Raw genomic sequence first — 43,660 nt, 5'->3', positions numbered from 1 at the left:
GGCCGAGGAGGGGATCGAGGAGACGTTGGACGAGCTGTCCGGCCAGCGCGCCGAGGCGCAGGCCCGCGCCGACCGCTATGGGGCCGAGATGGCCGCCCTGACGCGGTTGCGCGACACGCTGGAACAGGCGCGGACGCGCCAGCGCGACGCCTATTTCAAGCCGGTCGTGCGCGAGTTGCAGCCGCTGCTGGCGATCCTGCATCCGGGCGCGGCGCTGCAGATCGACGACCAGACCCTGTTGCCCCACGCCCTGACCCGCGACGGCCAGGCCGAGGCGCTGGACATCCTGTCGGGCGGCACGCGCGAACAGGTGGCGATCCTGACGCGGCTGGCCTTTGCGCGCCTCTTCGCGCAGGCCGGGCGGCCGGTCCCAGTGATCCTGGACGACGCGCTGGTCCATACCGACGACGACCGGATCGAGGCGATGTTCACCGCCCTGCACCGCGTCGCGGCAGACCAGCAGGTGCTGGTCCTGACCTGCCGTCAGCGAGCGTTCCAGTCGCTTGGCGGCACCCGCGCCCATGTGCGGATCGAGGATCTGTAACCTCAGCCGCGCAGCAGCCGTGCCATGGCGCGGGCGGCCTCGGGGACGGGCTGGATCAGCGGCACGGGCGACAGCGGCGCCAGTCTGACCGCCGCCTGCGCCAAGGGTCCGCCGCCGATGATCACCGCCTGCGCCCCTGCCGCGGCGGCGCGCCTCACCGCGTCCAGCAGGGCCCGGTCCAGCGCGTCGGGATCGTTCATCACGTTCGGGCCGTCCGTCATGTGACAGCCCAGATAGCCGGGCTGTTCCTGCATCAGCGCGTCGATCCGGTCCCGCAGGGCTGGTGTGGTGGTCGCCACCGCGAAGGCCCGCCCACCCTGCGCCGCCGCCAGCGCCGCCGCGGCGCCGATGCCGATTACCGGCACCGACAGCCGTCCCGCCAGCAGGGTCGCCCCCGGATCGCCGAATGCCGCCACGATCACGCCGCGGCACCCCGCGGGCAGCTGCAACGCCGCGATGCCGTCGGCTGCGCGGTCCAACTGTTCGGGCGTGACGATCACCTGCGGTCCGGTGGGGGCCGTCCATCCCTGCACGCCCGGCAGCCAGGGCGCGGCAATCGCGCACATCGCCACGGTCGTGGCCGGGTTCGCATTGGGATTCGCCAGCAGGATCATCCTGCGCCTGTGACCCGCGGCCCGCCGTCCTGTCCATCCCGAAACCCCGTCGGCGGCCGCGAAAAACATTGCGTGCAGGAATTGTCAGCAATCTGACCGCTGCGCGTGCATCGCATGGGTTTTTCGTGCGCCGACCCCCGTGCGATGATCGCCCGCCGCTGCGCATCCCCGCCGACCCGGTCAAAGGTGACCCCAATTCGGGGCAGCAACGTCCCCGGCCAACAGGGGAGAACGACCGTGCTTGATCTGAGAAAAGGCATCGCCGCATTGGCACTTTCGGTGGCGGTGCTGGCCGGACCTGCGGCGATGGCGCAAGGCACGCTGCGCATCGGCATGACCGCCGCCGACATTCCCCTGACCACCGGCCAGCCCGATCAGGGCGGCGAGGGGATGCGCTTCATCGGCTATACGGTCTATGATGCGCTGATCAACTGGGACCTGACGCAGGGCGACGGCCCGTCCGCGCTAGTGCCGGGGCTGGCCACCGCATGGGAGGCCGACGAGGCCGACCGCACCCGCTGGACCTTCACCCTGCGCGAGGGGGTGACGTTCCACGACGGCAGCCCGTTCAACGCCGAAAACGTCGTCTGGAACCTGGACAAGCTGCTGGACGAGTCCGCCGAACAATACGACCCGCGCCAGTCCGCGCAGGGCAAGTCGCGCATTCCGGCCATCGCCAGCTATCGCGCCGTGGACGACCTGACGCTGGAGATCATCACGACCGAACCCGACGCGACGCTGCCCTATCAGCTGGCTTGGGTGATGATGTCGTCCAAGGCCAACTGGGAGGCCCTGGGCAAGGATTGGGAACAGGTCGCGGCCAAGCCGTCGGGCACCGGGCCGTGGATGATGGAATCATTCGTGCCGCGCGAACGGGCCGAACTGGTGCCCTTTGCCGATTACTGGGACGACACCCGCATCCCCAAGCTGGACCGGCTGGTGCTGATCCCGCTGCCGGAATCGAACGCCCGCTCGGCGGCGCTGATGTCGGGGCAGGTCGACTGGATCGAGGCGCCGGCCCCCGACACCATTCCCGCGATGCAGGGCAACGGTTTTGCCATCACCCAGAACGCGCTGCCCCACAACTGGACCTGGCACCTGTCGCGCACCGAAGGATCGCCCTGGAACGACATCCGCGTGCGCAAGGCCGCGAACCTGGCCATCGACCGCGAGGCGATGGGCGCGCTGCTGGGCGGGCTGATGATCCCGGCCAAGGGCTTTGTGCCGCCGGAATCGCAGTGGTTCGGCGAACCCGATTTCGACATCACCTATGACCTGGAGGCCGCGCAGGCCCTGATGACCGAGGCCGGGTTCGGCCCCGACAACCGCCTGTCGGTCAAGGCGCTGATCTCTCCGTCCGGGTCGGGACAGATGCTGCCGCTGCCGATGAACGAATACATCCAGCAGTCGCTGGCGCAAGCCTGGATCGACGTCGAGTTCATGGTCGTCGAATGGAACCAGATGATCAACCTGTGGCGCGCGGGCGCCGCCGATCCGTCGGTCGAGGGGTCGCAGTCGATCAACTTCACCTATTTCATCCAGGACCCGTTCACCGGTTTCATTCGGCACCTGGATTGCGACCTGGTGGCGCCCAACGGCACCAACTGGGGGCATTACTGCGACGAGGACATGCAGGGCCTGTTCGAAGAGATCAAGACCACCTTCGACCCCGCCGAACAGGACGCAGTAATGGCCCGCACGCACGAGAAATTCGTCGATGATGCGCTGTTCCTGATGGTCACGCATGACGTCGCGCCGCGGGCCATGTCGCCCAAGGTGCAGGGGTTCGTGCAGCCGCAGAACTGGTACCTGAACTTCTCGTCCATCACGATGGCCGAGTGATCCGCAACCGGCCGCGCCCCGTGCGGGTGCGGCCAAGCCAGGGACGCATGCCGTGCTCAGCTATTTCCTCAGACGCCTGATCCTGGTGCTGCCGGTGGCCTTCGGGGTGTCGGTCGTGTGTTTCGCGCTGGTGCAGATCGCGCCGGGCGATCCGCTGACGGCCATCATGCCGGTCGACGCCACCGCCGAACAGCAGGCCGCGATGCGCGCGGCCTATGGTTTGGACAAGCCGGTCCCGGTCCAATACCTGATCTGGATCGGCAACCTGCTGCAGGGAGAGATGGGCCGCTCCATCGCGTCGGGTCGCCCTGTCGCGGACGAGGTGTTCGGCGCGGTCGGCAATTCGCTGCTGCTGGCGGCGGCGGCGGCGGTGATCGCGTTCCCGATCGGCACGTTCCTGGGGTTCCTGGCGGGCTATTACCGCGACACCCTGCTGGACCGGGCGGTGACGGCGCTGTCGATCACCGGGGTGTCGGTGCCGAACTATTGGCTGGGGATCGTGCTGGTCATCATCTTTTCGGTCAATCTGGGCTGGCTGCCGTCGATGGGCGCGGGTCCGGGCGGCTCGCAGGACTGGCACTGGGACTGGGCGCATATGCGTCATCTGGTCCTGCCCGCGGTGACGCTGGCGGTGGTGCCCATCGGCATCGTCGCTCGCACCGTGCGGGCGCTGGCGGGCGACATCCTGTCGATGGATTTCGTCACCGCGCTGTATGCCAAGGGCCTCAGCCGCGGCGACGTGCTGCGCCATGTGGCCCGCAACGCCGCCGCCACCGCGCTGTCGGTGATGGGGCTGCAGCTGGGCTATCTGCTGGGCGGGTCGATCCTGATCGAGACGGTGTTCAACTGGCCCGGGTCGGGGTTCCTGCTGTCCAACGCGATCTTTCAGCGCGACCTGCCGCTGTTGCAGGGCACGATCCTGGTGCTGGCCATGTTCTTCGTCGGCATGAACCTGATCGTCGATGTGGCCCAGGCCGCCATCGACCCCCGCGTGAAAAGGAGCTGAGCGCATGGTGCAGGTGACCACCGACATTCCCGTCGTCCCCCCCGCGCAGCGCGGGTACTGGTCGGGCGTGCTGTCCCGCCTGAAGCGCGACCCGGTCGCGATGATCTGCGCAGTCATTCTGGCCGCGCTGGTCCTGTCGGCGGTGTTCGCGCCGTGGCTGGGTCTGGCCGACCCCTATCAGGGCAGCATGATCGCGCGGCTTGCCGCCCCCGGTACGCCCGGCCACCTGCTGGGCACGGACGAACAGGGCCGCGACATGCTGTCCCGGCTGATCTATGGCGGTCGCCTGACGCTGTTCATCGGGCTGATGCCGGTGGTGCTGGCGTTCTTCATCGGCGGCACGTTGGGGATCATCGCGGGCTATGTCGGCGGCATCACCAACACGATCATCATGCGCGTCGTGGACGTGTTCTTTGCCTTTCCCTCGGTCCTGCTGGCGATCGCGATCTCTGGCGCCCTGGGCGCGGGGGTGCTGAACAGCCTCGTGTCACTGACCATCGTGTTCATCCCGCCCGTGACCCGCGTGGCCGAGGCGGTGACATCCGGCGTGCGGTCCCTGGACTATATCGACGCGGCGCGGGCGTCGGGGGCCAATGCGCTGACGGTGATCCGGGTGCATGTGATCGGAAACGTGCTGTCGCCGATCTTCGTTTATGCGACCTCACTGACATCCGTCTGCATGATCCTGGCGGCGGGGCTGTCGTTTCTGGGCATCGGCGTGCGCCCGCCCGAACCCGAATGGGGGCTGATGCTGAACACGCTGCGGTCGGCCATCTATGTGAACCCGTGGCTGGCGGCGCTGCCGGGGGTGATGATCTTTGCCACCTCGCTGTGCCTCAATCTGCTCAGCGACGGTTTGAGGAGTGCGATGAATGTCCGCGACTGACAAACCCCTGCTGAGCGTGCGCGAACTGAAGAAGCACTTTCCCATCAAGGGCGGCATCCTGGGCCGCACCCAGGCGATGGTGCAGGCCGTGGATGGCGTCAGCTTCGACGTCCGCGCGGGCGAAACCCTGGGCATCGTCGGCGAATCCGGTTGCGGGAAATCCACGACCGCCAAGCTGCTGATCGGGCTGGTCGACCGGGACGAGGGCGACATCGACTTGGACGGCAAGTCGCTTGGCCGTGACATCAGCCTGCGCGCGCTGCGCCGCGACATCCAGATGGTGTTCCAGGACAGCTATGCATCGCTGAACCCGCGCATGACCATCCTGGACAGCATCGCGTTCGGCGCGCGCGTCCAGGGCCTGGACGATCCGGTGGGACGGGCGCGGCGCCTGATGGCGCGGGTGGGGCTGGACCCCGATCGGTTCGCGGGCCGCTATCCGCACGAACTGTCGGGCGGACAGCGCCAGCGCATCAACATCGCCCGCGCGCTGGTCATGTCGCCCAAGGTGGTGGTCCTGGACGAGGCCGTGTCTGCACTGGACAAGTCGGTCGAAGCGCAGGTCCTGAACCTGCTGTCGGACCTGCGCGCGGAGTTCGGGCTGACCTATATCTTCATCAGCCATGACCTGAATGTGGTACGCTATATCTCGGACCGCATCCTGGTCATGTATCTGGGAGAGGTCGTGGAACTGGCCCCGGTCGACATGATCTGGGCCGAACAGGCCCATCCCTATACCCGGTCGCTGTTTTCCGCGATGCCGTCGATGGACCCGGACAACCGCACGCAGAAGCCGCCCCTGACCGGCGATCCACCGAACCCGATCGACCCGCCGCCGGGCTGTCGGTTCCACACCCGCTGCGCGTTCGCCGCCGACGTCTGCAAGACCCGCCACCCCGCCTTGGGGCCGATGGTCGCCGGGTCGCCGCATTGGGTCGCCTGCCACCTGCACGACCCGGCATCCGGCCATCCGCGCGCCGGACAGGGGGTGCCCGCATGACGCCGCTGCTGCAGATCGACAATCTGGATGTGCGCTTCAAGGGCGCGCGGACTGTCCATGCCATCAACGACCTGTCCCTGACGCTGATGCCGGGCGAAACGCTGGCCCTGCTGGGCGAAAGCGGATCGGGCAAAAGCGTCACGCTCAAGACCCTGCTGCGCCTGCTGAAGGAAAAACGCACGGACCTGTCTGGCGACATTCGCTTTGACGGGACCGACATCATGACCCTGTCGGGGCGGGCGCTGCGGTCCTATCGCGGGGGCGACGTGTCGATGGTGTTTCAGGACCCCGGCCTGGCGCTGGACCCGGTCTATACCGTGGGGCAGCAGATTGCCGAGACGGTGATGCGCCACAAGGGCCTGTCCCGAGAGAACGCGATGGACGTGGCGCTGGACATGCTGCAGCGCGTGCGCATCCCGTCGCCGAAACGGAGGCTGGCCAACTATCCGCACGAACTGTCGGGGGGCATGCGGCAGCGGGTGATGATCGCGCTGGCGCTGGCGTGCCGTCCGCGCCTGCTGCTGGCGGACGAGCCGACGACCGCGCTGGACGCGACCGTGCAGATCCAGATCCTGCTGCTGCTGCGCGAACTGCAGCGCGAATTCGGCATGGGGGTGATCTTCGTCACCCATGACATCGGCGTGGCGGTCGAAATCTCGGAGCGCATCGCGGTCATGTATGCCGGCCAGATCGTCGAGGAGGGCACCACGCACGAGGTCATCCGCAACCCGCGCCACCCCTATACCCAAGGGCTGCTGGCGGCGAACCTGCATGACGTGGCGCGGGGTGCGCGGCTGGACGCGATCCCCGGCGCGCCCCCGTCGCTGGAGGTGCGGCCGGACAGCTGTTCGTTCGCACCGCGCTGTCCGATGGCGCTGCCCGCCTGCCGGCAGGCGCTGCCGCCCGTCCTGACGCCCGGCCCCCGCCGGCGCGTGGCCTGCCTGCGCGCAGGCGAAACCCTTGCCGCAGAGTAGATCATGACCGACCCTTGGCACGCCTTTCTGCCCTATCCGCCCGTCCCGGTCCCGCATGCGGCCCAAGGCCCGCTGTCGGGCCTGACCCTGGCGGTCAAGGACATCTATCACGTCGCCGGATACCGCACCGGGGCGGGGTGCCCGCTGTATCTGGCCGCAAGCCCGGTCCATCACGCCACGGCGCCTTGCGTGCAAAGCCTGCTGGACGCGGGTGCGGAGTTTGTGGGCAAGGTCCACACGGACGAACTGGCGTGGTCCATGTACGGCATGAACGCCCATTTCGGCACGCCGGTGAACCCGGCCGCCCCCGACCGGATCCCCGGCGGGTCGTCGTCGGGGTCGGCGGTCGCGGTGGCGGGCGGGCTGGCCGACATCGCCATCGGCTCCGACACCGGCGGGTCGGTGCGGGCGCTGCCGGCTTTTGCGGGACATGGGGGTGGCGACCGACCCACGGCCTGATCCCGATGGACGGCGCGATGGCGCTGGCGCCCAGTTTCGACGCTTGCGGCCTGTTTGCGCGCGACGGCGCGGTGCTGGCCCGCGCCGCCGCCGTGCTGGTCGCGGATGCAGCCCCCCTGACCGTGCCCGACCTGATGGTGCCCACCGACATGCTGGCCCTGCTGGGGCCCGAGGCGCGGGCGGTCTGGCAGGCGGGGTTCGGGCATCTTCCCGCGCGTCCGGTGACGGTCTATCCCGACGGGGTGGACGCGGCCTATGCGACATTCCTGACCGCGGTGATGGCGGATGCGCGCGAAACCATCCTGCCGTTCATCCGCGGGTCGCGGATGCCGCTGGTGCGCGGCATCGATGGTCGCGCCGACGCGGCCGAGGCGCTGACCCCCGATCAGATCGCCCAGGGCCGCGCCGCGCGCGAGGGGTTCGCGCACCACATGGACGCCCTGCTGGGCGCGAATGGCGTCCTGCTGGCCCCGGTCGTGCATGACGCGCCCTTCCGGCTGGACGCCCCTGAGGCGGTCTTTGACAGCTTCCGCCACGATGCGCAGCGGCTGTTGTGCGTGGCCGGCATGGCGCGGCTGCCGCAGGTGGTGTTTCCCGCCGGAACGGTCGACGGCGCGCCGTTCGGCCTGTCGCTGATCGGGCCGCGCGGATCCGACCTGTCGCTGATCGCGCTGGCCTGCCAGCTGGCCCGCCAACCGCAGGAGGCCGCATGACCTGTCCCATAGAGGAGCGCCTCGCCGAACTGGGCCACGCGCTGCCCCCCTCCGCCCCGTCGCGGGCGCTGTTCCTGCCCGGCAAGATCAGCGGCAACCTGTTGTTCCTGTCCGGCCAGATCTGCGAATGGGAGGGGGTGCCGCAGTATTTCGGCCCCATCGGTCCCGGCTTTGACATGGCCGACGGGCAGGCCGCGGCGCGGATGTGTGCGCTGAACCTGCTGTTTTCGATCCGCGCGGTGGCGGGGTGCTGTCGCGGGTGTCCCAGGTGAGCCGGCTGGGCGGGTTCGTCGCCGCGCCGCCGGGCTATGGTGACGGACCGGCGGTGGTGAACGGCGCATCACAGCTGTTCATCGACCTTTGGGGCGATGCGGGCCGCCATGCCCGCACTGCCGTCAACGTGGCGTCCTTGCCCGCCAACGCGCTGGTCGAGATCGAGGCGATCGTCGAGCTTACGCCCGCGTGACCTGATCGGCGATCCAGGCGCGGAACCGCGCAAAGGCGGGATCGCCCTGCCGCCTGTCGGGCCAAGCCAGCCAATAGGCCCCCTCGCCGGGAACGCCCGCGCGCAGGATGGGCTGCAGGCGGCCCTCGTCGATCTCCGGCTGGGCCAGATAGCTGGGCAGCAGCGCCACCCCCAGCCCGGCGATCGCCGCCTGGATCATCATCGAGAACTGGTCCATCACCATCCCCGACACCGCGGGCGGCGTGCCCCCCTGGGCCTCGAACCACGCGGCCCAGCCCGACGGCCGCGTCTCCAGCTGCAAAAGCGGCAGGCCCGCCATGTCTGACGGCCGCGCCACCGGGTGACGCGCCAACGTGTCGGGGGACGCGCACGCCGTCAGCCGTTCGTCGAACAGCCGAAGATGATGCGCGTCGGGCCAATCCGGCTGGCCGAAATATATCACCGCATCAAAGGCTTCGCTGGCAAAACTGAAGCGCTGGATCTTGGTCGACAGGTTGATCGAGATGCCGGGATTGTCCGACAGGAACTGCCCGATCCGCGGCGCCAGCCAGCGCGTGGCGAATGTCGGCAGCACCGACAGCGACAGCACGCCACCGCCCGGATTGGCGATCAGCCCCATGCTGGCGCGCTGGATCACGTCCAGCCCCTGGGTGATCGACGCGGCATAGGTGACGGCCTCGGGGGTGGGTGTCAGGCGCTTGCGGTCGCGGGTGAACAGCGCCTTGCCCAGCTGCCGTTCCAGCGACGCGACCAGCCGGCTGACGGTGCTTTGCGTCAGGTGCAGTTCGTCCGCGGCGGCGGTGACGGATCGGTGGCGCATGACCGCCTCGAAGGCGATCAGCTGGGACAGGCTGGGCAGGAACCGGCGTGGCGCATGGGTTCATTCATAGAATGCATGAACCCATGAGGAAATAGCGTTTTTCACCCGGGCCAAGCTGCGTTACCCTGTGGGCAACAGTCATCACATGCAGGACCCAACGCCATGCTGGACAAGACAACCGTCGATCACAAGGGCACGGCCTTTGCCTGGGAGGACCCCTTTCTGCTGGACGATCAGCTGGATGAGGACGAACGCATGATCCGCGAGACGGCCGCCTCCTTCGCCGCCGACAAGCTGGCCCCGCGGGTCACCGACGCCTATCTGAACGAACAGACCGACCCCGAGATTTTCCGCGAGATGGGCGCCAGCGGTCTGCTGGGCGTGACCATCCCCGAGGAATATGGCGGGGTCGGCGCGGGCTACGTCGCCTACGGGCTGGTCGCGCGCGAGGTCGAGCGGATCGACAGCGGATACCGGTCGATGATGTCGGTGCAGTCCAGCCTGGTGATGTTCCCGATCCATGCCTATGGGTCCGAAGACCAGCGGATGAAATACTTGCCCAAGCTGGCATCCGGCGAGTGGATCGGCTGTTTCGGCCTGACCGAACCGGATGCAGGCTCTGACCCCGCAGGCATGAAGACCCGCGCGGTCAAGACCGATGGCGGCTATGTCCTGAACGGCGCCAAGATGTGGATCTCGAACAGCCCGATCGCGGATGTCTTCGTGGTCTGGGCCAAGTCCGAGGCGCATGGCGGGAAGATCCGCGGGTTCATCCTGGAAAAGGGCATGAAGGGCCTCAGCGCGCCCAAGATCGGAGGCAAGCTGTCCCTGCGGGCGTCCATCACCGGCGAGATCGTGATGGAGAACGTGGAGGTGCCCGAGGACGCGCTGCTGCCCAATGTCAGCGGCATGTCAGGCCCCTTCGGCTGTCTGAACCGCGCGCGTTACGGCATCAGCTGGGGCGTGATGGGGGCTGCCGAGGATTGCTGGTTCCGCGCGCATCGCTACGGCATGGACCGCAAGCAGTTCAACCGCCCCCTGGCCGCGACGCAACTGTTCCAGAAGAAACTGGCCGACATGCAGACCGAGATCGCCCTGGGCCTGCAGGCCAGCTTGCGCGTCGGTCGGCTGATGGATCAGGGCCGCTTTGCGCCCGAGATGATTTCCATCATCAAGCGCAACAACTGTGGCAAGGCGCTGGATATCGCGCGGATGTCGCGCGACATGCATGGCGGCAACGGCATCCAGGCCGAATACCACGTCATGCGCCATGCCCAGAACCTGGAGACGGTGAACACCTATGAGGGCACGCATGACGTCCACGCCCTGATCCTGGGCCGCGCGCAGACGGGGCTGCAGGCCTTTGCCTGAAGGCCCGCTGTCCGGCCTGCGCGTCGTCGAACTGGCGCGCATCCTGGCCGGTCCCTGGATCGGCCAGACCCTGGCCGATCTGGGGGCCGAGGTCATCAAGGTCGAATCCCCCGAAGGCGACGACACGCGCCGTTGGGGCCCGCCCTTCATCGACCGCCCCCGCGCCGACGGCACGGTGGAAACGGTCGCCGCGTATTTCCACGCCACCAATCGCGGCAAGACCAGCGTCACCTGCGACTTCAACGATGCGGGCGACCTGGACCGCCTGCGGGCGCTGATCGACGGCGCGGATGTGGTGATCGAGAATTTCAAGGTGGGCGGTCTGGCGCGGTTCGGGCTGGACTATGCGACGCTGTCGGCGCGCAATCCGCGGCTGGTCTATGCCTCGGTCACCGGGTTCGGGCAGACCGGGCCGCGGGCAAGCCAGCCGGGATATGATTTCATGATCCAGGGCATGGGCGGCATCATGGAGCTGACCGGCGACCCATTGGGCGATCCGCAGAAGGTCGGCGTCGCCTGGATCGACATCTTTACCGGACTTTATGGCGTCATCGGCATCCAGGCGGCGCTGGCGGAACGGGCGCGCTCGGGGCGGGGGCAGCAGGTCGACCTGGCGTTGTTCGATTGCGCGGTTGGGGTGCTGGCCAATCAGGCGGCGAACCACCTGCTGGGCGGGGTGGAGCCCGCGCGTCTGGGCAACGCCCATCCGAATATCGTGCCCTATCAGGTGTTTCCGGCGCAGGACGGGCATCTGATCGTGGCCTGCGGCAATGACCGTCAGTTTCGCGCGCTGTGCCTGGCGTTGGACCTTCCCGCGCTGGCGGATGACCCGACGCTGGCAAGCAATGCGCAGCGGGTGGCGGGACGGGATGCCCTGTGCGCGACCCTGGCGCGGGTCATGGCCACGCGCGACCGGGCTGACCTGATCGCAACGCTGACGGCGGCGGGGGTACCTGCCGGGCCGATCAACCGCGTGTCAGAGGCATTGTCCGATCCGCAGGTTCAGGCGCGTGGCATGGTCGTCGCCCCTGAAGGGATAGCGGGGTTGCGCACCCCCATCACCCTGTCGCGCAGCGCGACCGTCGCCCAAGGTGCGGCCCCGGCACTGGGCGAGGGCACATTCAGCTGGCGGCAGTAGCCAGCGGTTGCGCCACATGCAGCGGCAGAACCGCGCGCGCGGCCTGATCGCCAAAGGCGCAGTCGAACACGATATCGCTGCCCATGCCAAAGACGCGCGTTTCCGGGCGCAGCGCATCCTTGAGCTTGTCCACCGGGGACAGGCTGGTCAGGCCCTGCGGCCCGGCCCCGATGATCAGCGGCGCGATGGAAACCTGCAACCGGTCCAGCAGGCCCGCCTCCAGAAAGCCGGTGATGGTGATGCCGCCCCCCTCGATCAGCAGCGACCCCAAGCCGATGTTGCGCAACCCCTCCAGCACCAGCGCGGGGTCCAGGCGACCGTCCGGGGCGGGCAGGCGCAGGACCTCGATCCCCGGCGCACGGGGGCGATCGGTGCTGGTGACGATGATCCGCCGCGCGCCATCGGCGGCCAGAACCGGCGCGTCGTCGGGCAACCGCCCGCGCGGATCGATGACGATGCGCGCCGGGTTGTGGCCGCTGCACAGGCGCACGGTCAGGCGCGGCTGATCGTGCAGGGCGGTCTTGACCCCGATCACCACGCCATCGACCAACGCGCGCAGGCGGTGCAGATGGGCCAGCCCCTCGGGGCCGGACACGTCGCGGGCGTCACCCGTGGCGGTGGCCACGCGCCCGTCCAGCGACTGGCCGATCTGGGCGATGGTCACCGGCCCCAGGTCGCGCCGTGCCACGGGACCGTAGAGGTCCAGCGCCGCGCGTTCGCCCGGCGTGAACCGCCCGCAGCAGGCGCAGGCTTGACCGGTGCGGACCGACAGAAGCCGGTCCCAGACCCGAGGGGTTACGTCGACGGCGTGCATGGGCGATCCTCCTCTGGGTGTCAGGCCATGCCGGGGGGCAGGGCCAGCATGTCATGATGCCCGATCAGGACGCGGCTGTCGCCTGCCATGGCGGCCCGACTGCGACCCCAATCGGTGGCCACGGACAGGCCCGTCTCGGACGCGGCATCGGCAATGCCCTGAACCAGCGCGCGGTGCAGCGGTGCCTGATCGGGCCCGATCCGCCACGGGCTTTGGCCGGTATGGACGTCGAACCCGGCATCGCGAAAGATCTGCGCGGCCTGCACGGCGGCATCTGGCCCAAGCGCGGGGCCAAGCCCCTTGTCGCCGCGCTGATGGTCGTTGAACGCGCGCGTCACGTCGACATCGCGGGGCAGCGCCGGGTCCCATGTCATGATGCCATCATAGGACAGCGCGGCATAGAACGGCACGCCGGCATCGGCCAACCGTGCCGCCAGCGCCGCGATCCAGTCGGCGGGCATCAGGTCCAGCAGGGCCGATGCCGTGACAAGACTCACGCCGTTCAGCGGCAGGCCGTCAAGGTCGCGCAGGTCCAACTGGTGGACGGTCGCGCGGCCCGGTGCCTCGGTCGCGGCGCGGTCCAGCAGGGCGGTGTCGTTGTCGACCAGATGCCAACGGGCGTTATCCGGCAGATGCGGCCCAAGCGTGCGCAGGTCGATCCGGTGCCGCATCCCAAATCAAGCACGACCGGGTCAGACCCCGCCAGAACCGCCGCCTGCGCCAGCAGGGTCGCGTCGCGGGCGGCCATGTCGGCAGGTTCGCGCAGGCCCAGCCATTCCGCCGAAAACCCCATGCTCAGATGTCCCCTTCGTACCAGGCGCGGGCCATGTGGCTTTCATGCAGCAGCACGCGCAGCTTTTTCACGCGGCCGCCATCCTTGAGCCCGCCGGCGCGCACGGTTGCGGCCATCTGGTCGAAGATATGCTTGCACAGGAATTCTGTGGTCGTCATTTTCCCTTTGAATTCAGGAATTTCGTCCAGGTTCTTATAGCGCAGGGGGGCCAGCGTCTCGGCCAGCGCCTCGGTCGCAAGGCCGATGTCGACGACCAGGCTTTCGTGATCCATCTCGGCCGCGAAGAAGGCGCAATCGACGGTGAAGGTCGCGCCATGCACCCCCTGTGCCGGACCGAAGGTCGGCGAGGGGAAGGAATGGGCGATCATGATGTGGTCTCGGACTTCGACGGCGAACATGGTGTCTCCAGATGGGTCAATAGGCGATGCGGTGGCACAGCGTGGCGGGGTCCGCCAGGATGCCGGGATAGGCGTCGGGCAGATCGGCAAATGCCGTCTGCCCCGAGATCAGCGCGTCCAGCCGCGCGTCGCACAGCAGGTCCAGCGCCTTGGTCAGACGGCGGCGATAGGTCCAGCGCGGCGCGCGGTCGGGCGGGATACTGCCCACCTGGGTGCTGACGATGCGCAGGCGGCGGCTGTGGAACGCGCCGCCCAGGGGAAGGGCCACCTGTTCGGCGCCGTGCCAGCTGGCCTCGGCGATGGTAGCTTGGGGTCCGGCCAGCGACAGGGCCAAGACCAGTCCGGCCTGCGATGCGCTGGTGTGGATCACCACGTCCTGATCGCCGGGCGCGTCGTCGGGGTCCGCAAACGTACAGCCCAAGTCGCGGGCGATGGCGGCGCGGTCGGGCAGGGGGTCGATCACCGTCACCTCTGCCCCCGGCAGGCGGGCGGCCAGATATGCCGTCAGCAGCCCGACCAGCCCGCCACCGACAACGGCAATGCGGTCGCCCGCGCCCGCGCCGCTGTCCCACAGGATGTTCAGCGCGGTTTCCATGTTGGCGGCCATGATCGCGCGTTCCGGCGGCAGGGCGTCGGGCAGCGGGATCAGCGCATCCTCGGGCAGGCGGAATTCGGTCTGGTGAGGAAACAGGGAAAAAACATGGCGACCGGCCAGCACGCCTTCGGTCACCTGGCCGACATTGGCATAGCCATATTTGACCGGGAAAGGGAAATCACCCTCCTGAAAGGGCGCGCGCATGCGGTCATGTTCGCTGGCAGGCACCTTGCCAGACAGGACCAGACGCTCCGTGCCACGGCTGATGCCGGAAAACAGGCTGCGAACATGGACGCCGTCAACGGTCTGTGCGGGGCGCACCTGCGCCTTTCCCGGTGCGGTGCACCAGAGTGCGCGGGCCGTCATGCCAGCAGATGTCCCGACTTGCGCGCCTTGGTGTCCAGATAGCGGGTGTTTTCAGGGCCGCGACCGACCTTCAGTTCGACCCGTTCGACCACCTCGATGCCCTCGCTGTCCAGGCGGGCGATCTTGGCGGGGTTGTTGGTCATCAGACGCACGCGGCCGATGCCCATCTGGCGCAGCAGCGCGGCGCCGGTGCGGAAATCGCGTTCGTCATCCTCAAAGCCAAGGCGGTGGTTGGCCTCGACCGTGTCCAGACCCTGATCCTGCAGGCTGTAGGCGCGCATCTTGTTGGCCAACCCGATGCCGCGACCCTCCTGATTTAGATACAGCAGAACGCCGGTTCCGTTGGCCTCCATCGCGCGCAGGGCGGCCTGCAGCTGCGGGCCGCAGTCGCATTTCAGGCTGCCCAGCACGTCGCCGGTGAAACAGGCCGAATGCAGGCGCACCAGCACGGGCTGGTTGCGGTCCGGGGTGCCAACCTCGACCGCATAATGTTCGGGACCGCCATCGGGCGCGCGGAACACGTGCAGCCGTCCGTTCCGCGCCGCCAGCATGGGCACGCGCGCATCCGACACCGGGCGCGGGTCGCGGGGCAGCAGGATCTGGTTCAGCACGTCTTCCGCGGACAGGATGCCAAGATCGTTGCGCAGGGCTGTCTCGACCATGTCGGGGCCGGTCACGACCAGCACCGCGGGCAGCAGTTCGGCCGCCTTGACCAGCCGGATCGCGGCGCGGTGCAGAACGGTGGGTGCGTGCTGCGGGGCTTGGGGCAGGGCGGCGGATGCGGGCATCTGGCGCGATGGGTCAGCCAGCGCCTGGATCCAGTCCAACCGCGCGCTGCGGGAACGGGGATCAGGGCGACCTCTCCTTCCTGCGGACGATGGCGCAGCGCCTCGGCCCGGCGGGCGGTCAGGACCAGCTCGCCTCCGGCGCCCAAGGCGGCAAAGCGTTCGGGGGACAGCGTCTCGACCGGCAGAATCATCGCCGCGGCGGGTTCGCCCAGCAGCACGACGGGCAGGCCCAGCCTGAGGTCGGACACCATGCGCGCGACCCGTTCCGCCATGCGCAGCGCCAGCGGATCACCGGTCGCGGTGACCGAAAGCGCAGCGGGGGTAATCGGGGGAAATACGTGCATTGGTCAACCTTCGTCCCGGAAACTGGGTGTCACGTCTGTCGCAACGCCTTGAAACACGTAGCAGTTCCGCGAAGGTTGCAGCGTTGTGGCAGAATGTCGCAAAGCCAGGTGCGGCCATCTGCCCGGTCGTGCGTTTCTGGACGCGGCGGCTCGGTGGCCCTAGGCTGGCCGGGTTCAAACCTGAGGATACCCGATGCAACTGCGTGCCTATCTGGGGCTGATCCGGTCGCTTGCCATCTATTACAACCCGCTGCGGCGCAGGCAGTTGCGGGCGTTCTATGGCCGGCTGTTGCAGCCGGGCGACCTGGCCTTCGACATCGGCGCGCATGTGGGCAGCCGGGCCCGCGCCATGCGGGCCGCCGGCGCCGCGTCGTCGCCTGCGAGCCGCAGGAGCCGTTCGCGGGCTTCCTGCGCCGCAGCCTGCCGCGCGACATCGTGCTGGTGCAAAAGGCTGTCGGTCCGACGGAGACGGTGGCCCGCATGGCGGTGTCGTCGCTGCACCCGACCGTGTCGTCGCTGAGCACAAGTTTTGCGGCCGAGGCCGCCGATGCGCCCGGTTTCGAACATGTCCGGTGGGACCGCAGCCAAGAGGTGCGGATGACCACCATGGACGCGCTGATCGCGGCCCACGGCCTGCCGGATTTCGTCAAGATCGACGTCGAGGGGTTCGAGCTGGACGTCCTGTCCGGCCTGGGCCAGCCGGTGCCGATGCTGTCGGTCGAATACCTGCCCGCGTTCCGCGACCGGACGCTGGCGGTGATCGACCGGCTGGACGATCTGGGCCAGTACCGCTTCAACCCCGTCACCGGAGAGGCGGGGGGCTTCCTGTGGGACGACTGGCGCGAAGCGGATGCCGCGCGCGCCTGGCTGTCGGGGCTGGACGCGCAGGGCGGGTCTGGCGACCTGTATGCGCGGCTCGCCTAGCCGCCCGCGCGCAGGGTCGCAGCCAGCCGGTCGAAGATCGCGGGCGGGGCGGTGATGACGGTGCCGGTCTCCTCGGGGCGTTCGTCAGAGGTCCAGCCCTCGACCCGCATCCCGGCCTCGCGCACAAGGACCAGCCCGGCGCTGATGTCCCACGGGCGCAGGCGGCGCTCCCAGAACCCGTCCAGGCGTCCTGCGGCGACATAGGCCAGGTCCAGCGCGGCCGCTCCCATGCGCCGCACCCCCGCCGTGCCCGGAAGCACCCGCGCCAGATCGGCGGCGTGATCGTCGATATGGGGCATGTTGCCGAACGGCAGGCCGGTCCCGAACAGCGCCGCGTCAAAGCCCGGCGGCGCGGCGGGGTCCAAGCGGCGGCCGTTCAGCTGCAGCCCCGACCCTGTCATGGCGCTGAACGTCTCTCCCTTCAGCGGATCGTGGATCACGCCCAGCACCAGCTGCCCGTCCTGTTCCAGCGCGATCGACACCGCCCAATGCGCGATGCCGCGCAGAAAGTTCGTGGTGCCGTCCAGCGGGTCCACGATCCAGCGGCGGTGGCCGGGGACGGCGTCGGTCTCCTCTCCCAGCCAGCCGTCGGTGGGGTTCGCGCCCAGCAGGCGGTCGCGCAGCAGCGCCTCGGACTGATGGTCGGCCTGCGACACGAAGTCGCCCTGCCGCTTGGCGTCGATAGTCAGCAGGTCGCGGTCGTTCCAGTGCGCGCGCAACAGCTCTCCGGCGGCGTGGGCGGCGTCGATCGCCAGGGTCAGGTCGTCTGGGGTACCCATCGGGGATCCTTTCGGGGAGCGGGCCTCGTGCCCCGTCAGGGGGCAGCGGCGCCGTTTTCAGGCCTTTACACGGGATTATCAGTTGCGCGATGCGCACCAAGGGGCAATCTGCGCGCAGCACTGCCCGGCGGCAAGGGCGGCAGGCGGCCGACCGACCCCAGGCCCGACACGGGAGAATACAGACCATGCGCTTCGTCAAGGCGACCATCGGTGCCATCGTGATCATCGCCGCGGCCGCCGGGGGCATGACGCTGTCGGATCGCCTGCTGACCGAACCCGAGCTGGCCCGCGGCCCGTCCGACGCCCCCGGAGAGGCCGTCCCGGTCGAGACCGTGGCCGTCCAGACCGCCCGTTTCGTCGACAGCGTCCGCGCGGTCGCACCGCGCGCGCGCGCAGCGCCGTCGATCTGATGCCCGAGGCCAGCGGCCGCATCACCCGCATCGCGTTCCGCCCCGGCGCGCAGGTCGAACGCGGCGACGTCCTGCTGGAACTGGACGATCGCGCCGAACAGGCCGATCTGGCCGCCGCCGAGGCGACCCTGGCCGAGGCCGACGCCGCATTCGCCCGCCAGGAACAATTGAACGCCAGCGGGTCGTCGTCGGACGCCGCGTTCCAGACCGCCCGCGCGGCCCAGCTGCGCGCCCAGGCCGAACGCGACCGCGCCCAGGTGGTGCTGGAGGACCGGCTGCTGCGCGCGCCGTTTTCCGGCGTCATCGGCCTGACCGACCTGGTCGAGGGGCAGATGCTGGACAGCGGCACCCCCATCGCCACCTTGGACGACCTCGAGGTGATCGAGATCGATTTCGGCGTTCCCGAAACGCTGCTGCCACGCCTGGCGGTGGGCCAGGGGGTGCAGCTGCGCTCCTCGGCCTGGCCCGACCGGGTGTTCGACGCGACGATCAGCCTGGTCGACACGCGGGTCGATGCGGCCACGCGGTCGATCGCGCTGCGGGCGCAGATGCCCAACCCCGACCGCGCCTGACGGGCGGCATGTTCCTGCAGGTCGAGCTGGTCCTGGACCAGCGCGAACGCCCCGCCGTCCCCGAATCCGCGCTGAGCGTCGAGGGCGATGTCCAGCGCGTCCTGATCGTGCAGGGCAACGAGGCGGCCTGGGCCAACATCCAGGTGGGTCAGCAATCCGACGGTCTGGTCGAGGTTCTGGCCGGCCTTGATCTGGGTACCCAGATCATCGTGTCGAACCTGCACCGCGTCGACGCGGGCACGGCCGTCACGGCCACCCCGCGCCCGGACCGCACCGCCGCCGCCGAACCCCCGACCGGAGCCGACGGATGAGCGTTCCTGATTTCGCCCTGCGCCGCCCTGTCTTCGCGACCGTCATCAACCTGCTGATCGTGCTGATCGGCGCGGTGGCCATCACCCGCCTGCCGGTGCGCGAACTGCCCTCGGTCGAGGCGGCAGAGGTCAGCGTCCGCGTGAACTATACCGGGGCCGCCCCCGACGTGGTGGACAACCAGCTGGCCACGGTGATCGAGGGCGGGCTGGCGGGCGTCAGCGGCGTCACCGCCATGCGCACCACGTCCGACCGGGGCCGGATGCGCACCGTGCTGACCTTCGATCCAGGCCGCGACATCGACAGCGCCGCCAACGACGTGCGCGCCGCGGTCGAACGGGTGCTGAACGATCTGCCCGACGGGGCCGACACGCCAAGCGTGGAGAAGAACGACGACGAGGGCGACCCGGTCATCCGGCTGGCCATGTCCAGCCCGTCGATGACCCCGCTGGAACTGTCGGATTACGCCAGCCGCTTCATCACCGACCGCCTGGCCCGCCTGCCGGGCGTGGCCAACGCGCAGGTCTTTGGCGAGCGCGCGCCGTCGATGCGCATCTGGCTGGATCAGGCGCGCATGGCCGCCTATGGCATCACCACCAGCGACATCATCGGCGCGCTGCAGGCCAACAACGTCGAACTGCCCGCGGGCCAGATCGAGACCGCGCCCGGCAGCTGCAGGTGCTGGCGCAGACACGGTTCACCTCTCCCGACGTGTTCCGCCAGGTCGTCCTGCGCGACGAGGGGGGCGCCCGCTGCGCCTGGGCGACGTCGCCCGGATCGAGGAGGGGGCCGAGGAGACCACCACCATCTATCGCGCGAACGGCACCGTGGCCCTGGGCCTGGGCGTCCAGCCGCAGGCGCAGTCGAACACCGTCGCCATCTCGACCGCCGTCAAGGCGGAGCTGGAACGCATCCGCCCCACGCTGCCCGACGGCATGGCGCTGACCATCACGACGGACGAGGCGGTGTTCATCGAAAGCTCGATCTCTCAGGTCATCAAGGTGTTCCTGGAGGCCGTCGCCTTGGTGATCGCGGTGATCTTCCTGTTCCTGGGGTCCATGCGGCTGTCCTTGGTGCCGATCGTGACCATCCCGGTTTCGGCGCTTGGCGCGGCGTTGGGGATGCTGGCCCTGGGGTTCACCATCAACATCCTGACGCTGTTCGCGCTGATCCTGGCCATCGGCCTGGTCGTGGACGACGCCATCGTGGTGCTGGAGAACATCCAGCGCCACCGCGCCATGGGCAAGTCCCGGGCCGAGGCCGCGCGGCAGGGCGCGGGGCAGGTCAGCTTTGCCGTCATCGCCACTACCGCCGTGCTGATCGCGGTCTTTGTCCCGGTCAGCTTCATGGATGGGGAACTGGGCCAGCTGTTTGCCGAATTCGGCATCGTGTTGGCCATCGCGGTCGCGGTGTCGGGCCTTGTCGCGCTGACCCTGTCGCCGGTGCTGGCCGCGATGGTGATGCCGCGAGAGGATCGTCCGAACCTGCTGACCCGCACCATGAACCGTGCCATCGTCTGGCTGGAACGCGGCTATGACCGCATTCTGGTGCGGCTGATCGCGCGGCCCGTGGCGATTCTGGCCGGAACGGCGTTCCTGGTCGCGGGGGCAGTGTCCGTCTATCAGGCGTTGCCGCGCCAGCTGACCCCGGATGAGGATCGCGGCAGCTTCCGCATCATGCTGAACGCGCCGCAGGGGTCGAACCTGGACTATACCGACGCCGCGACCCGCAAGGTCGAGGCGATGATCCAGCCGCTGCGCGATCAGGGGATCGTCGACAACGTCACCGCCATCATCGGTCCGGGCGCGAATTCGCGCCGGGCGATGCTGTTCGTGAACCTGGCCCCCTGGGACAGCCGCGACGTCACCGTGGACGAGGTCATGGCCCAGCTGCGCCCGCAGCTGACCGCCATGACCGAGGTCTCGACCTCGATCCGGCCATCGGGCGGCCTAGGCCTTGGCGGCGGCAGCGGCAGCATCAACTGGTCCATCGGCGGCCCCGATCTGGCGCGCGCCGCCGAATGGGCAGAAACCGTGGCCGCGAACCTGGCCGACGCCCCCGGCCTTGCCGGGATCGAGGTCGACTATGCCGCCAATCAGCCCGGCGCATCGCTGGACATCGACCGCACCCGCGCCCAGGACCTGGGCCTGGACAGCGAAACCGTGGCCCAGACCCTGCAGGTGCTGTTCGCGTCGCGCAACGTGGGCGAATACACCAGCGACGGCCGCCAGTATCCGGTGATCCTGCAGGCAGCGCCCGAAGACCGCGACAGCGTCCAGGACATGCTGTCCGTGCTGATCCGCAACACGCGGGGCGACCTGATCCCGCTGTCGGCCTTTGCCGACGTGACGACCGGGGCCACGGTGCCGTCCATCGCCCGGAACGACAGGCTGATCTCGGTCACGACCGAAGCCGATCTGGTCGAGGGGACCGATCTGGCCCGTGCCATCGCCATCGTGGAACAGGCCGCCGCCGAACTGCCCGCCGGCGCGCTGCTGGTCTGGCGCGGACAGGCCGCGGATTACCAGGAGAACCAAGGCGGCGTCGCCACGGTGTTTGGCATGGCGCTGCTGATCGTGTTCCTGGTGCTGGCGGCGCAGTTCGAAAGCTTTCGCACGCCGCTGACGATCATGCTGACGGTGCCGTTGGGGTTGGCGGGCGCGGTGGCGACGCTGCTGCTGACCGGGGCCTCGGTCAACATCTTTTCCCAGGTGGGAATGATCCTGCTGATCGGGATCATGGCCAAGAACGGCATCCTGATCGTCGAGTTCGCCAACCAGCTGCGCGAGGAGGGCCGCGATCTGGTCACCGCCGCGCGCGAGGGGGCGGTCACGCGCCTGCGCCCGGTGATGATGACGACCATCGCCACGATCCTGGGGGCCGTGCCCCTGGCGACCGCATCGGGGGCAGGGGCGGAAAGCCGTCGCGCCATCGGGGCGGTCATCGTGGGCGGGCTGTCGCTGGCCTTCGTGCTGACGCTGTTCCTGACGCCGGTCATCTATGTGCTGATCGAGCGGATCGGGCGCCGGGACGTGCCCGTGCCCGTGGTCAAACCCCAGCCTCAGCCCGCGGAATAGGGATCAGTCCCGCCCGGCGATCATCTCAAGGATGACGCCAAGCGAGGTGCCCATATGCGCCCGCATCAGGTCGGCCGCGCGATCCGCATCGCGCGCCGTGATCGCCGCCAGGATCGCGCGGTGCTCTGCCCGCGAGGTGGCGATGCGGGTCGCGCGGACCTGGAACTGGGCGTTGCGCCACGGCAGGCTGCGCCGGTTCAGATCGGCCAGTAGATCGGCCAGAACCTCGTTTCCCGCACCCCGCCGCAGCGTTTCGTGGAACCGCATGTTGGCCTGCGCGTAATCCGCACCGGGCAGGTCGTCGCGGTCCAGGATGTTGGCCAGCAATGCGTGATCGGTGGGCGTCATGCGCAGTGCCGACAGGCTGGCGCACAGCGCCTCCAGTTCGGCCAGGGCCTCGAACAGGTGGCGCAGGGCGTCGCTGCTCATCCGTCGCACGACGAAGGCCCGGCGCGGGCCGCGCTCGACCAGCCCCTCGGCCGCCAGCCGCTGCAACGCCTCGCGCACCGGGGTCCGGGACAGGCCGAACCGCGCGGCAAGGGTCGTCTCTCCCAACGGGTCGCCGGGACGCAGCGTGCCCGCGATGATCTGCGCGGAAAGCGCGTCGTGGATCTGATCGGCCGAACGGATGGCAGGCATCGGGAATTCCGTCAATTGTATTCCGGTGCCTTCCACATGTATACATACCGTAGCCGCTTGACCATGTGATTCCACGCCGGAGAGCCATTCCCATGACCGCATTCGATTTCCTGTCGGGCCGCAAGCCGTCCACCCTTGCCGGTCGCGCGATGGTCGCCACCTCGCACCCGCTGGCCAGCGCGGCGGGTCTGGCCGTTCTGGCCGAGGGCGGGAACGCGGTCGACGCCGCCATCGCCGCCAGCGCGGTGCAGGCGGTGGTCGATCCGCTGATGACCGGGATCGGCGGCGACTGCTTTGCCCTTTACGCGCCCGCGAACGGGGCGGTGCGGGCGCTGAACGGTTCGGGTCGTGCGCCCGCCGCAGCGACGATCGACGCGCTGCAGGCCGCCGGTCTGACCGACACCATCCCACAGACCAGCGCGCATGCGGTGACCGTGCCCGGCGCGATTTCCGCGTGGTGCCGGTTGCATGCCGATCTTGGCAGCCTGCCGCTGTCGCGCCTGTTCCGCGATGCGATCGGTTATGGCCGCGAGGGCTTTCCCATCACCCCCCGCGTCGCCCAGGACTGGGCCGAGGGGCAGGCCACCGTCGCGGGCGATCCGCATGCGGCGGCGCATTTCCTGCCGGCCCCTGCGACTGGGACCCGCTTTGCCCAGCCCCTGCTGGCCGACCGGCTGGAGGAGATCGCGGCCCACGGTCCGGCCGCGTTCTATGAGGGGGACACGGGGTCGCGCATGGTCGCGCATCTGCGGTCCTTGGGCGGGCTGCACAGCGAACAGGATTTCGCGGATGCCACGGACGGCGCCGAATGGGTCGACCCGATCAGCGCCAGCTATCGCGGGTTCGACATCCACGAATGTCCGCCGAACGGGCAGGGGCTGGCCGCGCTGTTGATCCTGAAGATCATCGAGGGGTTCGACATGGCCACCCTGTCCGTGGCCGACCGCATCCATGTCCAAGCCGAGGCGACCAAGCTGGCCTATCACCACCGCGACGAACTGCTGGGCGATCCGGACCACTGTGCCGGGCTGACCGAGCGGCTGATGTCGGACGCGGCCATCGCCGCCTTGCGCGCGCACATTGACATGACGCGGGCGCAGGCACCGGCCCTGTGGGACGAGCCCGAACACAAGGACACGATCTATCTGTGCGTGGTGGACGCGCAGGGGAACGCCGTGTCCTTCATCAATTCGATCTTCCACGGCTTCGGGTCGGGGCGGCTGGACCCCGCGACGGGCGTCCTGTTCCAAAGCCGGGGCGCGTCGTTCCGGATGATCCCGGGCCACCCGAACGCCATCGGTCCGCGCAAGCGCCCGATGCACACGATCATTCCCGGCATGGTCACCCAAGGCAGCCGCACCGTCATGCCCTTTGGCGTGATGGGCGGACAGTATCAGGCGGCGGGCCATGCGGCATTCCTGTCGGCGGTGATCGACCGCGGCCTGTCGCTGCAGGCGGCGATGGACGAACCGCGCAGCTTTGCCACCGACGGCGTGCTGCAGGTCGAACCGACCCTGCCGCAGGACATCTGCGACGACCTGGCCGCGCGCGGTCACGTCATCAAGCGCCTGACCGGCCCGATGGGTGGTGCGCAGGCGATCCGCATCGGGGACGGGCTGCTGGAAGGCGGGTCGGACAGTCGCAAGGACGGCATGGCCATCGGCCTGTAAGGAGACGGACATGGGCTTTCTGAAACGCATCGGGATCGACAGCTATATGCTGATGCTGCTGGGCACGGTCATGGTCGGGCTGGCCCTGCCTGCGCGGGGCGTGGCGGCCGAGGCCCTGGGGCAGGTGACCTATTGGGCGGTGGCGCTGCTGTTCTTCCTGTACGGCGCGAAACTGGACCCGGCATCGGTCAAGGCTGGGATGCTGAACTGGCGTCTGCAGGGGCTGACCTTCGCAGCGACCTATCTGATGATCCCGGTGCTGGGGATGGCGTTCGCGCTGATCTTCGGCGATCTGCTGGGGCCGCAGGTCACGCTGGGGCTGGTGTTTCTGGCGGTGCTGCCCTCGACGATCCAAAGCTCGATCGCGTTCGTGTCGATGGCGGGCGGCAACGTCCCCGCGGCGATCTGCGCGGCGTCGCTGTCGAACCTGATCGGTGTCGCGTTGACGCCCGCGCTGGTCGCGGTGCTGCTGCAGACCGGAGAGGGCGGCGTCAGCCTGGATGCGGTGCTGCGCATCGGCACGCAGATCCTGCTGCCGTTCGTCCTGGGCCAGTTATTGCGCCCCTGGGTGGGGGCGTTCGTCCGGAACCGCAAGACGCTGACGCTGGTCGTGGACCGCGGTGCCATTCTGTTGATCGTCTATTCGGCCTTCAGCGCCGGCACGGTGTCGGGCCTGTGGGCGTCGATCCCGCCTTCGGCGCTGATCGCGCTGATCGCGGTGATGCTGGTGCTGCTGGCCTGCGTCTTTGGCCTGATGGTCGGGGTCGGCCGGGCCTTTGCCCTGCCCGTTGAGGACCGGATCGTGCTGTTTTTTGCGGGTCCACCAAAAGCCTTGCCACGGGCCTGCCCATCGCCGCCGCGCTGTTCCCGGCCGAGACGGTCGGTGCGACCGTCCTGCCGGTTCTGATCTACCACATGGCACAGCTGCTGATCTGTGCGATGATCGCCCAGAACCGGGCGCGGCGGAACGCCACAGCCCTTGTGGCATGACTGACAAAGGGCAAGGGAACCCCCTTGCCCGGGCCACGTTGCCTTGGACCCAGCACAGCGGTCCAAGGAGCCCCCAATGGCACAACGCCCCGCCGCCAGGTTGTCCGTCAACGGCCAATCACACGAATACCACGGCGACCCCCGCCGCAGCCTGCTTGACGTCCTGCGTCTGGACCTTGGGCTGACCGGAACAAAGAAGGGCTGCGACCACGGTCAATGCGGCGCCTGCACCGTCATCGTCAACGGTCGCCGCATCAACTCCTGCCTGACGCTGGCCGTCATGCATGACGAAGACGAGATCACCACGATCGAGGGCATCGGCACGCCCGACGCGCTGTCGACCCTGCAGGCGGCATTTGTCGCCCATGACGGGTTCCAGTGCGGCTATTGCACCCCCGGTCAGATCTGTTCCGCCACCGCCATGATCGAGGAAATCCGGCAGGGTTGGCCCAGTGCCGTCACCGCCGATCCCGCCGACAAGCCCGCCGTGGCCGAAGCCGAGATCCGCGAACGGATGAGCGGCAACCTGTGCCGTTGCGGGGCCTATGACAACATCCTGGCCGCCATCCGCGATGCCATGGCCCAGACGGAGGCCGCACGATGAAGGCATTCGAATACGACCGCGCGGGCGATCTGGCCCAAGCCGTCGGCAGCCCCGCGATGCTGATCGCCGGCGGCACCAACCTGCTGGACCTGATGAAGCTAGAGGTCGCGACCCCCGATGCCCTGCTGGACATCACCCGCGTCGGCCTGAACGAGATCACGTCCGAGGGCGCCGGCCTGCGCATCGGCGCGCTGGTCAGCAACTCCGATTGCGCCGCGCATCCGCGCATCCGCGCCGACTGGCCGCTGCTGTCGCGCGCCATTCTGGCCGGGGCCAGCCCGCAGCTGCGCAACAAGGCGACGATGGGCGGCAACCTGTGCCAGCGCACGCGCTGCGGCTATTTCATGGACGGACGGTCCCCCTGCAACAAGCGTGAGCCGGGCACCGGCTGCGCGGCGCAGGGTGGCGTGAACCGCAACCACGCGATCCTGGGCGCGTCGGATGCCTGCATCGCGACCTATCCCGGCGACATGGCCGTGGCCCTGTCGGCGCTGCGTGCCACGGTCGAGACCGAGGGGCCCGATGGCATCCGCGAGATCGCGATGCGCGACTTCCACCGCCTGCCGGGGGACGACCCGTCGCGCGACAACGTGCTGAAGCCGGGCGAGGTGATCACCGCGATCCGCCTGCCCGCACCGATCGGAGGACGCCACCTGTACCGCAAGGTGCGCGACCGCGCCTCCTATGCCTTTGCGTTGGTGTCGGTCGCTGCCTCGATCCGCATGGACGGCGACCGCATCGACGCCGCGCAGCTGGCATTCGGCAGCATCGCCCACAAGCCCTGGACTGATGAACGCGTCGAAAAGCTGCTGGTGGGCGAACGTCCCACCCCCGCGCTGTTCGGCAAGGCGGCGGACCTGCTGCTGGAGGATGCGCGCGGCCAGGGCCACAACGATTTCAAGATCACGCTGGTCCGCCGCGCCCTTGCGGCCGTGCTGGCGGAAGCCACGGGGGAATGACCATGAGCGATACCTATGACACCCCCGACACCCGCGACATGCTGGACCGCACCCGCCAGGGTGTGATCGGCAAGCCGCTGGACCGTCCGGAAGGCCCGCTGAAGGTCGCGGGCACCGCGACCTATGCTGCCGAATACGTGCGGGAAAACTGCGCCGAAGGCGTGCTGGTCGGCGCGACGATCAGCACCGGCCGCGTCAAGAAGATCCACCGCGATCTGGTGATGGCGATGCCGGGCGTGCTGGGCGTCTATTCCTCGGAACGGATGCTGCGCCGTGCGGCGCAGGGCACCGCCGGAGAGGCGCCCGAACAGGACGTTTCCAAGGTCGACTTTCCGATGCAGCCGGTGGCCCTGGTCGTGGCCGAGACGTTCGAACAGGCGACCAACGCTGCCAAGGCGCTGCAGATCGATTACGACGACCAGTCGGGCGACGCGCAGTTCATGCCGCAGGACGTGGACGCGGAACCTGCCGCCGATCCGATCACGGCGGGCGATCTGGACCGTGCGATGCGCGACGCGGCGCATTCGGTCGATCTGGCCTTCACCACCCCCGGCCATGCCAGCGCCGCGATGGAGCCGCATGCGGCGATCGCGGAGTGGGACGGCCGCGACCTGACCCTGTGGGGCAGCCTGCAGATGCTGACCTATAATGTGGCCGAACTTGCCGACAGCCTGGGGATCGACCCCAAGCACGTGCATCTGCTGTCGCCCTATGTCGGTGGCGGGTTCGGGTCCAAGCTGGGAATCTCTCACGAGGCGGTCGCCGCGGCGATTGCGGCGAAGGAGCTGGACCGCCCGGTGCGCGTCGTCATGAGCCGCCAGCAGGTGTTCCAGTCGATCATGCGCCGGTCGGAAACCGAACAGCGCATCCGTCTGGGCTGCGGCACCGATGGCCGCCTGACGGCGTTCGGGCATGAGGCACTGGTGTCGAACCTGCCCGGAGAGGAGTTTTCCGAACCCGTCACGCAGGCGTCCGAGTTCCTTTATGCCGGCGAAAACCGTCTGCTGGCTGTGCGCAAGTCCGACATCACCCGCCTGACCGCAGGCTCCGTCCGCGCGCCGGGCGAGGCTGTGGGCATGCAGGCCCTAGAGGTCGCGATGGACGAGCTGGCCGAGGCTGCGGGCATCGATCCTGTGGAACTGCGCAAGCGCAACCTGCCCGACGAAGTTCCGGGAGAGGGCACGCCCTATTCCTCGCGCAGGCTGGTCGAGGCGCTGGACGCGGGCGCCGCGGCCTTTGGCTGGAACAAGCGCAGCGCCAAGCCCTGTGCGCGGCGCGAGGGTGAATGGTGGATCGGCATGGGCGTGGCATCCGCCGCGCGCGTGAACATCCTGGCCAAGGCCGAGGCGCGCGTGACGCTGACCGCCGACGGCCATGTGATCGTGGAAACCGACCACACCGACATCGGCACCGGCAGCTATGCCATCCTGGGTCAGGTTGCGGCAGAGATGCTGGGCCAGCCGATCGATCGTACCACCGTGCGTCTGGGTGACAGCCGCCTGCCGTCCGGTGCCGGATCGGGGGGCAGCTGGGGTGCGTCGTCGACGGGTTCGGCGGTGTTCCTGGCCTGCGAGGCGATCCGCGCGACGCTGGCGCAGGCGCTTGGCTGTGCGTCCGATGACCTGCTGTTGCAGGACGGCAAGGCTTGGGCCGAAGGGGTCGAGCCGCGTCCCGTGACCGACCTGCTGTCGGAGGATCTGACCCGCACCGGCAAGATCGAACCCGGCAAGCTGATGGAGAAGGTCAACCAGTCGACCTATGGCGCCTTCTTCTGCGAGGTCGCGGTCAACGCCTTTACCGGCGAGACGCGCATCCGCCGCATGACCGGGGCCTTTGGCTTTGGCCGGGTGCTGAACGCCAAGACGGCCCGGTCGCAATGCATCGGCGGCATGGTCTGGGGCATCGGCAGCGCGCTGACCGAAGAGCTGGCCTTTGACAGCCGCGACGGCCATCTGGTGAACCACGATCTGGGCGAATACCACGTGCCCGTCCATGCGGACATTCCCGACATGGAGGTGATCCTGCTGGAGGAGCGTGACCCCCACGCCTCGCCCATCCAGGCCAAGGGTGTCGGCGAACTGGGCATCTGTGGGGCGGCGGGCGCGGTCGCGAACGCGATCTACAATGCCTGCGGCGTGCGTCTGCACGATTTCCCGATGACGCCCGACAAGCTGCTGGCGGATCTGCCCGATCCCTTCGCCCCGGCGGCATGATCGCTTGCGGGGGCGGTTCGCCGCCCCCGACCCCCTGACAGGAGCCCGACATGTCCGACGACCAGCCCAAGACCGACGACCGCGTTTTTTCTTATGGCGGCCCCGTCGGGGGATGGGGATCGGCTCAGGGCATGGCCCAGGTGGCGCGCGCCGCCAAACCCGGCCCCGGTGCGCTGGACACGTTGCGGCGTCAGAACAAGCCCGGCGGGATGATGTGTTCTTCCTGCGCATGGGGCAAGCCGCCCAACCCGCATGTTGTCGAATTCTGTGAAAACGGTGCCAAGGCGACCCTGTGGGACCTGACCACAGAACGCTGTGGGCCGGATTTCTTTCTGGACCATACGGTGGCGGATCTGTCCACCTGGTCGGAGTACGACCTTGAGATGGCGGGCCGTCTGACCCACCCCCTGCGCTATGACGCGGCCAGCGACCGTTATCTGGAGACCACCTGGGATGCAGCCTTCGCCGAAATTGGGCAGGGGCTACGGGCGATGGACCCCAAGGCCGTGACCTTTTACGCATCCGGCAAGGCGGGGCTGGAGGCATCGTTCCTGTACGGCCTGTATGCCCGCGCCTATGGCCACGTGAACCTGCCCGACAGTTCGAACATGTGCCATGAGACGACGTCTGTCGGGCTGAAGACCGTCATCGGATCGCCGGTCGGCACCTGCGTGCTGGAGGATTTCGAGCATTGCGACATGATCCTGCAGATCGGCCAGAACCCCGGCACGAACAGCCCTCGCATGCTGCACCCGCTGCAGCAGGCGGCCAAGCGTGGCTGCTGCATCGTGGCGATCAACCCCTTGCGCGAAAAGGGCCTGCTTGAATTCGCCAACCCGCAAAGCGCGTGGCAAATGACCGTGGGCGCGCCCACCGAGATCGCCGACCGCTATCTGCAGGTCCGCGCGGGCGGCGACATCGCCGCGCTGACCGGCATCGCCAAGCATGTGCTGGAGCTGGAACGCAGCCGCGGGGGCGTGCTGGACCATGATTTCCTGAACACCCACGCGCATGGCCTGCAGGCATGGATGGACTGGGTCGATGCGACCGACTGGTCCGACCTTGAGCAGGTCAGCGGCCTGACCCGCGCGGCGATGGAGGGGATCGGCGCGATCTATGCTCGGTCGCGGGCCGTGATCGGCGTTTATGGCATGGGCCTGACGCAGCACGTCCACGGATCGGACGCCATCGGTGCGCTGGTCAACCTGCTTCTGCTGCGGGGCAATATCGGCCGCAAGGGCGCCGGCTGCAGCCCGGTCCGCGGCCATTCCAACGTGCAGGGCCAGCGGACCGTGGGCATCACCGAAAAGCCCGACCTAGTCCCCAACGACCGCCTGCGCGCGTTGTTCGACATCCAGCCGCCGATGGAGGAGGGGTGGAACACCACCGCCTTTGTCGAGGCGCTGCTGGAGGGACGGGCGACCGGGTTCGTGGGGCTGGGCGGCAATCTGGCCCGCGCCGTGCCCGACACAGACCGCGTGGCCGCCGCGTGGCGGTCAATGCCCCTGACCGTGCATGTCGCGACGCGGCTGAACCGCACGCATCTGATGCCGGGGCAGGCGTCGTGGATCCTGCCCTGTCTGGTCAGGGCCGAACAGGACATGCAGGGCGGCGTGAACCAGCAGGTTTCGGTCGAGGACAGCTTCAGCCACATCCACGGGTCCATCGGGAACCGCACGCCCGCCAGCCCGCATCTGTTGTCCGAGACAGAGATCGTGGCCCGAATGGCCGCGGCGACCTTGGACCCGAACCCCAAGACGCCTTGGAGAAATTGGGCCGGCGATTACGCCCGCATCCGCGCCCTGATCGAGGCGGTCTATCCCGACGACTTCCGCGATTTCGAAACGCGGATGGACCAACCCGGCGGGTTCTATCGCGACAACCCGGCACGCAACCGCGACTGGCAGACCGACAGCGGCAAGGCGCAGTTCACGCGGCCCGCCGATCTGGACGCGACGGGACTTGGCGCGGAGGACGGCGTCTTTCGCCTGATGACGCTGCGGTCGAACGACCAGTTCAACACCACCGTCTATGGCATGTCCGACCGCCTGCGCGGGATCGAGGGCGACCGCATGCTGGTCATGATGTCCCCCGACGACATGGCGACCGCAGGGCTGGTGGCGGAACAGCGCATCGCCCTGACCTCTGCCGCCGAAGACGGGATCTCGCGGCGGGTCGAGGGGCTGCGCGTCATCCCCTATGACATTCCGCGCGGCTGCATGGCGGGCTATTTCCCGGAGCTGAACCCGCTGTCGCCGCTGTCGCGGGGTGATCTGGCATCGGGCACCCCGGCGTCCAAGGGCATCCCCGTCCGCTTGGCCTGATCGGGCATCACCGTCGAACGGACCAGCCGCGGTCCCGTGGCGATCTTGTGGCACAGCGCCAGAAAGGTCGCGCGTTCGTCCGAGTCCAGAACGCCGAAAACCTCATCCTGGCGCAGCCGTGCGGTCTGGCGGATCGTGGCCAGCAGGTCGGTGCCCGCAGGCGTCGGATACAGCCGCTTGGCCCGCGCGTCTTGCGGACAGGGGCGCTGATCGATCAGGCCGCGCGCCTCCAGCAGGGCCAGTGCGCGGCTGACGGTGTTCTGCGGCCGCGGGAACAGGTGCAGCAGATCGCGCGCCCGCAGCCCCGGAAAGCTGACCGTCGCCAGCAGTGCCGACCAGCATTGCACGGGCATGTCGTGAACCCGCTCGATATGCCGGTTCGTCACCTGGTTGTTGGCCAGCACGACATAGCTGATCGACAGAATTTCTGACAGGTCGCTGCCCAGCAACTGCGCCAGCATCGCGTCGGGGTCGTCGGTCTGCATCCTGTTCCTCCGGTCATGGCGCGGGTGCGACGATTGGCCGTTGCACAATATATCCAGATGGATCAATTGTAACGCGCATCGCGGCCGGCGCACAGGGTTTGTTGCGCCATGCGGTCGCCGTTTGACAGATCCTGATCCGAAAGGCTTGGACCCCATGCCGCAATTGCTGGCCTTCTCCCTGTTGGCGCTGATCCTGTGGATCGGCGATGTCGTCTCGACCCGGACGCGGTCCTGGCTGCCGTCGGTCTTCGTCTGCGCGATCCTGTTCCTGGTGGGATACTGGACGTTCTTCCCCGAAGACATCGTCCAGGTCGCGGGCTTCCAGACGCCGATCGTGTTTCTGGCCATGTATCTGCTGATCACCAACATGGGCACGCTGCTGTCCTTCGCGGAACTGGCCCGGCAGTGGCGCACGGTCGTCGTGGCGCTGGCCGGGATCGGCGGCATCGTTGCGCTGTTGTTCACCGTGGGCGTGATGCTGCTGGACTGGCAGACGGTTGTGGTGGCGACGCCGCCGTTGGTCGGCGGGGTCGTGGCGTCGCTGATCATGTCGCAGGCGGCGGCCGATGCGGGCCTGCAGGCGCTGTCGGTTCTGGCGATCCTGATCTATGTGATGCAGGGCTTTGCGGGCTATCCGCTGACCGCGATCATGCTGAAGCGCGAGGGGCGGCGCGTCCTTGACCTGCACCGCGCGGGACGTTGGCAGGGGACGACCCCGGTGGCCGAAAGCGTCGATGCGCCGGTGCCGCCGCGCCTGTTCGCGCGCCTGCCCGCCGCCTATGACACCGCGTATTTCAAGATGCTGCGGCTTGGCATCGTGGCCTTTGCGGCCTGGGGCGTGTCGGAACTGACAGCGCCCGTGGTCACCATCAGCCCCTTCGTGCTGTGCCTGGTCTTCGGCGTGATCGCCACCTCGGCCGGGTTCCTGGAGCGCGAGCCGCTGCGCAAGGCCAACGCGTTCGGGTTCACGGTGCTGATCCTGATGGTCTTCATCTTCGACGGGCTGAAACGCGCCACGCCAGAGATGCTGGGCCAGCTGGCCGTGCCGCTGGTCACCATCATCGCGATCGGGCTGGTGGGCATGTACATCGCCTCGTGGATCGTGGGGCGTCTGCTGGGCATCACGCCCGCGATGGCCTTTGCCTGTTCGCTGACCGCACTTTACGGGTTTCCGGCCGATTACATCATCACCAAGGACGTCATCGACACGCTGACCGACGACGCCGCCGAACGCGAGGCATTGACCGCGCATCTGCTGCCGCCGATGCTGGTCGCGGGCTTTGTCACGGTGACGATGGTGTCGGTCGTGCTGGCAGGTTTGTTCGTGGGGCTGATCGGATGACAGGATTTGCGGATGCACGCCGGATCGAGGCGCTGATCGAGGGCATCGACCGTTTCAACGCGACCCCCGGCAGGGGGACGACGCGGCTGACCTACAGCCCCGAATACCGCGCCGCGCGCGATTTCGTGGCGGGCCAGATGGTCGAGGCCGGGCTGGAGGTGCGCGAGGACGCCGTCGGCAACATCTTTGGCCGGCTGGAGGGCGCGCGCCCGGACCTGGCGCCGATCCTGGTCGGATCGCATCTGGATTCGGTGCCCAATGGCGGGCGGTTCGACGGCCCTGCGGGCGTGGTGGCGGGGATCGAGACCGCGTTCCTGTTCCGCGACCTTGGCCTGCAGCCCGACCGCCCGATCGAGGTCGTGGCCCTGATCGAGGAAGAGGGCACCCGCTTTGGAGGCGGCCTGTTCGGCTCGCGCCTGCTGACCGGACAGGTGGACCCCGCGGCGCTGGACAATCTGCGCGACGATGCGGGCGTGTCGGCCGCGCAGGCGATGACCGATTACGGGCTGGACCCGGTGCGGGCGGGCAGGCGGCGCTGTCGCCCGGATCGGTGCATGCCTTTTTGGAACTGCATATCGAACAGGGCCCGGTGCTGGAGGCCGAAGGCCAGGACATCGCCATCGTCGACCGCATCGTGGGGCTGGCGCAACTGCGCGTCACCGTGCGCGGGCAGGCGGGCCATGCCGGCACCACGCCGATGGACCAGCGCCGCGATGCGCTGACCGGCGCGGTCGGCATCCTGTCGCTGCTGCCCGATCTGGCGCGGCAGGTGGGGCGTCAGTCGGTGCTGACCGTCGGCAAGATGGAGGTCCTGCCGGGCGGCGCCAACGTGATCCCCGACCTGGTGACCTTCACCGTCGATCTGCGCGCCCCCGCGGAGGAGGACGTGCTGCGCCTGATCGAGATGGTGCAGGGGGCCGTGGCCCATGCGCAGGGCAACGGCCTGACCGCCGAGGTCGAACGACAGCTTTACGCCGCGCCGACGCCCCTGTCGGGCCAGATCCACGCCGCCCTGTCCGCCCAGGCCGAGGCGCTTGGCGTGTCGCACCGGGTGATGGTCAGCGGCGCGGGGCATGATGCGATGATCATGGCAGGGTTCGCGCCCACCGGGCTGATCTTCGTGCCAAGCCGGGGCGGCATCTCGCATGCCCCTGAGGAATGGACCGATTACGCCCAGCTGGCGCGCGGCATCGACGTGATCTTTGCGACGATCCGCCAGATGTCCGGCGCCCTGCCGCGCTAGCGTTCCAGGATCAGCAGGTCGCCCTCGAAGCTGACGCGGGCGAAGCGGCGCAGATAGGACATGCCCAGCAGGCTGTCCTGCAATTCGCTGTCGATGACCACCGCGCGCACGTCGCGGTCCACCGCGTCGCCGATGGCGAATTCCGCGATGGTGACGGGGGCCGTCGCCACGCGGCCGTTGGCGGTCACCGCCTGCCCGCCGAAGCGCAGCGCATCCAGGTCCAGCCCGATCGCCCTGGCATCGTCGCGGCTGAGCGCGACGCTGGTCGCGCCGGTATCCACGATGAAATCGATGGGCGTGCCGTTCAGAACGGCCTCCAGGTGGAAATGGCCGCCGGGGCCTGCGGGAACCTCGATCCGGGCGCCGCCGTCCAGCACCTGCTGGCGCGGGCCATAGGTCTGCTGCCACCAGTCGTATCCCGCCGCCAGACCCGCGATAATCACCGCCCATAACAGCAGCGCGCGCAGGGCACGACCGCCCCGGCCCGAAAATTCGAACAGCATGGCGCCGCCGATCACAACCAGCAGCATCCCGTAAAAGGTGAGGCGGGCAATGTCGTCGCCGCTCATCCGAACAGGCCCGATCCGCGCAGCCCGTCGATCACGAACTGTACGGACAGCGCGGCCAGCAGCATGCCCAGCAGCCGCGTGACGACCATCACCCCGGTCCGACCAAGCGCGCGCGCCAGGGGCGTCGCCAGCGCGAACAGCACCATGCAGATGCCCAGCACGATCAGCATCATCAGATGCACCATCAGGACATGGCCCGCGCCCTGGTTCTCGCCGACCAGCAGGATCATCGTGGCCAGCGCCCCGGGACCGGCCAGCAGCGGCATGGCCAGCGGAAAGACGGACGGGTCGTCGGCGTGGTTCTCTCCCTCGGCCTGGCCTTCGCGGCGTTCGGTGCGGCGTTCGAACAGCATGTCCAGCGCGGTCAGGAACAACAGCAGCCCCCCCGCGATGCGGAAGGCCGAGATCGAGATGCCGATGGCCGACAGGATCGCGTCGCCCGTCAGGCCGAACAGCGTCAGCAGGACCGCGGCGATGATCAGCGACCGCGCGCCGATGTGCCGCCGTTCGGCCCCCGACTGGCCGGGGGTCAGCGCGATGAAGATCGGGGCCAGGCCGATCGGGTCGATGACCACGAACAGCGTGACGAAGGCGGTCAGGTACAGCTGCAGATCCATGCGGCCCTTATCGCGTGCCGCGCGGCGGCTGCCAAGCCGGGACGCGCCGTCAAAATCGCGTCATCGCATGGCCTGCCGGACGGGGTCGGGGGTTAATCACGCCGGGTGGGCTTTCAACGGCTGCGGAGTGAGCCTATAGTTGGTGGCAGTCCTTGAACTCAGGTCAACGGCCTGACCCGGTACGGAGAACTGAAATGCACGCACCGTCCCCCATGGCCCTTCTGGTCATCGCCATCGTTGTCCTCGTCCTGTTCGGGCGCGGCAAGGTTTCGTCCCTGATGGGCGAATTCGGCAAGGGAATCACCGCCTTCAAGAAGGGCATGAACGATCCCGCCGCCGAACAGACGGCCGAAAAGCCCGCCACGCTGGATACCCCCACGCAGCCTGTCGCACCGGTCCACACCGTTCCGGGCAGCGATGCGCGCGACGTGACGCCGCATACCGACACCCGCACCTGAACCGTGCGCCACAAGGTCGAGTTCCCGAATGCTTGATATCGGCTGGAGCGAATTGCTGCTGATCGGGGTGGTCGCGCTTGTCGTCATCGGCCCCGAGGATCTGCCCAAGCTGTTCCACACGCTTGGGCGGCTGACCTCTCGCGCGCGGTCGATGGCCCGCGAATTCACCAGCGCGATGGAGGACGCGGCCAAGGCCAGCGGTCTGGACGACGCCGCCAAGGGAATGAAGAACCTGTCCTCGATGACCTCCAAGAACAGCCGCGGCCTGGACGCGCTGGACCGCGCGGTCACCAAGTTCGAGAAGTGGGACCCCAAGACCAACATGGGTCAGCGGATCCAGCCCGACCCGGCAGCCCCGGTCGCGGATAACGGTGCGGACGCGGCCATTCCCGCGAAACCCGCAACCGCCACGGCCCAGCCCGCGAATTCGGCCACCCAGCCTGCCGCCGACGTGGCGCCCAATCCCGATTCGCGCCGCCGCATCTCCGGTGTGCGGCGGTCGGACACGAAGGACCTGTAAGTGTCAGCGCATACCCCGATCGACGACGATCTCGACGGCAGTTCGGCCCCCCTGATGGAGCATCTCAAGGAACTGCGCACGCGGATCATCTGGTCCGTGCTGGCCCTGGTCGTGGCGATGATCCTGGCCTATCTGGTCTGGAACCCGATCTACAACTTTCTGACCCGGCCGATCTGCGCCGCGCTGGAAGACCGCGGCCAGGAATGCGGCCTGATCCTGCTGAAGCTGCAGGAGGGTTTCTCGGTCGCGATCCGCATCGCGTTCTTCGGCGGCTTCATCCTGTCCTTCCCGGTGATCGGCTATCAGCTGTGGCGCTTTGTCGCCCCGGGTCTGTACAAGACCGAAAAGCGGGCGTTCCTGCCGTTCCTGCTGGCATCGCCCGCGATGTTCGCCGTGGGCGCCGCCTTTGCCTATTACATCATCCTGCCGATGGTCTTCGCCTTCTTCCTGGGCTTTCAGCAGGGCCCGCTGGCGCTGCCGGACGATCCTGCGGCGGCGGGTGACGGCAGCCGGCTGGCCGGCATCGTTTTCCAAGGGTCGGTCAGCGAGTATCTGACCCTGACCACGCGGTTCATCCTGGCGTTCGGCCTGTCGTTCCAGCTGCCAGTGGCGCTGGCGCTGCTGGGGCGGGCGGGGCTGGTGTCGTCGCAGTCGCTGGCCAACACGCGCCGCTATGCGGTGGTGATCATCCTGACGCTGGCCGCCTGCCTGACGCCGCCCGATGTGGGCAGCCAGCTGGTGCTGTTCTCGGTCGTGTACGGGTTGTACGAGATCTCGATCCAGATCGTCCGCCGCATCGAAGTGGTGCGCGAACGTGACCTGCGGGCCCAGGGCCTGTGGATCGAGGATGACGAATGACGGCTGCGCTGACGCGCATTGCCGATGCGCTGGAACGGCTGGCCCCGCCGCCCGTTCCGTTGCCCCGGTTCGACGAGGCGACCGCCTTTGTCTGGCAGGCCGACCCTGACCGCCTGGTGCCGGTGGCGCATGTGGCCGGGGTGCCGCTGGACCAGCTGATCGGGATTGATCGGTCGCGGCGCACGCTGCTGGACAACACCCTGCAATTCGCGCGCGGCCTTGGGGCGAACAACGCCCTGCTGTGGGGTGCGCGCGGCATGGGCAAGTCGTCGCTGGTCAAGGCGGTCCATGCCGAGGCCGTGGCCCGCGGCCTGCCGCTGGTCCTGGTCGAGATTGCGCGCGACGACCTGCCGTCTGTCGGGCGGCTGCTGACGATCCTGGGGTCGGTGCCCGACCGCAGGTTCGTGCTGTTCGCGGACGATCTGTCCTTCAGCCATGACGACACCCAGTACAAATCGCTGAAGGCGGTGCTGGACGGCGGCATCAGCGGGCGGCCCGCCAACGTGATCCTCTATGCGACATCGAACCGCCGCCACCTGATGCCGCGCGAGATGATCGACAACGAACGCGCCAGCGCCATCCATCCCGGAGAGGCGGTCGAGGAGAAGGTGTCCCTGTCCGACCGGTTCGGCCTGTGGCTGGGCTTTCATCCCTGCGACCAGGACCAGTTCCTGGCGATGATCGACGGCTATTGCGCGGCCTATGGCTTGGCGGTCGACCCGGATGATCTGCGCGCGCAGGCGATCGAATGGCAGGCCACGCGCGGCGCCCGGTCGGGGCGCGTGGCGTGGCAGTTCTTCACCGATCTTGCCGGGCGCCACGGTCTGGCGGTCTAGGCCGTGTCGGGACGCGCAGCGACCGTCCTGACCGGGACGCGGATCCGGGAACGCCGTCTGGCGATGGCCCGGCGCCAGGCGGATATCGCGCGCGCGGTGGGCATTTCCCCCGCCTATCTGAACCTGATCGAGCACAACCGCCGCCCCGTCGGCGCCGAGCTGATCGCCCGCCTGGCCGAGGTGCTGGAGGTTCCCCCCGACGAATTGGCCGAAGGTCGCGAAGAGGTCCGCATTGCCGCCCTGCGGGAGGCCGCAGCCCATCCCGTGGCTGCGGGCACCGTGCCGGAACTGGACCAGATCACCGAATTCCTGGCGCGCTTTCCGGGCTGGTCGGGCCTGCTGATCGCGCATGCGCGGCGGGGTGCGGGGCTGGAACGGCAACTGGTCGATCTGTCCGACCGCATGACCCGCGACCCCTATCTGCTGACCACGCTGCACGAGGTGCTGTCTGCCGTGACCTCGGTCCGGTCGACGGCGGCGATCCTGGTCGAAGAGGGCGAGATTTCCGCCGAATGGCGCAAGCGGTTCCACGCGAACCTGCATCAGGACAGCCAGCGCCTGTCGCTGACCGCGCAGGCGCTGGTCGCCTATCTGGACAGTTTCGAGGCCGAGGGCCAAGCCACCACCCCCCAGGAGGAAGTCGAGGCTTGGCTTGCCGAACCCGGCACCGCCGATCCCGATCCGGGCGATCTGACCTCGGATGCGGCCCGCGCCATGGCCGCGGACCTGCTGGCGGGACTGCTGGACGACCGGGACGCGCTGTCGGACCGCGCGTTGATCGATGCGATCCCGGCGGCGGGCACGCCGCCCGACCCTGTGCGCCTGGCCGCGCGGCTTGGGCAGCCGCTGGACCTGGTGATCCGGCGTCTGGCCGATCTGCGCCCCGAGGGGTTTCAGGGTGCGGGCCTGCTGGTCTGTGACGGGTCGGGCGTCCTGACCCTGCGCCGCGCCGCGCAGGGGTTCGCGCTGCCGCGGCCGGGCGACAGCTGTGCGCTGTGGCCGCTGTATCACGCGCTGGCGGTGCCGCAGGTGGCGCTGGCGCGGATCGTCGTCACCCCGGACGGACGGGCGTTCCGCACGCTGTCCTTTGCGCAGCGCCGCCAGCCCTGGGCCTGGACGGCCCGCTGCTGACCGAGGCGCTGATGCTGATCCTGCCGTTCGACGGGCCGCCGCCCGACGACGCGCTGCCCATCGGGCCGGCCTGTCGCATCTGTCCGCGCGCGGAGTGTCCGGCGCGGCGCGAACCCTCGATCCTTGTGCCGCAGGGTGGGCAGGCGCAAAGGTCCCTTTGACACGGGGCCGTGATCCGGCCCATGATCTGCCGCGCTGCCGGGCCGCATGGGGGGAGGGCGGATGCAGTTGGACATCCTGATGATCGAGGACGAGCCCAACATCGCCGAGGCGGTGCGCTTCATCCTGTCGCGCGAGGGGTGGCAGGTCGATCTGCATGCCGACGGCGCGGGCGGAATCGAGGCGATCATGGCCGCACGCCCACGACTGGTGATTCTGGACCTGATGCTGCCCAACCGGTCGGGGACCGAGATCCTGAACGACCTGCGCGCCGCCGATGATGCCGACCTGGCAGCGACGCCGGTCCTGATGCTGACGGCGCGGGGACAGGCCCGCGATGACGGCGCCCGCGCCGATGCTGTGCTGGCCAAGCCCTTCGACAATCAGGAATTGCGCGCGACGGTGCGCCGGATGCTGGCCTGATGCCCGACCGCCCGCTGTTTCTGGAACGCGCCTCGTTCCACCGCCGCCGTCTTGGCGATGCGGCGCGGGTGCTGCCGGTGCTGACGATGCTGCTGCTGCTGGTGCCGGTCTGGTGGATGCCGGGCAGCCTGTCCTATGCCGGGGGCGCGGTCTGGCTGTTCGGGCTGTGGGCTGTGCTGATCGTGGTGATCCGCGCCCTGCACCGCGCCCTGCTGCGGGCAGAGGCCGCGACCATGCGCGCCGAGGCGCCGCCGGGGGACCCCGATGCCCTTTGAGGCGCTGGTCGGCGCCTGCCTGGCCTATGTCGCGCTGATGTTCGGGGTGGCCTATGCCGCCGACCGCGCGGCGGCGCGTGGTCACGTGCGCTGGCTGGATCACCCGCTGGTCTATACGCTGTCGCTGTCGGTCTATTGCTCGGCATGGACGTTCTATGGCGCCGTGGGATACGCGTCCCGGTCGGGGCTGGAATTCGCGACGATCTATCTGGGGCCGACGCTGGTCTTCACCGGGGCGTGGTGGGGGCTCAGGCGGTTGGTGCGGGTGGCGCGGATGCACCACGTCACCTCGGTCGCGGACCTGATCTCGGCCCGGTTCGGGAAATCGAACCGGCTGGCGGCCATCGTGACGCTGATCGCGGTCATCGCCTCGACCCCTTATATCGCGCTGCAGCTGCAATCGGTGCGGCTGTCCTTTGAGATCTTCGCGACCGACGCGCCGAATGGCGCGGATGCGGGCGCGATGGGCGGCACCGCGCTGTGGGTCGCGGCAGGGCTGGCGCTGTTCACCATCCTGTTCGGCACCCGCAATCTGGCCGCCGACGAACGCCACCACGGCGTCGTCACCGCCATCGCGCTGGAGGCGGTGGTCAAGCTGCTGGCCTTTGTCGCCTTGGGCGTCTTCGTGGTCTGGGGGCTGGCCGACGGGCCGGGCGACATGCTGGCGCGGATCGCCCGCACCGCCGCCGATCCGGCGGTGGCCGAGGGCTGGCTGCTCAAGCCCGACCGCTGGACCGCGCTGATCCTGGTGTCCGCCGCAGCCATCCTGACGCTGCCGCGCATGTTCCAGGTCATGGTGGTCGAGGCCGCGGACGAGGAACGCCTGCATGTCGCGGGCTGGGCCTTTCCGGCCTATCTGTTCATCATGTCGCTGTTCGTGCTGCCCATCGCGGTGATGGGGCGCGAACTGCTGCCCGCGGGGTCGGACCCGGACCTCTACGTGCTGACCCTGCCTGCGGCGGCGGGTCAGGACATGCTGGCGCTGCTGGTGTTTCTGGGCGGGTTCTCGGCGGCGACATCGATGGTGGTCATGTGCGCGATCGCGGTCGCCACGATGGTGTCGAACCACTGGCTGGTCCCCGCTTGGCTGGCCCTGCGCCGCATTCCCGCCCCGGACGAGACCGACGACCTGCGCGGGTTCGTTCTGAACGCGCGGCGGGTGGCGATCCTGGCGGTGGTCGCGGCGGGCTGGGTCTATCACCAGGCATCGGGGGGCACGGCGGCGCTGGCCGCGATGGGGCTGGTGGCCTTCACCGGCATGGCGCAGGTCCTGCCCGCGATGCTGGGCGGGCTGCTGTGGCGGGGCGCGAACCGCAAGGGGGCCTATGCGGGGATCGGGACCGGCTCGGTCCTGTGGATGGCGCTGATCTTTCTGCCGTCGGTGGGCGTGGGGGGCGATCTGCCGGTGCCGCCGGGGGTCGATCCGTGGACCGCCGCGGTGGCGCTGTCGCTGACGCTGAACACGCTGGCCTTTGTCGGCGTGTCGATCTTCGGCTTTCCCGACCCGGTCGAACGGTTGCAGGGCCTGTCCTTCGTGTCGGCGGTCGAACCGATCCGCCACAGCCGCATGCTGCGCGCCGACGACCGGGCAGAGCCGCTGCTGGCGATGGCGCGCCGGGTCTGGGGGCCGGACGCCGCACTGCGCTATTTCCAGGCCGAGGCGCGGGCGCAGGGCAAGACCGGCTATCTGCCCGACCTGACGCCGCGGTTCCTGACCCGGCTGGAGCGGCGTCTGGCGGGTTCCATCGGGTCGGCCACGGCGCATGCGATGATCGACCGCGTGGCGGGGGGCGTCGCGCTGACCGTGGCCGACCTCTTGCAGGTCGCCGACGAGGCGCAGCGCGCCAAGGAGGAGACGCAGCGCCTGGAGGCCGCCCAGGCAGAGCTGACCCGCACCGCCCGCCAGTTGCGCCAGGCCAATGACAAGCTGACCGCCCTGTCGGTGCAGAAGGACGCGTTCCTGGGCCAGATCAGTCATGAGCTGCGCACGCCCATGACCTCGGTCCGGGCGTTCTCGGAGATCCTCAAGGACCCGGACCTGACGGTCGAGGAACGCGGCAAGTTCGCGGGCATCATCCATGACGAGGCCGGGCGCCTGACGCGGCTGCTGGACGACCTGCTGGACCTGTCGGTGCTGGAAAGCGGGCGGGCGCAGTTGACGATTTCCGTCGCGAACCTGCACGATCTGATCACCCGCGCGCTGGCCGCCGCATCGGCCACCCGGCCTGAACGGGGGTTCCTGATCGACCGCGACCTGCCGTCGGAACATCTGGGGCTGATCACCGATGCGGACCGGCTGCTGCAGGTTCTGATCAACGTCATCAGCAATGCGCGCAAATATTGCGACGCGGCGCATCCGGTGCTGATCCTGCGCGTCCGCCACCCCGAAGGCGGCGGCGCGGTCATCGACATCGTCGACAACGGCAGCGGCATAGACAGCGGTCGCCAGCAGCTGATCTTTGAAAAGTTCGCCCGCCTGAACGACCCCGCGCGTGCGGGCGGGGCGGGCCTTGGCTTGGCTATCTGCCGCGAGATCATGCTGACCCTGGGCGGCGACATCAGCTATCTGCCGGGGCAGGGCGGGGCGGCGTTCCGCATTCAGCTGCCCGCGCGGCCGCCGGTGCCCTCCGGTTAACCCTTTCTCAATCCTGACGGTCCATTTTGAACAGGCAGCGACAGCCTGATTCGGACGTGACATGACCCAAGCAGACCCCGCCACCCAAGCCCCTGGCGTCTTGCGCCGCATGCTGCAGGCGCGTGCGCAGGTCAAGCTGGGGCAGGGCGGTGCGCCGCAACTGCCCGCATCCCCCGCGCCCACCCCGGCCCGCGCCGCCGCGACCGCCATCGGGCGCGCCGCCGACCGGCTGTACCAACTGCCCGTGCGGGCGCTGTCGGTGCAGCCTGGCGCGCTGACGCTGGCGGAACTGCCCGAACTGCTGCCCGAACTGCCGCTGGTCATCGTGCTGCAGGGGCCGGGCGATCTGCTGGGGGCCATCGCGCTGTGTCCGCAGGCGGTGGCGGCATTGGTCGAATGGCAGGCGCTTGGCCGCGTGACGTCGCGCGGGCTGGAACGGCGCCGGCCCACCCGCAGCGACGCGCTGCTGTGTTCCGATTTCATCGATGCCCTGCTGACCGAACTGACCGCCGAGATGGCGGGCGTCGAGGGGTTCGAGGCTGTCGGCGGCTATCATTTCCTGACCCATCTGGACGATCCCCGCCCGCTGTCCCTGATGCTGGAGGATCGACCGCTGCGCAGCCTGTCCTTCCATCTGGCGATGGGCGCCCCCGACATGCGCGAGGGGCGCGTGCTGCTGGCCCTGCCGCAGCCCGTGGCCCAGGCCCG

44 protein-coding genes and 5 pseudogenes are annotated in these 43,660 nt (G+C 68.8%); 37 read left to right on the top strand and 12 right to left on the bottom strand.

The window, feature by feature from the left end:
- Window positions 1-544: hypothetical protein (locus tag TY51_RS22565; protein ID WP_042248069.1), on the top strand; the 544-nt coding region annotated here is incomplete at its 5' end.
- A gap of 2 nt (window positions 545-546) precedes the next feature.
- Here the strand turns inward: TY51_RS22565 and TY51_RS07970 are convergent.
- The gene (locus TY51_RS07970) at window positions 547-1,158 is read right to left on the bottom strand and encodes an aspartate/glutamate racemase family protein (protein ID WP_042248066.1); all 612 of its coding nucleotides are present in this window, start codon (window positions 1,156-1,158) and stop codon (window positions 547-549) included.
- Window positions 1,159-1,395: 237 nt separating this feature from the next.
- On the opposite strand from TY51_RS07970, the gene TY51_RS07965 reads away from it, so the two are divergent.
- Genes TY51_RS07965 through TY51_RS23285 form a run of 9 tightly spaced genes read left to right on the top strand, consistent with a single transcriptional unit; the run spans window position 1,396 to window position 8,504 of the window.
- Window positions 1,396-3,000, top strand: coding sequence for an ABC transporter substrate-binding protein (locus TY51_RS07965; protein ID WP_307535568.1), 1,605 nt, complete (start codon window positions 1,396-1,398; stop codon window positions 2,998-3,000).
- 52 nt (window positions 3,001-3,052) lie between these two features.
- Window positions 3,053-4,006: an ABC transporter permease gene (locus TY51_RS07960; protein ID WP_042248063.1), complete on the top strand. Its 954-nt coding sequence runs from the start codon at window positions 3,053-3,055 to the stop codon at window positions 4,004-4,006.
- A gap of 4 nt (window positions 4,007-4,010) precedes the next feature.
- Window positions 4,011-4,892 (top strand): ABC transporter permease, encoded by an 882-nt coding sequence (locus tag TY51_RS07955; protein WP_042248060.1) that lies wholly within the window; start codon window positions 4,011-4,013, stop codon window positions 4,890-4,892.
- Window positions 4,879-5,892 (top strand): ABC transporter ATP-binding protein, encoded by a 1,014-nt coding sequence (locus TY51_RS07950; protein ID WP_042248055.1) that lies wholly within the window; start codon window positions 4,879-4,881, stop codon window positions 5,890-5,892. The genes TY51_RS07955 and TY51_RS07950 overlap by 14 nt, the downstream gene beginning before the upstream one ends.
- Window positions 5,889-6,866, top strand: coding sequence for an ABC transporter ATP-binding protein (locus tag TY51_RS07945; RefSeq protein WP_042248052.1), 978 nt, complete (start codon window positions 5,889-5,891; stop codon window positions 6,864-6,866). The genes TY51_RS07950 and TY51_RS07945 overlap by 4 nt, the downstream gene beginning before the upstream one ends.
- Before the next feature lie 3 nt (window positions 6,867-6,869).
- Window positions 6,870-7,325, top strand: a complete 456-nt coding sequence (locus tag TY51_RS23300) for an amidase family protein (RefSeq protein ID WP_231558965.1) — start codon at window positions 6,870-6,872, stop codon at window positions 7,323-7,325.
- A gap of 17 nt (window positions 7,326-7,342) precedes the next feature.
- Window positions 7,343-8,038 (top strand): hypothetical protein, encoded by a 696-nt coding sequence (locus tag TY51_RS23295; protein ID WP_307535559.1) that lies wholly within the window; start codon window positions 7,343-7,345, stop codon window positions 8,036-8,038.
- Window positions 8,035-8,310 (top strand): RidA family protein, encoded by a 276-nt coding sequence (locus TY51_RS23290; protein ID WP_231558963.1) that lies wholly within the window; start codon window positions 8,035-8,037, stop codon window positions 8,308-8,310. Before TY51_RS23295 ends, TY51_RS23290 begins: the two co-directional genes overlap by 4 nt.
- Window positions 8,307-8,504 carry a RidA family protein gene (locus TY51_RS23285; protein WP_231558962.1) on the top strand — a complete coding sequence of 66 codons (198 nt, stop codon included), beginning with the start codon at window positions 8,307-8,309 and terminating at the stop codon, window positions 8,502-8,504. The genes TY51_RS23290 and TY51_RS23285 overlap by 4 nt, the downstream gene beginning before the upstream one ends.
- On the opposite strand, the gene TY51_RS07930 is transcribed toward TY51_RS23285, so the two are convergent.
- Window positions 8,491-9,363, bottom strand: coding sequence for a LysR substrate-binding domain-containing protein (locus TY51_RS07930; protein ID WP_373960523.1), 873 nt, complete (start codon window positions 9,361-9,363; stop codon window positions 8,491-8,493). The two genes, TY51_RS23285 and TY51_RS07930, sit on opposite strands and share 14 nt — an antisense overlap.
- Window positions 9,364-9,486: 123 nt before the next feature.
- Between TY51_RS07930 and TY51_RS07925 the strand changes: the two genes are divergently transcribed.
- Together TY51_RS07925 and TY51_RS07920 are read left to right on the top strand one after the other, a co-directional pair.
- A complete protein-coding gene (locus TY51_RS07925; protein ID WP_042248048.1) occupies window positions 9,487-10,695 on the top strand; it encodes an acyl-CoA dehydrogenase in 1,209 nt (402 codons plus the stop codon).
- A complete protein-coding gene (locus TY51_RS07920) occupies window positions 10,688-11,833 on the top strand; it encodes a CaiB/BaiF CoA-transferase family protein (RefSeq protein ID WP_042248046.1) in 1,146 nt (381 codons plus the stop codon). Before TY51_RS07925 ends, TY51_RS07920 begins: the two co-directional genes overlap by 8 nt.
- Here the strand turns inward: TY51_RS07920 and TY51_RS07915 are convergent.
- The 5 genes and pseudogenes from TY51_RS07915 to ribA form a co-directional block, all read right to left on the bottom strand.
- Window positions 11,817-12,647 (bottom strand): RibD family protein, encoded by an 831-nt coding sequence (locus tag TY51_RS07915; protein ID WP_042248042.1) that lies wholly within the window; start codon window positions 12,645-12,647, stop codon window positions 11,817-11,819. The two genes, TY51_RS07920 and TY51_RS07915, sit on opposite strands and share 17 nt — an antisense overlap.
- Window positions 12,648-12,667: 20 nt before the next feature.
- Window positions 12,668-13,318, bottom strand: a complete 651-nt coding sequence (locus TY51_RS07910) for a class I SAM-dependent methyltransferase (RefSeq protein WP_231558961.1) — start codon at window positions 13,316-13,318, stop codon at window positions 12,668-12,670.
- A gap of 124 nt (window positions 13,319-13,442) precedes the next feature.
- A complete protein-coding gene (locus TY51_RS07905) occupies window positions 13,443-13,838 on the bottom strand; it encodes a 6-carboxytetrahydropterin synthase (protein WP_042248039.1) in 396 nt (131 codons plus the stop codon).
- Window positions 13,839-13,854: 16 nt separating this feature from the next.
- Window positions 13,855-14,754: a zinc-binding alcohol dehydrogenase gene (locus TY51_RS07900; protein ID WP_307535550.1), complete on the bottom strand. Its 900-nt coding sequence runs from the start codon at window positions 14,752-14,754 to the stop codon at window positions 13,855-13,857.
- Between the two features lie 41 nt (window positions 14,755-14,795).
- Window positions 14,796-15,859 (bottom strand): annotated as a pseudogene (ribA, locus tag TY51_RS07895) (GTP cyclohydrolase II).
- A 165-nt stretch (window positions 15,860-16,024) separates the two neighbouring features.
- Between ribA and TY51_RS07890 the strand changes: the two are divergent.
- Window positions 16,025-16,855, top strand: coding sequence for an FkbM family methyltransferase (locus TY51_RS07890; protein WP_231558960.1), 831 nt, complete (start codon window positions 16,025-16,027; stop codon window positions 16,853-16,855).
- Here TY51_RS07890 and TY51_RS07885 read toward each other — a convergent pair.
- Window positions 16,852-17,634 (bottom strand): inositol monophosphatase family protein, encoded by a 783-nt coding sequence (locus TY51_RS07885; protein WP_042248033.1) that lies wholly within the window; start codon window positions 17,632-17,634, stop codon window positions 16,852-16,854. The two genes, TY51_RS07890 and TY51_RS07885, sit on opposite strands and share 4 nt — an antisense overlap.
- A gap of 185 nt (window positions 17,635-17,819) precedes the next feature.
- Between TY51_RS07885 and TY51_RS20220 the strand changes: the two genes are divergently transcribed.
- From TY51_RS20220 to TY51_RS07875, 5 genes and pseudogenes are all read left to right on the top strand, one after another.
- Window positions 17,820-18,044: a hypothetical protein gene (locus tag TY51_RS20220; protein WP_052649946.1), complete on the top strand. Its 225-nt coding sequence runs from the start codon at window positions 17,820-17,822 to the stop codon at window positions 18,042-18,044.
- Window positions 18,044-18,616 (top strand): efflux RND transporter periplasmic adaptor subunit, encoded by a 573-nt coding sequence (locus TY51_RS07880; RefSeq protein ID WP_052649944.1) that lies wholly within the window; start codon window positions 18,044-18,046, stop codon window positions 18,614-18,616. The genes TY51_RS20220 and TY51_RS07880 overlap by 1 nt, the downstream gene beginning before the upstream one ends.
- An 8-nt stretch (window positions 18,617-18,624) precedes the next feature.
- A complete protein-coding gene (locus tag TY51_RS20215; protein ID WP_052649942.1) occupies window positions 18,625-18,927 on the top strand; it encodes a hypothetical protein in 303 nt (100 codons plus the stop codon).
- Window positions 18,924-19,526: pseudogene (locus TY51_RS23995) on the top strand (efflux RND transporter permease subunit); the annotation flags it as partial. The gene TY51_RS20215 and the pseudogene TY51_RS23995, both read left to right, overlap by 4 nt.
- On the top strand, window positions 19,510-22,002 hold the full coding sequence (locus TY51_RS07875) for an efflux RND transporter permease subunit (RefSeq protein ID WP_081994802.1): 2,493 nt from the start codon (window positions 19,510-19,512) through the stop codon (window positions 22,000-22,002). The pseudogene TY51_RS23995 and the gene TY51_RS07875, both read left to right, overlap by 17 nt.
- Before the next feature lie 3 nt (window positions 22,003-22,005).
- Here the strand turns inward: TY51_RS07875 and TY51_RS07870 are convergent, their stop codons facing one another.
- Window positions 22,006-22,641: a GntR family transcriptional regulator gene (locus TY51_RS07870; protein WP_042248030.1), complete on the bottom strand. Its 636-nt coding sequence runs from the start codon at window positions 22,639-22,641 to the stop codon at window positions 22,006-22,008.
- A gap of 92 nt (window positions 22,642-22,733) precedes the next feature.
- On the opposite strand from TY51_RS07870, the gene TY51_RS07865 reads away from it, so the two are divergent.
- From TY51_RS07865 to TY51_RS07840, 6 genes and pseudogenes are all read left to right on the top strand, one after another.
- Window positions 22,734-24,311: a gamma-glutamyltransferase family protein gene (locus tag TY51_RS07865; RefSeq protein WP_042248027.1), complete on the top strand. Its 1,578-nt coding sequence runs from the start codon at window positions 22,734-22,736 to the stop codon at window positions 24,309-24,311.
- Window positions 24,312-24,321: 10 nt separating this feature from the next.
- Window positions 24,322-25,301 (top strand): annotated as a pseudogene (locus TY51_RS07860) (bile acid:sodium symporter family protein).
- Window positions 25,302-25,377: 76 nt separating this feature from the next.
- Window positions 25,378-25,905 carry a 2Fe-2S iron-sulfur cluster-binding protein gene (locus TY51_RS07855; RefSeq protein WP_042248023.1) on the top strand — a complete coding sequence of 176 codons (528 nt, stop codon included), beginning with the start codon at window positions 25,378-25,380 and terminating at the stop codon, window positions 25,903-25,905.
- Window positions 25,902-26,864 carry a xanthine dehydrogenase family protein subunit M gene (locus tag TY51_RS07850; protein WP_042248021.1) on the top strand — a complete coding sequence of 321 codons (963 nt, stop codon included), beginning with the start codon at window positions 25,902-25,904 and terminating at the stop codon, window positions 26,862-26,864. Before TY51_RS07855 ends, TY51_RS07850 begins: the two co-directional genes overlap by 4 nt.
- Window positions 26,861-29,077: a xanthine dehydrogenase family protein molybdopterin-binding subunit gene (locus TY51_RS07845; RefSeq protein ID WP_042248018.1), complete on the top strand. Its 2,217-nt coding sequence runs from the start codon at window positions 26,861-26,863 to the stop codon at window positions 29,075-29,077. The genes TY51_RS07850 and TY51_RS07845 overlap by 4 nt, the downstream gene beginning before the upstream one ends.
- 50 nt (window positions 29,078-29,127) lie before the next feature.
- Window positions 29,128-31,401, top strand: a complete 2,274-nt coding sequence (locus tag TY51_RS07840) for an FdhF/YdeP family oxidoreductase (RefSeq protein ID WP_042248015.1) — start codon at window positions 29,128-29,130, stop codon at window positions 31,399-31,401.
- On the opposite strand, the gene TY51_RS07835 is transcribed toward TY51_RS07840, so the two are convergent.
- A complete protein-coding gene (locus tag TY51_RS07835; RefSeq protein WP_081994800.1) occupies window positions 31,305-31,886 on the bottom strand; it encodes a MarR family winged helix-turn-helix transcriptional regulator in 582 nt (193 codons plus the stop codon). The genes TY51_RS07840 and TY51_RS07835 overlap by 97 nt on opposite strands.
- 154 nt (window positions 31,887-32,040) lie before the next feature.
- Here TY51_RS07835 and TY51_RS07830 point away from each other — a divergent pair, with 154 nt between their 5' ends.
- From TY51_RS07830 to TY51_RS23275, 3 genes and pseudogenes are all read left to right on the top strand, one after another.
- Window positions 32,041-33,228 carry a hypothetical protein gene (locus tag TY51_RS07830; protein ID WP_042248013.1) on the top strand — a complete coding sequence of 396 codons (1,188 nt, stop codon included), beginning with the start codon at window positions 32,041-32,043 and terminating at the stop codon, window positions 33,226-33,228.
- Window positions 33,225-33,596, top strand: a pseudogene (locus TY51_RS24245) (M28 family peptidase); the annotation flags it as partial. The gene TY51_RS07830 and the pseudogene TY51_RS24245, both read left to right, overlap by 4 nt.
- Before the next feature lie 182 nt (window positions 33,597-33,778).
- The gene (locus TY51_RS23275; protein ID WP_231558959.1) at window positions 33,779-34,471 is read left to right on the top strand and encodes a hydantoinase/carbamoylase family amidase; all 693 of its coding nucleotides are present in this window, start codon (window positions 33,779-33,781) and stop codon (window positions 34,469-34,471) included.
- Here the strand turns inward: TY51_RS23275 and TY51_RS07820 are convergent.
- Window positions 34,468-35,040 carry a TIGR02281 family clan AA aspartic protease gene (locus tag TY51_RS07820; protein ID WP_042248011.1) on the bottom strand — a complete coding sequence of 191 codons (573 nt, stop codon included), beginning with the start codon at window positions 35,038-35,040 and terminating at the stop codon, window positions 34,468-34,470. The genes TY51_RS23275 and TY51_RS07820 overlap by 4 nt on opposite strands.
- Entirely contained in the window at window positions 35,037-35,657 is a 621-nt protein-coding gene (locus TY51_RS07815; RefSeq protein ID WP_042248008.1) for a MarC family protein, read from the bottom strand. Before TY51_RS07815 ends, TY51_RS07820 begins: the two co-directional genes overlap by 4 nt.
- 194 nt (window positions 35,658-35,851) lie before the next feature.
- On the opposite strand from TY51_RS07815, the gene tatA reads away from it, so the two are divergent.
- From tatA to TY51_RS07770, 10 genes and pseudogenes are all read left to right on the top strand, one after another.
- Window positions 35,852-36,115 carry a twin-arginine translocase TatA/TatE family subunit gene (gene tatA, locus TY51_RS07810; protein WP_042248006.1) on the top strand — a complete coding sequence of 88 codons (264 nt, stop codon included), beginning with the start codon at window positions 35,852-35,854 and terminating at the stop codon, window positions 36,113-36,115.
- A 28-nt stretch (window positions 36,116-36,143) separates the two neighbouring features.
- Window positions 36,144-36,635, top strand: a complete 492-nt coding sequence (gene tatB, locus TY51_RS07805; RefSeq protein ID WP_042248003.1) for a Sec-independent protein translocase protein TatB — start codon at window positions 36,144-36,146, stop codon at window positions 36,633-36,635.
- Window positions 36,636-36,689: 54 nt separating this feature from the next.
- Window positions 36,690-37,493: a twin-arginine translocase subunit TatC gene (gene tatC / locus TY51_RS07800; protein ID WP_042248080.1), complete on the top strand. Its 804-nt coding sequence runs from the start codon at window positions 36,690-36,692 to the stop codon at window positions 37,491-37,493.
- Window positions 37,490-38,329: an ATP-binding protein gene (locus TY51_RS07795; RefSeq protein ID WP_042248000.1), complete on the top strand. Its 840-nt coding sequence runs from the start codon at window positions 37,490-37,492 to the stop codon at window positions 38,327-38,329. The genes tatC and TY51_RS07795 overlap by 4 nt, the downstream gene beginning before the upstream one ends.
- A 3-nt stretch (window positions 38,330-38,332) precedes the next feature.
- Window positions 38,333-39,460, top strand: a complete 1,128-nt coding sequence (locus tag TY51_RS07790; RefSeq protein WP_307535517.1) for a helix-turn-helix domain-containing protein — start codon at window positions 38,333-38,335, stop codon at window positions 39,458-39,460.
- A gap of 11 nt (window positions 39,461-39,471) precedes the next feature.
- Window positions 39,472-39,621 carry a short-chain fatty acyl-CoA regulator family protein gene (locus TY51_RS24240; RefSeq protein WP_307535513.1) on the top strand — a complete coding sequence of 50 codons (150 nt, stop codon included), beginning with the start codon at window positions 39,472-39,474 and terminating at the stop codon, window positions 39,619-39,621.
- 61 nt (window positions 39,622-39,682) lie between these two features.
- Window positions 39,683-40,042, top strand: a complete 360-nt coding sequence (locus TY51_RS07785) for a response regulator transcription factor (protein ID WP_042247997.1) — start codon at window positions 39,683-39,685, stop codon at window positions 40,040-40,042.
- Window positions 40,042-40,317 carry a hypothetical protein gene (locus TY51_RS07780; RefSeq protein ID WP_042247994.1) on the top strand — a complete coding sequence of 92 codons (276 nt, stop codon included), beginning with the start codon at window positions 40,042-40,044 and terminating at the stop codon, window positions 40,315-40,317. The genes TY51_RS07785 and TY51_RS07780 overlap by 1 nt, the downstream gene beginning before the upstream one ends.
- Complete coding sequence (locus tag TY51_RS07775) at window positions 40,307-42,952, top strand: sensor histidine kinase (protein ID WP_042247991.1); 2,646 nt, start codon at window positions 40,307-40,309, stop codon at window positions 42,950-42,952. The genes TY51_RS07780 and TY51_RS07775 overlap by 11 nt, the downstream gene beginning before the upstream one ends.
- A 61-nt stretch (window positions 42,953-43,013) precedes the next feature.
- A pseudogene (locus tag TY51_RS07770) lies at window positions 43,014-43,660 on the top strand (hypothetical protein); the annotation flags it as partial.

It is taken from the genome of Paracoccus sp. PAMC 22219 (genome assembly GCF_000787695.1).
Lineage (GTDB): Bacteria > Pseudomonadota > Alphaproteobacteria > Rhodobacterales > Rhodobacteraceae > Paracoccus.
Note: the sequence above shows the minus strand (reverse complement) of the source record. Positions and strands in the feature narration are given on the sequence as shown.

Coding starts and splice junctions, on each gene's coding strand:
- TY51_RS07865 (WP_042248027.1), top strand. CDS start 22,734: ATGACCGCATTCGATTTCCTGTCGGGCCGCAAGCCGTCCACCCTTGCC.
- TY51_RS07950 (WP_042248055.1), top strand. CDS start 4,879: ATGTCCGCGACTGACAAACCCCTGCTGAGCGTGCGCGAACTGAAGAAG.
- TY51_RS07870 (WP_042248030.1), bottom strand. CDS start 22,641: ATGCCTGCCATCCGTTCGGCCGATCAGATCCACGACGCGCTTTCCGCG.
- TY51_RS24240 (WP_307535513.1), top strand. CDS start 39,472: ATGCTGATCCTGCCGTTCGACGGGCCGCCGCCCGACGACGCGCTGCCC.
- TY51_RS07945 (WP_042248052.1), top strand. CDS start 5,889: ATGACGCCGCTGCTGCAGATCGACAATCTGGATGTGCGCTTCAAGGGC.
- TY51_RS20220 (WP_052649946.1), top strand. CDS start 17,820: ATGCGCTTCGTCAAGGCGACCATCGGTGCCATCGTGATCATCGCCGCG.
- TY51_RS07850 (WP_042248021.1), top strand. CDS start 25,902: ATGAAGGCATTCGAATACGACCGCGCGGGCGATCTGGCCCAAGCCGTC.
- tatB (WP_042248003.1), top strand. CDS start 36,144: ATGCTTGATATCGGCTGGAGCGAATTGCTGCTGATCGGGGTGGTCGCG.
- TY51_RS07780 (WP_042247994.1), top strand. CDS start 40,042: ATGCCCGACCGCCCGCTGTTTCTGGAACGCGCCTCGTTCCACCGCCGC.
- TY51_RS07820 (WP_042248011.1), bottom strand. CDS start 35,040: ATGAGCGGCGACGACATTGCCCGCCTCACCTTTTACGGGATGCTGCTG.
- TY51_RS07890 (WP_231558960.1), top strand. CDS start 16,025: ATGTCGCAAAGCCAGGTGCGGCCATCTGCCCGGTCGTGCGTTTCTGGA.
- TY51_RS07785 (WP_042247997.1), top strand. CDS start 39,683: ATGCAGTTGGACATCCTGATGATCGAGGACGAGCCCAACATCGCCGAG.
- TY51_RS07885 (WP_042248033.1), bottom strand. CDS start 17,634: ATGGGTACCCCAGACGACCTGACCCTGGCGATCGACGCCGCCCACGCC.
- TY51_RS07845 (WP_042248018.1), top strand. CDS start 26,861: ATGACCATGAGCGATACCTATGACACCCCCGACACCCGCGACATGCTG.
- TY51_RS07830 (WP_042248013.1), top strand. CDS start 32,041: ATGCCGCAATTGCTGGCCTTCTCCCTGTTGGCGCTGATCCTGTGGATC.
- tatC (WP_042248080.1), top strand. CDS start 36,690: ATGGAGCATCTCAAGGAACTGCGCACGCGGATCATCTGGTCCGTGCTG.
- TY51_RS07955 (WP_042248060.1), top strand. CDS start 4,011: ATGGTGCAGGTGACCACCGACATTCCCGTCGTCCCCCCCGCGCAGCGC.
- TY51_RS23290 (WP_231558963.1), top strand. CDS start 8,035: ATGACCTGTCCCATAGAGGAGCGCCTCGCCGAACTGGGCCACGCGCTG.
- TY51_RS07795 (WP_042248000.1), top strand. CDS start 37,490: ATGACGGCTGCGCTGACGCGCATTGCCGATGCGCTGGAACGGCTGGCC.
- TY51_RS07855 (WP_042248023.1), top strand. CDS start 25,378: ATGGCACAACGCCCCGCCGCCAGGTTGTCCGTCAACGGCCAATCACAC.
- TY51_RS07875 (WP_081994802.1), top strand. CDS start 19,510: ATGGCATCACCACCAGCGACATCATCGGCGCGCTGCAGGCCAACAACG.
- tatA (WP_042248006.1), top strand. CDS start 35,852: ATGCACGCACCGTCCCCCATGGCCCTTCTGGTCATCGCCATCGTTGTC.
- TY51_RS23300 (WP_231558965.1), top strand. CDS start 6,870: ATGACCGACCCTTGGCACGCCTTTCTGCCCTATCCGCCCGTCCCGGTC.
- TY51_RS07915 (WP_042248042.1), bottom strand. CDS start 12,647: ATGCACGCCGTCGACGTAACCCCTCGGGTCTGGGACCGGCTTCTGTCG.
- TY51_RS23295 (WP_307535559.1), top strand. CDS start 7,343: ATGGCGCTGGCGCCCAGTTTCGACGCTTGCGGCCTGTTTGCGCGCGAC.
- TY51_RS07840 (WP_042248015.1), top strand. CDS start 29,128: ATGTCCGACGACCAGCCCAAGACCGACGACCGCGTTTTTTCTTATGGC.
- TY51_RS07775 (WP_042247991.1), top strand. CDS start 40,307: ATGCCCTTTGAGGCGCTGGTCGGCGCCTGCCTGGCCTATGTCGCGCTG.
- TY51_RS07835 (WP_081994800.1), bottom strand. CDS start 31,886: ATGCAGACCGACGACCCCGACGCGATGCTGGCGCAGTTGCTGGGCAGC.
- TY51_RS07925 (WP_042248048.1), top strand. CDS start 9,487: ATGCTGGACAAGACAACCGTCGATCACAAGGGCACGGCCTTTGCCTGG.
- TY51_RS07880 (WP_052649944.1), top strand. CDS start 18,044: ATGCCCGAGGCCAGCGGCCGCATCACCCGCATCGCGTTCCGCCCCGGC.
- TY51_RS20215 (WP_052649942.1), top strand. CDS start 18,625: ATGTTCCTGCAGGTCGAGCTGGTCCTGGACCAGCGCGAACGCCCCGCC.
- TY51_RS07910 (WP_231558961.1), bottom strand. CDS start 13,318: ATGCGGCACCGGATCGACCTGCGCACGCTTGGGCCGCATCTGCCGGAT.
- TY51_RS07815 (WP_042248008.1), bottom strand. CDS start 35,657: ATGGATCTGCAGCTGTACCTGACCGCCTTCGTCACGCTGTTCGTGGTC.
- TY51_RS07970 (WP_042248066.1), bottom strand. CDS start 1,158: ATGATCCTGCTGGCGAATCCCAATGCGAACCCGGCCACGACCGTGGCG.
- TY51_RS07905 (WP_042248039.1), bottom strand. CDS start 13,838: ATGTTCGCCGTCGAAGTCCGAGACCACATCATGATCGCCCATTCCTTC.